Below are 57,671 nucleotides of genomic sequence, written 5' to 3' on the forward strand. Positions count from 1 at the left end.
GGCCGCGTCCGGCGTCGCGGCGGCAGGCAGGATGGCTGCGTGGACGAACACGACATGCTGCTCTCCCCCGCCGGTGTCGACGCGCTGCGGACCGCGCTGACCCGGACCGGTTTCACCAGCCACGGCATCGCCGAGAGGCTGGGCGCGCAGGCAACCGCAGCGGTCGCCCGCAACGACTATCGCGCCGCGTTGCGCGCCACCGAGGACGGCGATCCGCTCGGCACCCTGATCCGGGTGTTCATCTGCGACCAGACCGAGTCGGAGGCCGCGGTGGCCGCCGCGTTGACGCCGCTGAGCCTGGAGGAGGCGCTGGCCGGCGGGCTGGTCGAGCGGTACGGCGGCGGCCTGCGTGCCGGCGTCGACCTGGAACCGTACGGGGACGACTGGTGGGTGCTCGCCGACGTGCCGTCCAGCGCCCGCCCGGGTCGCCCGTTGCACGCCGAGCACGTGCTCGGCATCGGCGGGGCGACCCACACCCTGATCGGCGCCACCATGCGCCGGCCGGTCGGCACCGCGCTGGACCTGGGGACCGGCTCCGGCGTCCAGGCCCTGCACCTGTCCACCCACGCCGACTCGGTGACCGCCACCGACCTCTCCGAGCGGGCCCTGCGCTTCGCCGCGACCACCGCCGCCCTCAACGGTCAGGACTGGGAGCTGCTGCGTGGCGACCTGGTCGCCCCGGTGGCGGGCCGGCGCTTCGACCTGGTGGTGAGCAACCCGCCGTTCGTGGTCGGCCCGGGTACGACCACGCACGTCTACCGCGACTCCGGCCGGGTCGGCGACGCGATCGGCGCGGAGCTGGCCGCCGCCGCCCCGGGTCTGCTCACCGAGGGCGGCACCATGCAGTACCTGGCGAACTGGGTGCACGTCGCCGGCGAGGAGTGGGACGAGCGGGTGGCCGGCTGGTTCGCCGGGACCGGCCTGGACGCCTGGGTCATCCAGCGGGAGGTGGCCGACCCCATGGCGTACGTCGACCTGTGGCTCACCGACGTGGGCGAAACCGCCGACCCGCAGCGAATGGCCGCCTGGCTGGACTGGTTCGACGCGCACAAGGTGGAGGGGATCGGCTTCGGCATCGTCTCGCTGCGCCGGGGCGGTCACGCCGACCCGGTGGTCCGGGTGGAGGACCTGCGCCAGCGGGTGCAGCCACCGCTGGGCGACCAGATCGCGGCCTGGTTCGACCGCCAGGACTTTCTCCGGGTACGCGACACGGAGGCGCTGCTCGCCGAGCGCTACCGGGCCGCCGAGGGCCTCCAGCTGCGGCAGGAGGCCACCATGGGCGACGAGGGCTGGGCGGTGGACCGGCAGGTCCTCGCGATGCCCCACGGCCTGCGCTGGACCGAGGAGATCGACCCGCTGGTGCTGGCGCTGGTCGGTGGCGCCGACGGCCGGCTGCCCCTGCGTGACCAGCTCGCCCTGCTCGCCGCCGCACACGACGTCGAGCCCGACGAGATGGCCGAGGCCGCCGGCCCGATCGTGGCGCACCTGGTGGAGCGCGGTTTCATCGAGCGGGTGCCCGCCTGATGCGGGCCGTGGTGCAGACCGTCGCGCGGGCCAGCGTGACAGTCGACGACGAGGTGGTCGGCGCGATCGAGAACGGCCTGCTCGTGCTGCTCGGGGTGACCCACACCGACACCGGCGAGACCGCTCAGACGATGGCCCGCAAGGTGCGCGAGCTGCGCATCCTGGACGGCGAGCGGTCCGCCGTCGACACCGGCGCGCCGATCCTGGTTGTCAGTCAGTTCACCCTCTACGGCGACGCCCGCAAGGGACGCCGTCCGAGCTGGACGGCGGCCGCCCCCGCCGAGGTCGCCGAACCACTGGTGACCGCTGTGGTAGACGCCCTACGCGACCGAGGAGCGAAGGTGGAGACCGGCCGCTTCCGCGCCCACATGCTCGTGGAAAGCGTCAACGTAGGCCCCCAAACCCTCCTCCTGGACCTCTAACCCCAACCGCCCGCCCCGCCCCGGTGCGAAGCGGGCCGGGCCGGGTGGGTTGGGTTAGGAGAAGAGGCCTCGGCGGGTCAGGGACTGGCGGAGCCAGTTGTCCAGCTCGGCGGTCCAGTCGGTGCGGTCGGCGGTGGCGTGGTCCACAGTGAACCGGCCGAAGGCATCCCGGCCCTCACTGAAGACGCCGCCGCGCTTGTCGACCTCCAGGACCACCTGCATCTGCTGCGCGTCGGCGACGAAGGTGACCTCCAACTGGTTGATCGAGCGGGCGTACTGCGGCGCCGGGTTGAACTCGATCTCCTGGTAGAACGGCAACGTCTGCCGTACGCCGTAGATGTGCCCCCGTTCCACATCGGCACGGGCGAACCGGAAGCCCAGTCGCAGCAACGCGTCCAGCAGTCGCTCCTGCGCGGGCAGTGGGTGCACCGACACGGCGTCGAGGTCACCCTTGTCGACAGCGCGGGCGACCTCCACCTCGGTACGCAGACCCATCGTCATGCCGCGCAGGTGCTGCCCGTACAGCTCGGTGACCGGGGTCTCCCACGGCACGGCGAAGCGGAACGGGATGTCGTGGCGTTGCCCCGGCTCCAGCCGGAACGCGCCGGTGATCTGCTGGCGGTGGAACTCCTGGGTGGTGTCGTAGTCGTCGCCGCCGCTCTCCACCTCGACCCGGGTGACCAGGCCGAGGCTCACCTGGTCGATGTCGACCTGGTGGTCGCCGCCGACCACCTGGATGCGCCCGTCCAACTGGCCGCCCGGGCGGCAGTTCGGATCCGTCAACACCGTCTCCACCGACGGGCCGCCGACGCCCATCGCCTGCCTGAGCCGCTTGAAGACCACGCTGTCCCCCATCTGTCGTCCGCGCCGACCCGAGCCGTCCACCCGTCCAACCGCTCGTCCGTCCGCAAGGTAACCGTGGCGGACAACCGCACACCCGGACGACACACCGCACCAGCGACCCGACCCGATTCCTGTCGGGTGCCCGATCGCCTCACTCCCGTTTTACGCCCCGCCCGCCAAGCTGTGTCTCACACCGGCACCGCTGGGCCGGAGACACGGCACAGACGTGGAAACGGGGAGAGACAGAGATGGTCCTGCAGATGACGGAACACCGGACGCGTCCGGCCACCACGACCGACACCGACGGGACCTCCGAGGTCCTCACCGACCTGGACGCCACCGACGAGCGTGGCATCTCCACCGACCTGGTCCGGGCGTACCTCAACGGGATCGGTCGGACGAAGCTGCTGAACGCCGCGCAGGAGGTCGACCTGGCCCGGCGTATCGAGGCCGGGTTGTTCGCCGACGAGAAGCTCGCGACCTGCACCCCGGTCTCCGCCGAACTGAGGGCCGACCTGGAGCTCATCGTCGCGGAGGGCCGGGCCGCGAAGGACCACCTGTTGGAGGCGAACCTGCGGCTGGTGGTCAGCATCGCGAAGCGCTACACCGGTCGCGGTATGGCGTTCCTGGACCTCATCCAGGAGGGCAACCTCGGTCTGATCCGCGCGGTGGAGAAGTTCGACTACGCCAAGGGCTACAAGTTCTCCACGTACGCGACCTGGTGGATCCGGCAGGCGATCACCCGGGCGATGGCCGACCAGGCCCGCACCATCCGCATCCCGGTGCACATGGTCGAGCAGGTCAACCGGATGGTCCGTGCCCGCCGCGAGCTGGCGGTGACGCTGGGTCGCGAACCCACTGTCGCCGAGGTCGCCCGCGCCCTGGAGATCCCCGAGATCCAGGTCATCGAGCTGATCTCCTACGACCGGGAGCCGGTCAGCCTGGACCAGGCCGTCGGCGACGACGGCGAGAGCGCCCTCGGTGACTTCGTGGCCTCGGTGGATCCGCGTACCGAGCCGGGTGACGCCGCCGCCCAGGGTGAGCTGCGCAACGAGGTCAGCGTCGTGCTGGCCACCCTGTCCCAGCGGGAGCAGGCGGTCATCCGGCTCCGGTTCGGTCTGGACGACGGCCGGCAGCGCACGCTGGACGAGGTCGGCCGGGAGTTCGGCCTGTCCCGGGAGCGGATCCGGCAGATCGAGAAGGTGACGCTGCTGAAGCTGCGCGCACCGGAGCGGGCCCAGCGCCTGGAGGCGTACGCCTGCTGACGCACCCGGTTCCCACGGAAGGCCCTGGCGGTTCGCCGGGGCCTTCCGTGCCGTCGGGGCGTGCGACCGGGACACCGACCGGCCGCGTTCAGAGTCGGCGCGGGCCGGTGTCCGGGCGGGCGGCGACGCCGCCCACCCGCACCTGGGCGTGCAGGACGGAGATGCCGCCCGGGCGGGCCAGCACCGGATTGAGGGTCAACGAGCGCACCCGGGGCTGCTCGTCGGCGAGCTGACCCACCCGCAACAGCAGGTCCGCCAGGGCCGGCCGGTCGACCGGCGCGGCACCCCGGTGCCCGCGCAGCAACGGCGCCGCCCGGGGCTCGTCGACCAGTTCGGCCGCGTCGGTGTCGGTCAGCGGAACCGCCCGCCAGGCCCGATCGCCCAGCAACTCGGTGGCGACCCCGCCGAGGCCGAAGCCGACCACCGGCCCGAACGCCGGATCCTCCACCACCTCCACCACGCAGGCCACGCCGGGCGGCACCATCGGCTGGACCAGCGCCTCCGCTCCGAAGGTCGCGGCCAGCTCGGCGTACGCGCGACGGACTGTCGGCTCGTCGGGCAGGTCGAGCCGGACCGCGCCGAGGTCGAGCCGGTGCCGCAAACCGGGGGCGGCCGCCTTGAGCGCCACCGGGAAGCCCAGCCGCGCCGCCGCGTCGACCGCCGCGTCGGCCGAGTCGACGGTCGCCGAGGCCACCACGTCGATGCCGTACGCGGCCAGCAGCGCACCCGGGTCGGTGCCGTCGGCGCGGAGCGCGGCCTGCGCGGCGGCCCGGTCGACGCCGGGCAGCTCGGGTGCGATCCCGGGCGGCCGGCGTAGCCACTCGGCGTACCGGTGCACCCGGGCGAGGGCGCGGACCGCCTCCTCCACGCCGCCGTACGCGGGCACGCCCGGCGGCAGCCGTCCGACCAGGAACGTCGCCACTGTCGGCTTACCCAGTGCCAGAGCGGCCGGTAGCGCGTCGGTCACGTCGGCGTCCACAGCGGTCGACTGCCCGGGCAGCGGCGGCGCGAAGACCACCACCAGGGCGTCCACCCGATCGTCGGCGGCCGTCTCGGCGAGAGCGGCGGCGAACTCGGCGGCACCGGCGCTCGGCCCGACGTCGCGCGGATAACCGTCGGCCACGGTGAGGCCCTGCCCGACGCAGGCGGTGGCGGCGAGCCCGGTGAGGGCCGAGGAGTTGCCGACCACGCCGACCCGTCCACCCACCGGCAACGGCTGGTTGGCCAGCAGCACACCCACGTCGAGCAGCTCCGGCACGGTGTCCACCCGGATCACCCCGGACTGGGCGAAGAGGGCGGCCACCGCCACCTCGTCCGGCCCGGCGGTGTCACCGACCCCGACCGGGCGGGCCGGCGAGGCGAGCGCGACGACCGGTTTGGCGCGACCGATCCGCCGGGCCAGCCGGGCGAACTTGCGCGGGTTACCGAAGGTCTCCAGGTACAACATGATCACGTCGGTGCCGCTGTCGTCCTGCCAATACTGAAGCAGGTCGTTGCCGGAGACGTCGGCCCGGTTACCGGCCGACACGAAACTCGACAGCCCGAGGCCACGCCGGTCCGCCTCAGCGAGCAACGCCACCCCGAACGCGCCGGACTGGCTGAAGATGCCCACCCGGCCGGGCGGCGGCAGTGCCGGGGAGAGGGTGGCGTTGAGGCGTACCGTCGGGTCGGTGTTGGCCACGCCCAGACAGTTCGGGCCGATCACCCGCATGCCCGCGGCGTGGGCCGCGCGGACCAGCGCCCGTTGCGTGGCCGCGCCCTCCGCCCTGGCCTCGGCGAAGCCGGCCGAGATGACCACCAGGCCGTGCGCCCCCGCCTCGGCCGCGTCGGCGACCACGGCGGTCGCCGCCTCCGGCGGAACCGCCACCACCGCCAGGTCCACCGGCGTGCCGGCGTCGACAGCCGAGGGGTACGCGGGCAGGCCCGCCACCGTCGACGCGCTCGGGTGCACGGGCACCACAGCGCCGGTGAAACCGCCGTCGCGCAGGTGCCCGAGGACCGCCGCGCCGACGCCCTGACCGGTGGCGCTGGCACCGTAGACGGCGATGCCCCGAGGGGCGAGCAGCCGGGCGATCGAGCGGGCCTCGGTGCGGTGCTCCCGGCCGCGTTGCACCTCCAGGGTCGCCTCGGTGGGCGCGATCGGGAAGCTCAGGTGCACCACACCGTCGGCGTACTCGCGCTGGACCTGGTAGCCGAAGTCGGCGAAGACGCGCAGCATCGTCCCGTTGGCGGGCAACACCTCGGCGACGAAGCTCATGATGTCGTTGCGGCGGGCCGCGTCGGCCAGGTGCTCCATCAGCACCGAGCCGATGCCCCGGCCCTGGTAGGCGTCCTCCACCACGAAGGCCACCTCCGCCTCCGGGGCCTGCGGGCCCAGCCGCTCGTACCGGCCGACCGCGACGATCTGCCCGGCGGCCAGCACCACGAACGCCTCCCGGTCGCGGTGGTCGACGGTGACGAAACGGATCAGATCCCGCTCCGGGATGCGCGGGTACGGCGAGAAGTAGCGCAGGTAGCGGGTGCGCTCGGAGAAGCGGCTGTGCATCGCCACGATGCCCGGCGCGTCGGCCGGGTCGATCGGTCGCAACTGGACGGTGCTGCCGTCGCTGAGCAGCACGTCCACCGGCTGGTCCACGGTCGTCACCGCAACGGCCGGCTCAGTCCCGCGGATCGTGCGGGTCGAGCCCGAGCAACGGGAAGACCGTCTTGCGGGTGGCCGCGATCGCCCGGTCCACCGCGTTGGGCTCGCCGGTCGGCTGCCACGGCTCGTACGACGGGTCGGCGTCGTCGGTCATCCGCAACGGCACCTCCCGGCCCAGACGTCGGCTGGCGACCAACTCACGCCAGGCGAGCGGGGTCAGCGTGGCGGGGTCGACCGGGTCACCGGTGGCCACGGCGAGCAGGTGGCTCCAGGCCCGGGGCACCACCTCGACCAGCGCGTACCCCCCGCCGCCGGTAGCCACCCAACGGCCGTCGCACAGCTCGTCGGCGAGCGCCCGCATCGCCAGGTAGGTCGCCCGCTGCCCGTCCACCGTCAAATTCAGGTCGGCGAGCGGGTCCAGTCGGTGCCCGTCCGCGCCGCACTGGGTGACCAGCACCTGCGGCCGGAACGCGCGCAGCACCGACGGCACGATCGCGTGGAAGGCCCGCTGCCAGGCGCTGTCGTCGACACCCGGGGGCAACGGCATGTTGACGGCGGTGCCCTGCGCGCCCGGCCCGCCCGTCTCGTCGGGGAAACCGGTGCCCGGGAAGAGCGCCAGCGGGGTCTCGTGCAGGCTGACCGTCAGCACCCTCGGGTCGTCCCAGAAGATCTGCTGCACCCCGTCGCCGTGGTGCACGTCGACATCGACGTACGCGATCCGCTCGGCACCCAGGTCGAGCAGGCGGGCGATCGCCACCGCGGGGTCGTTGTAGACACAGAAGCCGGAGGCCCGGGCGGGCATCGCGTGGTGCAGGCCGCCGGCCACGTTCACCGCCCGCCGCGCCTCCCCTCGCCAGACCGCCTCGGCGGCGGCCACCGTCGCCCCGGCGATCAACGCGCTGGACTCGTGCATCCCCTCGAACACCGGGTTGTCCGACGTGCCCAGCCCGTAACCGGCGAAGAGCGGATCACGGGGCGCGGCCCGCACCGCGGCCAGGTAGGCACTGTCGTGCACCCGGGTGAGCAGCGAGTCGTCGGCGATCTCCGGCTTGACCACGCGCACCCCGGGACGGTCCAGGACGCCCAACTCGCGGGCCAGCGCCACCGTCAACTCCACCCGGACCGGATCGAGCGGATGGTCGCCCATGTCGTAGGCGAGCAGCGACTCGTCCCACACCACCACCGTGTCGTCGGACATGAGCCCATCGTCGCACGGGGACCGCCGCCGGCCCACCACACGCGCTGGTCAACGGCCAGGTGTCTCCCCGACGGCGACCGGACGAGCCGGATCGGCCACCCAGTTGCTCCACGATCCAACGTAGAGCGCCGCGTCGGTGCGGCCGGCCAGGTGCAGCGCCAGCACGGCCTGCGCGGCGGTCACCCCGGAGCCGCAGTACGCCCCGACGGTCCGCGCTCCGGTCACCCCGGCGGCGGCGAACCGCTCGGTCAACACGTCGGCGGCCGGGAAGCGCCCGTTCGGGCCGACGTACTCGCCGGCCGGCAGGTTGACCGCGCCCGGCACGTGCCCGGCGACGGGGTCGATCGGCTCCGCCTCGCCCCGGTAGCGGGGAGCCGCCCGGACGTCGAGCAGCACGGCGTCGTCCATGGCGGCCAGGGTGGCGGCCTGCCCCGCGTCGAGCACCGGAAGCCCACCGGGTCGCACCTCGATGTCGCCGGGAGTCGGGGACTGCGCGTCGGTGGAGACGGGCAGACCGGCGGCGACCCAGGCCGGGTAACCGCCGTGCAGCACCCGCACCGACCGGTGCCCCGCCCAGCGCAACGTCCACCACGCCCGTGCGGCGGCCAGGCCGTCGCCGCCGTCGTACACCACCACGGGGTGATCGGCGCGGACGCCGGCAGCCCGGAGCGCGGCCTGCAACGCGGCCGGGTCGGGCAACGGGTGTCGACCTCCCGCGCCCGGCGGACCGCAGAGCGCGGTGTCCAGGTCGACGAAGACCGCGCCGGGCAGGTGGCCGGCGAGGTAGTCGTCGCGGCCGGGCGCGCCGACGAGCCGCCAGCGAACGTCGAGCAGAGTGGGCGGGTCGACGTCGTCGAGCGCGGCGGCGAGCCGGTCGACCTCGACCAACGGCTCCTGGGGACCGGACATGGCGACCATCAAACACCATCCGTGTCGACGGCACGCGATTCGGCGGCGGTCGTCAGTCGTTCACCGAGGTACCATCGTGCACCGGAGGGCCGCTGACGTTATGAAGTCTCACGACCTGGTCGACACGACCGAAATGTACCTGCGCACCATCCTCGAACTCGAAGAGGAGGGGGTGCCGCCGCTGCGTGCCCGCATCGCCGAGCGGCTACGGCAGAGCGGTCCCACAGTGAGTCAGACCGTCGCCCGGATGGAGCGCGACGGCCTGCTCACCGTCGAAGGTGACCGACACCTCACCCTCACCGCGCTGGGTCGCGGCACCGCCGTGTCCGTGATGCGCAAGCACCGCCTCGCCGAGCTGCTGCTGGTCAACGTCATCGGGATGCCCTACGAGGAGGCCCACGAGGAGGCCTGCCGCTGGGAGCACGTGATGAGCGACGCCGTGGAGAAGCGGGTCTACGACCTGCTCAACCGGCCGACCCGCTCCCCGTACGGCAACCCGATCCCGGGTCTGGAAGAGCTGGGCTCACCGGAGGCGGAAGCCACCGAGGTCGCCGAGAGTGAGCGCAACCTGGCCTTCCCGGGCCTCTCCGGGCCGGTCGTGGTCCGCCGGATCTGCGAGAGCGTGCAGACCGACGGTGACGTGCTGCGTCAACTGCACGCCGCCGGTGTCGACCCGGGCGCCACGGTGACAGTGGCACAGGAGCGCGACGGAGTGTCCATCGACCGCTCCGGGGACCGGGTACGGCTGCCCCGCGAGGTCGCCTCGCGGGTCTTCGTCGCCGCCAACTGACCCCGCAGGCACCCGGGCGTCACAACGCCCGGGTGTCCACCTTCTTCGCCAGTGTGGTCAGGTCGCCGGTCAGCTTCTCCACCGCAGCGCGTTCGCTGCCCCGGGCCGAGGTCCAGCTCACCGTGGCCAGCCGCCCGTCGGCGGCCAGCCAGCCCACCTCAGCGACCGGTCCGCGACCGCTCGCGGCAGCGAGGGTACGCCGGTACGCCTGCTGGCCCAGCCCGGTGACCTTCGCCGCCTTGTCGGGCACCACCTCCGCGCCGAAGGTTGCCTTGTCGACAGTGGTCTTGGACACACTCAACGTCAGATCCGGCAGGGCCGCGCCCGCCGACCGGACCACACAGGTGTGCGTGTCGCCCTGTTCGCTGGCCGCGGCCACGTCGAAGCGCACCGTGAACAACTGTTCGATCACCGCGAAGTCCAGCAGTCGGCAGGCCCCACCCGAGGAGGCGGCCGCCACATCGACAGCGATCGGCACCGGCGGCGGCACCGCCACCGGCTCGGCCTCGGCGGCGCACCCGCTCACCAGCAGCCCCGCCATCCCGGCGACCACGATCAGCCCGCGCACGTTCCACCCTCTCGCCGACCGACGGCGGAAGGCGCCCCGCCGGATGTCCGTCGGAAACCGTACGGGGTGTCCGGGTCGGGCGGAAGTCCTCGTTCGCGCCTATCCGGACGGTGGATCGTCCACGTACGGGCAGTGTCGGCAACCCCGCCCGCAGCACGTGCCCCGACGGGCCAGGAAGCCGGCGCTGAGCACGAACAACCCGCTCGCCGGGTCGAGGTAACCGGCCTCGCCGGCGGCGAGCGCGGCGTCGTGCGCGGCGAGGATCCGGGCCCGGTCGGGATGCACGGGCGACAGCCGGGACGGGTGCGGCTCGGTGAGCGGCCGACCGGCCAGGGGTTTCCGCTCTCCGGTCACCGGAGCAGTCTAGGGACAAGGCCCGCAACGGTGACGGGCCAGTGCCGAGACGTGCCTGGACGAGCCGCTCAGCCGAACCAGGTCATCGCCTGGCCGTGGCCCCTGGTCCAGGCCAGCGGGCGGCCGTCCAGGGCGAGGACGTTGTGCAGCGCGTCGCTCGGCGGGTCGGGCAACCCGTCGTACCGCAGCACCTCCGGCGCCTCGTTCGCGATCCAGTGACCGGGCAGCTCGCCGACCAGCCGGACGAACGCGTCCCGGCGTGGTGGCGGCACCTGGTACAGCACTGACGTGTGGAAGACCACGAGCGTCGCGTCAGCCGGCGCGCGGGCCGCCAGCGCCGGCAGGTCGTCCACCAGATCACCACGGACCAGCAGCGGCGGATCGGCCGCAGCGACCGCCGCCGCCGCGCGCAGCCGGGCCCGCCGGTGCGCGTGCTCCGGCCAGATCAACGCATCGAGCCACGACACGTCGTCGGGGTCGGTCACGTCGAGCGGGTTCAGGTCGAGGCCGGCCCGCCACACCACCCGGGGTACGTCTGCCGGCGGCACCAACCCGCTGGCCGCGCACTCCAGGACCGGCTTACCGGCACCGACCTGGTGCTCCCCGTAGCGGTACGCGTACCGGTCGGGGTAGAGGCCGAGCCCGGCGGACGCGCCGACCTCCAGCAGGGCGAGGGGCTGTGGCAGCGCGGCGAGCACCGGTAGCAGCACCGCACACCGGCCGGTCTCGTTCGTCTGGGTGGCCCGGGTGAGCAGCTCCGCCTTGACGGCGGGCCAGTGCGTCAACACGTAGTCGTGGAACGCGGCCGGGTCGCCGACCGGGCCGCCGAGCCAGCGGACGACGCCGAACAACAGGTTCGGCTGCCGCTTGGCCGGCGGGACCTCGTCGAGCAGGGTGAGCAGGTCGCTGTCGTGGGCAACGGCCTGCGCCAGTCGTTCGTACGCCGGTGACGTGCCGCGCGCCTCCCGGACGGCGAAGTCGACGTACTGCTCGATGGTCGTCACGGCCTCATGATGGCAGCTCCCGACCGGCTGAGCCTGCCGCCCGATCCGCCTCGCTGGTCAGCGGTTCTGCCGTTCGATGCCGCGCCGGACGAGCCCACGGACGCCGGGGAGGGTGACCGCTCGGATCGAGAGGTCGTTCATCCAGACGTGGAAGCGGCTCGGTGGCGCGTACTGGTGCATGCCACGGCGGGCGAGCGCCTGCCGCTTGACCACCTCCGGGCGTAGGCCGGTCTCCCAGTCCGCCAGAGCGGACGGGACATCGTCGCCGTGCCGTCGCAGGGCGGCGCCGAGCTGGTCGGCACCGGCCAGCGCCAACGCGGCGCCGTGTCCGGCGAAGAGGGTGACGCACCAGGCCGCGTCGCCGAGCAGCACCGTGCGACCCGTGCTCCACCGTGCACTGTCGACCTGGCTGACCCGGTCGAAGTACGCGCCGCCCGGATTCGTCTGAAGGTGGCGAATCGCGTCGGGTACTCCCCCGGCCAGGTCTCCGAACGTCGCGTGGATGGCGTCCACCGGTCCGCGTGCCAGCTCCCGGGCCGGATCCGCGCATCGGTAGGTGAAGAAGGCCGATGATCGGCCGGGCCCGAGGTTGACGATGGCCGCGGTGCGACCCGGGCCGATGAAGGTCGTCGCCGACGACTCGGGCACATCCCTCACCGGATGCGCCAGCGGGAACGCCGCCACCACGTACGGCAGATCGACCCGGTGGTCGGGGCCGACGGTCGCCGTCCGGGTCGCGGAGTGGACGCCGTCGGCGCCGACGAGCAGGTCGGCGTCCTGGGTGGTGCCGTCGCTGAGGGTGAGCCGCACCCGGTCGTCGGTGGAGTCGATCGTGGACACGGTGGTGCCGAAGCGGATCTCGACCTGGTCGCGTACCGCTTCGTAGAGGGCGGTTTCGAGGTCACCGCGGAAAACCGTCATGGTCCGTGGACCCAGCGCGGCCTCGGCGACGGCGGCGGGGACCGTGAGTTTGGGTCGGCCGTCCGCTCTCACCAGCACCGTGGTGAACGGACCCAACGCGCGCTCGGACAGAGCCGCAACCAGCCCGAGCCGCTCGGCCGCGTCATAGCCGGTCCCGAGCAGGTTGACCAGGTACCCACTGCTGCGCCGGGTCGCCGACTGCTCGACGACGAGGGGATGCCACCCGTCCTGAGCCAGCCGTAGGGCCGTGGCGAGGCCGGCTATACCGGCACCGACGATCACCGCTCGTTTCATCAGTACTCCCAGGAACCAGAATGAGCATATGCTCAAACATTATGAGCATATGCTCATCCCCGCACAACCCGCCTAGACTTACGGCATGCCACGCGGAGTTCCCATCGCCGACCCACGGCAGCACCTCTTCGCCGCCGCCGAGCGCCTGATCGCCACCGCCGGCCCGGGCCACCTCACCAGCCGGGCCGTGACCGGCGAGGCCGGCGTCGCCACCGGCCTGCTCTTCGCCCACTTCGCGAACGTCGACGACTTCCTGGTGGGTTACGCCGTCGACCGGTGCTTCCAGATCGCCGGCACCGCGGCTGGCCTGTCCGGCCGCGCCGGCACCGGCACCGTCGCCGGGAACCTCAGCGAGACGATGCTCGCGACCCCGCTGATCACCCTGCGGGGCGTCACCCGGCTGATGGCCTGCCGCCCGGCGTTGGCCACTGAGGTCGAGGCGGTGTTGGGCACCGGCAGCGCCGCACTGCAGAGCCTCGAACGCGCAGCCGCCGACTACCTGGACGCTGAGCGACGGCTCGGACGGCTACCTGCGGGCATCGACACCGAGTCGCTGGCACTGGCCGTGGTGGGCGTGCTGCACCGGGTCGCCCTCATCGACGGAACCGATGCGGAGGCGAACGCACGGATCGAGCACACCGTCACCGCCCTGGCCGAGGGTTTCCCGGCCGTCACCTCCTGAGCCCGCCCCGTGCCGTGCACCGGCTCACCCGCCTCGTAGAGTTCTGCGACGGCCGGACCGTCGAGCAGCAGCTCAGCCGGCCTGAGCTACGGGGAGGAACGTGTCGTGCGGGGTGACAGTGTCCGGGTACTCATCGTCGGCGGGGGCATCGCCGGGCTGGCGACTGTCGCCGCGTTGCGCGAGTGGGGCGCGACTGTCGACGTGGTCGAGCGGGCGCCCGGGCCGACCGATTCCGGCACGGGCATCTACCTCACCGGCAACGCGACCCGCGTGCTCGACGTCCTCGGTCTGCGGGAGCCGGTCACCGACGTCGCCGTGGAGATCACCCGGCAGCGCAGCGCGAACCAGCGCGGACGCCGCCTCTTCGACATCGACGTGACAGCGCTGTGGCAGGGCGTCGGCCCGTGCGTGTCGCTGCCCCGGGCACAGCTGCACCGGGCCCTGTTGGCCGGCGTCGGAGACGCCCCGATCCGCTGGGGACACCACCCGATCGCCCTCTCCCGCGAGGGCGACCGGGTCGCGGTCGAGTTCGACGACGGAAGCACCGAACGGTACGACCTGGTCATCGGTGCGGACGGGGTCAACTCGGCGGTGCGTCGGCTCGCCTTCGACGGTCAGGCGGCCCGCAACCTGGGCCAGTACGCGTACCGCTGGGTCGCTCCCCGGATCGACGACGAGCCGTTCTGGTCGGTGCAGTTGGGGCGCGGGAGGCAGTTCCTGACGATCCCGATCAGCGCCGAGCAGACGTACTGCTACTACAACGACGGCCCGGTGGCCGACCGGCCGGGCTGGCGCGACGACGTGGCCGCGTCGTTCACCGAGCCGGTGGCCATCATGCTCAAGGCCCTCGACCACGACGACAGCACCCTGCACGCCGGGCCGAACCAGGAGGTCGTGCTCGACTCCTGGTCCCGGGGGCCGGTGCTGCTGATCGGCGACGCCGCCCACGCCACCTCACCGAACATGGCGCAGGGCGCGGCCATGGCCCTGGAGGACGCGGTAGTGCTCGCGTCGTCGCTGACCGCCGCCGACTCCGTCGCCGAGGCGCTGCGCGGTTACGAGGCGCGGCGACGCCCGCGTACCGACTGGGTGCTCAGCCAGACGCACCGCCGGGACAAGGCCACCGGGCTCCCGCCCGCGTTGCGCGATCTGGTGATGCGCCGCCTCGGCGAGCACATGTTCCGCTCGAACTACGGGCCGCTGTTCGCCCAGCCCTGACCGGGTTGCCTTACGTCATGATCGACACGAGGTCGGCGACATGGGGGTATCCGAGCTGCCGGATGGCCCCACGTCGCCGACCCGGCGTCGACCATGGAGTCCGGCACCGGCCCGTAGGGTGAGGTCATGATCACGTGCGTCGTGCACTACACGATCGACCCCGCGCAGATCGCGGCGTTCGAAGACTTCGCGAGAGCATGGATGCGGCTCGTGGCCAGGCACGGCGGAGTGCACCATGGCTACTTCCTGCCCGCCGAGGGTGCCAGCGACAAGGCCGAGGCGCTGTTCAGCTTCGAGAGCCTGGCAGCCTACGAGCGTTACCGCGCACGGTTCGGCACCGACCCGGAGTTCGTCGCGGCGGACCGCATCCGCGACGACTCGGGTTGCGTCGTGCGGTACGAGCGGACGTTCATGCGCCCGCTCCTGCCGACCGACTGAGCCCTCCTGGCGTCATGTCGTGCCTGCTCGCCTCATCGGGAGCCCCAATCTCGAAAGAGCGATATACCTCAGGGTCATAAATATGACTCTGAGGTATATCGACTAACAGCAGCAGGCCCTCCAGCACGGGTTTGCCCGGCACTGGCGACGGCGCTGCTGGCCCAAATCGGCAGCCTCCCTGGTGATGCGGGAGCGTCGAATCACCGAGGACTGGCGGCACGGGGATGGTTACGTGCTGGGAGTCCCATCGCCCTCGATCAGATCGCGGTTCATCGACGCGGCTTATTGCGCCGGGAGATCTCCTCCAGGTGCTGAAGCTGGTGCTGCCGGACCATCTCGTCCCAGACCTCCTGGTCACAGTCTGGATCCGGCGGGATCCACTTGTGCGAGTTGTCGCTGTAGTGGAACCGCTCGTCGCCCCGCCGGATCAGGCTCCCCGGACCCAGCCCAGGAAGCGTCGGTGCAGCAGCCCGGCGGGCACCCAGGTCAGGTCCTCGACAACCGCCCACCGCGCCCAACCGAGGGCGACGACGAACGCTGATCCGGCGGGCAGCTACCCAAACGCGTACCGAACTGATTCCGCCAATGCCCAGACCTGCGCTTCGGTGTGTTACTGGCCCCGGCGCAGCCCATATCAGCCCATGACCGACTCGGGTTTCATGAAGTCGGGGTGTCCGGGCGAGCTTGATAGGCCGGTTTCAGGTAACCCGAGTCGATCATGCGGCGGGCCGGCACGCGACGGGCCGGCGGGCCGGCATGCGACGGGCCGGCGGGCCGGCATGCGGCGGGCCGGCGGGCCGGCACGCGACGGGCCGGCGGGCCGGCACGCGACGGGCCGGCGGGCCGGCAGGTCCCATCGGCCCTGCCACGAGCGGGAACGCCGCGAGCGCGGCAGGGGATCCCTGCCGCGCTCGCTCGTCGTGCGGTGATACGCGTCAGCTGCAGCCGCTGGTGGAGCCGCAGCCCTCGCAGACGTAGCAGCTACCGGCGGGGCGCATCTTCGTACCGCAGGTGAAGCAGAGCGGTGCGTCGGCGGCCTTGCCGATCACGGCCTCCAGCAACTCGGTGCTGGAACCCACGCTGGGTGCCGGCTTGGCGGCGGCCACGTCGGCCATCTCCTGCGCCGGCTGCGCGACGGCCTCCGGCTTGGCCGGGGTCTCCACCGGCGCCGAGGACGCCATCACGGTGAGCTCTGCGCCCACCGCCGCGGCGGCCTCCGCGTCGGCCTCGGCCCGCAGCTGGGCGGCCCGCTCGGAAGCGGTGAAGATGCCCAGCTCGGCGCGGCGCTCGTACGGCAGGAAGTCCAGTGCCAGGCGACGGAAGATGTAGTCCATCACCGAGGCGGCCATCCGCACGTCCGGGTCGTCGGTCATACCGGCCGGCTCGAAGCGCATGTTGGTGAACTTGCTGACGAACGTCTCCAGCGGCACACCGTACTGGAGGCCGATGCTGATGGCCACCGAGAAGGCGTCCATCACGCCGGCCAGGGTCGAGCCCTGCTTGGACATCTTCAGGAAGACCTCGCCGAGGCCGTCGTCGGGGTAGGACGACGCGGTGAGGTAGCCCTCGGCACCGCCGACGGAGAAGCTGACCGTCTCGGACGGGCGCTTCTTCGGCAGGCGCTTACGCACCGGCCGGTACTCGATGACCTTCTCCACCGCGGCCGGCTCGGCGGCCACGGTGGCGGCGGCCGACTCGGTGGCCTTGTTGGACTTCGCCACCGAGAGCGGCTGGCCGACCTTGCAGTTGTCGCGGTAGATCGCCAGCGCCTTGAGGCCGAGCTTCCAGCCCTCGAAGTAAATCTTCTCGACGTCCTCGACGGTGGCCGCCTCCGGCATGTTGACCGTCTTGGAGATCGCGCCCGAGACGAACGGCTGGATCGCCGCCATCATCCGCACGTGGCCCATCGGGGCGATCGACCGCTCACCCATCGCGCAGTCGAACACCGCGTAGTGCTCCGGCTTGAGGCCGGGGGCGTCCACCACGTGGCCGTGGTCGGCGATGTGCTCGACGATCGCCTCGACCTGCTCCTCCGGGTAGCCGAGGCTACGCAGGGCGCGCGGCACCGTCTGGTTGACGATCTGCATCGAGCCGCCGCCGACCAGCTTCTTGAACTTGACCAGCGCCAGGTCCGGCTCCACGCCGGTCGTGTCGCAGTCCATCATGAAGCCGATGGTGCCGGTCGGCGCGAGGACGCTCGCCTGCGCGTTACGCCACCCGAACTTGTCACCGATCTTGTTGCCCTGGGTCCACTGCTTGGTCGCCTCGCGGACGATAGCGGTGGCCACCGGGCTGGTCGGCTTGATCTCGTCGTTGGCGGCGGCGTGCTTGCGCATGACCCGCTTGTGCGGCTCGGCGTTGCGGGCGTAGCCGTCGTACGGGCCGACGACGCCGGCCAGCTCGGCCGAACGGCGGTACGCGGTGCCGGTCATCAGGGACGTGATGGACGCGGCGACCGAACGGCCCTGGTCCGAGTCGTACGGCAGGCCGGTGGCCATCAGCAGGGCGCCCAGGTTGGCGTAGCCGATGCCGAGCTGCCGGTAGGCGCGGGTGGTCTCACCGATCTTCTCGGTCGGGAAGTCGGCGAAGCAGATCGAGATGTCCATCGCGGTGATGACGAACTCGACGGACTTGACGAACTTCTCCACCTCGAAGCCACCGTCGGCGCGGAGGAACTTCATGAGGTTGAGCGAGGCCAGGTTGCACGAGGAGTTGTCCAGGTGCAGGTACTCCGAACACGGGTTCGACGCGGTGATCCGCCCGGTCTCCGGGCAGGTGTGCCAGTCGTTGATCGTGTCGTCGTACTGCAGGCCCGGGTCGGCGCACTCCCAGGCGGCCTGCGAGATCGTCCGGAACAGCTTCTTGGCGTCGACGGTGTCGATCACCGAGCCGTCCAGCCGGCCGCGCAGGTTGAAGCTGCCGCCGTCCTCCACCGCCGACATGAACTCGTCGGAGACCCGGACCGAGTTGTTGGCGTTCTGGTACTGCACGCTGACGATGTCGGAGCCACCGAGGTCCATGTCGAACCCGGCGTCGCGCAGCGCGCGGATCTTGTCCTCCTCGCGCGCCTTGGTCGCCACGAACTCCTCGATGTCCGGGTGGTCCACGTCGAGGATGACCATCTTGGCCGCTCGGCGGGTCGCGCCACCGGACTTGATGGTGCCGGCCGAGGCGTCCGCGCCGCGCATGAAGCTGACCGGGCCGGAGGCGGTGCCGCCGGAGGAGAGCAGTTCCTTCGACGAACGGATCCGGGACAGGTTGACCCCGGCCCCCGAGCCGCCCTGGAAGATCCGACCCTCCTCCTTGTACCAGTCGAGGATGGAGTCCATCGAGTCGTCGACGCTCAGGATGAAGCAGGCGCTGACCTGCTGCGGCGACGGCGTGCCGACGTTGAACCAGACCGGCGAGTTGAAGCTGAACACCTGGTGCAGCAGCATCCAGGTCAGCTCGTGGGCGAAGACCTCGGCGTCGGCCGGGCTGGCGAAGTAGCCGTACTCCTCACCCGCGGTGCGGTAGGTGGTGACCACCCGGTCGATCAACTGCTTGAGCGACCACTCCCGCTCCGGGGTCCCCACCGCTCCCCGGAAGTACTTGGTGGTCACGATGTTGGCCGCGTTGACGCTCCACGCCTGGGGGAACTCGACCCCCCGCTGCTCGAAGTTGATCGAGCCGTCGCGCCAGTTCGTCATCACGACGTCGCGGCGCTCCCAGCTGACCTCGTCGTACGGGTGGACCCCCTCGGTCGTCCACACCCGCTCGATCTTCAGCCCCGCGCCTGCCTTGTTCCGTGAACGGCTAGTTGTCACGCCGTCGCCCCCCTCGTCTGCGCGGTCACCCACCGCGCGTCCCAATCGCTCGAAAAACAGTGAAGATTCAGCTGGTACGGCTGGCGGCCTCGACCGCGTCGGCCCGGCCCTGCTCCCGGGCCCGCGCTGCGGCCCGCAACGTCTCGATCTCGCGCTCGAAGTCGGCGAGCGAGTCGAAGGAGCGGTAGACACTGGCGAACCGCAGGTAGGCGATCTCGTCCAGGTCGCGCAACGGGCCCAGGATCGCCAGGCCCACCTCGTGGCTGGGGATCTCGGCGGCCCCCTTGGCCCGGACGGACTCCTCCACCCGCTGCGCGAGCAGCGCGAGCGAGTCGTCGTCGACCGGCCGGCCCTGGCACGCCTTGCGCACCCCGCCGATGATCTTGGTGCGGCTGAACGGCTCGGTCACCCCGCTGCGCTTGACGACCGCGAGGACCGCCTCCTCGACGGTGGTGAACCGCTTGCCGCACTCCGGGCAGGACCGCCGCCGTCGAATGAGTTGGCCGTCGTCGGCCTCCCGCGAGTCGACCACCCGGGAGTCGGCGTGCCGGCAGTACGGACACCGCATCGCCTACCTCCAAAAAATGATCAACTGCGCCCACACCGGACACCCCCGGACACGGCTCACCGCGACGGTGCCGTCCTCGGACGACGCCCGCCGTGGTCGACCTTACGGGAGTGCGGTCGGTAGTCGGACCCAACCTGTGGGCAACTTACGCCCGTGTCACTACTACATCTAGGGGTCGACCGTATGTCGCTGGGGAGGCCGGGTCAAGTTGACCCGCGTGTCCGGCGCGTCACGGACCATCCGGCCATCCGCGACCACCAGCACGCCCGAAGACCCAACGCCGACCACCCGCCCGAGTTACCGGCCAGCAGGCCAGACTGGCCGGGAAATCGGCTGAGGATCGAACACCAGTGCTACCTGACGTACCATTTATCAGAACATCCGTACGACCGGAGTGGTTTTTCACCCCGACACGCCGGTGAGAGGTCGTACAGATGTTTGAAAATGACTGATCTCACCTATACGGTCATGAACAACGTGGCACCCCGCACGCACCACGAGCCGACGAGGCACCCAGCGCCGACCAGGGAGGACGGACGTGACCGAGGACCGGGCCAGCCGGCCGAAGAGCCCGCAGCAGATCACCGAGGCGGGCCCGCCGGCCACCCGACGCCGCAGCGCCGCGCGCAGCCGGACGGGCCAGCCCGCCGTGCGCCCGGTCACCCCGGTGGTCAGCGCCTTCCCCGACCCGGCGGCTGTCGACCTGACCGCCCGCCAGCGTCGCATCCTGGAGTTCATCCGCACCTGGGTCGAGCGGCACGGTTACCCGCCGAGCGTCCGCGAGATCGGTGAGGCCGTCGGCCTGGTGTCGCCGTCCAGCGTCGCCTACCAGCTCAAGGAGCTGGAGAAGAAGGGCTTCCTGCGTCGCGACCCCAACCGGCCGCGGGCGGTCGACGTTCGCGCTCCCAGTGAGGCGATCGACGACGAGGTGTCCCGGGCACAGCGGCCGACGCCGGCGTACGTGCCGATGCTCGGCCGGATCGCCGCCGGTGGCCCCATCCTCGCCGAGCAGGCCGTGGAGGACATCTTCCCGCTCCCGCGCGAGCTGGTGGGCGAGGGCGAGGTCTTCATGCTCCAGGTCAAGGGCGACTCGATGCTCGACGCGGCGATCTGCGACGGCGACTGGGTCGTCGTCCGGCAACAGCCGACCGCCGACTCCGGCGAGATCGTGGCCGCCATGCTCGACGGCGAGGCGACAGTCAAGACCTACCGTCGACGCGACGGGCATGTCTGGCTGATGCCGCAGAACCCGGCCTTCGACCCCATCCCCGGTGACGACGCCACCATCATGGGTCGGGTCGTGGCGGTGCTCCGCCGGATCTGACCCGTCGGCGGGTGGGCGCACGTGGTGCCCCACCCGCATCCGTCCGTCCGGGGCGGGCAGGCACCAGCAGAGCTTTCAGTAGCGGTCGCCCCGATAGCCGCGACCGCCCCCGGGATACTGCCCGTACGGGTCGACAGGCGCGTCGTCGTTTCGCCGACGATCGGGCCGCTGACCCCGCTGGTCGGGCTCCTGGCCACCACGCCGGGGCGGCTCCGCACGGCCGGTGCCGGGCTGGCCGCGACCGTCGCCGTACACCCCGCCGCCGGGCCGACCGCCTCCGCCCTGGGGGCGACCGCTCCCACCCTGCGCGCGACCGCCACCGCCGCCACCCTGGGCGCGACCGCCGCCACCAGCGCCCTGCGGGCGACCCCCGGTGCCCTGCGGTCGACCGCCGCCACCGGCCGGGGGCCGTCCGCCCCCGTAGACGCCGTTGCCGCCGTCCGACCGTGCCCCGCCGTAGCCACCGTCCGCCGCTGCCGGACGGGCACCTCCGTACACGGCACCACCTGCCGGTGCGGCGCCACCGCGACCCGGCGTACCACCTGCCGGAGCCGGGCCGCCACGACCTGGGGCACCCCCGCGACCCGGGGCGCCGCCGTAGACCGCACCGCCCGCCGCTGCGCCGCCACCGTAGACACCGCCCTTACGGTCGGCGGACGCTCGGGGATCATCGGCGGAACGGCCGCCGCGCGGGTCGAGCGGATCACCGTTCGGGTCCGACGCGTCGGCGTCATCAGCCGGCGGTCGGTTACGGGCCCGGACGATGCCGACGACGCCGGCGGCGACCAGCAGCAGACCGAGCAACCCGACCGCGCCGATCAGGTACGTGATGTCGTCGAAGTCCAGCCCGTCCGTCCAGGACTTCGAGGCGGTCGGCTTGGCGGCAGCCCCACCGCCGGGTGCCTGTGGCACCGCGGTCGAACTGGACGGTGTGTAGCTGAGGATGTCGAGGGACTCGTCCTCGCCGAACCGGGTGGCGTCGGAGACCGTGAGGAACGACTTTCCGTCCGGGGTGTAGCTGATGGCCTCGCCGAACGGGTCGGTCAACGCCGTCACCCGGGGCTTGCCGGTGGTGAGCGCGCCGACGATGTCACCGCCGCTCACGTCGAACTCGAATGCGTCCGCGTACGTGCGCAGAACCACCCGGGAACCGTCCGGCGATCGGGCCGCGCCGGTGATGGCGATCCGGCCGAACGTGTTGAGCGGGTTCTCCGTCTGCGTCTTCGGCAGGGCGATCTCGCCGGCCTTACGCATCGGCACCGGCTCGGTGTCGCCGCTCTTCAGAGCCCCCGAGGGGGTGTAGATCTCGGCCTTTCCGCTGGTCACCTTCGTGATGATCAGCGGCTTGCCGTCGTCGTCGATGAGCAGGGCCTCGGCGTCGTGCGGTTTCGCCTCGGGATAGGAGAGCCGGTGCAACGTCGGCTGCTTGTTGCCGCTGACCGGCATCGACCAGAGCGCGACGCGCGTGCGGCGGGTCTTCGAGTCCGCGTTGTCGCCGATGTCGGCGATCCAGAGGGTTTTGCCGTCCTTGGAGAGGGCAAGGTCCTCGGTGTCGGCCGGGCCCTGGCCCGAGTAGCGGACCGGCTCCTTCGACGAAATCTTGCACTTGGTGTCGAGGAAGAAGACCCGCTTACGTGCCGCGTTCTCGGTGGCGTCGTTGACGACGATGTAGCCACTCTTGGTCGCGACCAGCCCGGACAGCTCCCGCAGGCGCTCGTCGGTGATCGTGCACCGCTTCTGCCCGGGAGCGGCGGCGGACAACCCGGGGGCGGAAGCCGCCACTGCGACTCCGGAGAGCGCCACGGTTGCCCCGAGCAGGCCGAGGGCAACCGTGACCGAGGAAACAACGCGGCGCATTCGGCCAGTGTCGCATGCCGCGCGTTTCCCGTGGATGACGCCGTGGTCGCTCAGGACCGGACGCCGGCCACCTGACTCTCCCGCTGGACCTCGAAGGGTGCCAGCTCCGCAGCCAACTCCGCGCCGACCCGGACGTGCAGCAGCGTGCCCTCCGGCAGGTGTGACGTGCTGAGCACGTCACCCGTGCGGTGCACCCGTGCCACCAGGTCGCCCCGGTCGTACGGAAGCACGGCCCGGACCTCCACGGCGGGGCGCGGCAGCCGCTCCTCGATTGCCGCGCGCAGCCCGTCGATGCCCCGACCCGAGTGCGCGGACACGAAGATCGCGTCCGGCCAGAGTCGCTTGAGCCGCAACAGGGTGTCCTCGTCGGCGGCGTCGGTCTTGTTGACCACCAACAGCTCGGGGAGCCGGTCGGCGCTGACCTCGGCGAGCACCGCGTGAACCGCCCGGACCTGCTCCTCCGGATCCGGGTGGGTGCCGTCGACGACGTGCACCACCAGATCCGCCTCCGCGACCTCCTCGAGCGTCGAGCGGAACGCCTCGACGATCTGGTGCGGCAGGTGCCGGACGAAGCCGACGGTGTCGGAGAGGGTGTAGAGCCGCCCGTCCGAGGCGGTGGCCTTGCGGGTCGTCGGGTCCAACGTCGCGAACAGCGCGTTCTCCACCAGCACACCCGCACCGGTCAGTCGGTTGAGCAGACTGGACTTGCCGGCGTTGGTGTAACCGGCGATGGCCACGGCGGGCACCGAGTTGCGGGTGCGTCGGGCGCGCTTGGTGACGCGTACCGTCCGCATGCTCTTGATCTCGCGCCGCAGTCGGGAGATGCGGTGGCGGATACGCCGCCGGTCGGTCTCCAGCTTGGTTTCACCGGGACCACGCACACCCACACCGCCACCGGCGCCGCCACCCCGGCCGGAACCACCGGTCTGCCGGGAGAGCGTCTCACCCCAACCACGCAGGCGGGGCAGCAGGTATTCGAGCTGGGCCAGCTCGACCTGCGCCTTACCTTCCTTGCTCTTGGCGTGCTGGGCGAAGATGTCGAGGATCAGCGCCGTCCGGTCGACAACCTTGACCTTGGTGCGCTGCTCCAGGTTGCGCAGCTGCGACGGCGACAGCTCACCGTCGCAGATGACGGTGTCGGCGCCGCTGGCCAGCACCACCGCGCTGAGGTCGTCGACCTTGCCGCGGCCGATGTAGGTGGCCGGGTCGGGTCGGGTGCGCCGCTGGATGAGCCCTTCGAGCACCTGCGAACCGGCGGTCTCGGCCAGCGCGGCAAGCTCGGTCAGGGAGTTTTCCGCGTCGGTCACCGTGCCCTCGGTCCAGACACCCACCAGGACCACCCGCTCCAGCCGCAGCTGGCGGTATTCCACCTCGGTGACGTCGCTGAGCTCGGTAGAGAGGCCTGGGACGCGCCGGAGAGACTGCCGCTCCGACAGGTCCAGCTCGCCGGTGGTGACGTCGTCGAACTCGTCCTCGACGGGGACGAAGCTCTCCTGGTTCCGCAAGCGGTTCTCCTGTCCGTTTTGATAAGTAGAACGTAATCCTGACATGACTCAACGCCGGACGCACCTGCTATATGCCCATGGTGAAGGTCGCCAAAAGTGGGGCCGAATGCTGGTCGGGGTCGACAACCCGGTAGAAATGCGGGCGGCGGCCGACTGGCCGCACAGCCGTGACGGAGGGATCCCGTGGCCATCACCCGACTGCCCAGCGCCGGATTTTCGATCACCATCCGGATCGCCGTGACCGCGGACGCCTCCTCGATCGGCCGGCTCACCACCTCGGTCGGCGAGGCCGGGGCGATCGTCACGGCGCTGGACGTGGTGGACTCCGACCCCACCAACGTGATCGTCGACCTGACCTGCGACACCGCTGACGCCAAGCACGCCGACCAGGTGGTCGACGCGCTCCGGGCGCTCGACGGCGTGGACGTGCGCAAGGTGTCGGACCGGACGTTCCTCCTGCACCTCGGCGGCAAGATCGAGGTGACGTCCAAGGTCGCGCTGCGCAACCGCGACGAGCTGTCCCGCGCGTACACCCCGGGGGTTGCCCGGGTCTGCATGGCGATCGCGGAGAACCCGGCGGACGCCCGGCGGCTGACCATCAAGCGGAACACCGTCGCGGTGGTCAGTGACGGTTCCGCGGTGCTGGGCCTGGGCAACCTGGGACCGGCCGCGTCGCTGCCGGTCATGGAGGGCAAGGCGGCGCTGTTCAAGCGCTTCGGCGGGGTGGACGCCTGGCCCGTGGTGCTGGACACCCAGGACACCGACGAGATCGTGCAGATCGTCAAGGCGATCGCGCCCGCGTACGGCGGGATCAACCTGGAGGACATCGCCGCGCCGCGCTGCTTCGAGATCGAGGCCCGGCTGCGCGAGGCGCTGGACATCCCGGTCTTCCACGACGACCAGCACGGCACCGCGATCTGCGTGCTGGCCGCGCTGACCAACGCGCTGCGGGTGGTGGGCAAGGAGCTCAAGGACGTGCGGGTGGTCGTCTCCGGCGCCGGCGCGGCCGGGACCGCGATCATGAAGCTGCTGCTGCGTCAGGGCGTCGGCGACATCATCGCGTACGACCGGCAGGGCGCCCTGCACCGCGGGCTGACCGGGCTCAACTCGGCGTGGCAGTGGCTGGCGGAGAACACCAACAAGGAGAACTACGCGGGTGACCTGCCGGGTGCGATCCGGGGTGCCGACGTGTTCATCGGTGTGAGCGCGCCGAACCTGCTCACCGGCGAGGACATCGCCCAGATGGCGAAGGACGCGATCGTCTTCGCCCTCGCCAACCCCGACCCGGAGGTCGACCCGCGGGAGGCGCGCAAGCACGCCGCCGTGGTCGCCACCGGCCGTTCGGACCAGCCGAACCAGATCAACAACGTGCTCGCCTTCCCCGGGGTGTTCCGCGGCATGCTGGACGCGCACGCCGAGGAGTTCACCGAGGAGATGGCCATCGCGGCGGCCCAGGCCATCGCGGACGTGGTGGGCGAAGACAAGATCAACCCGACGGTGATCGTGCCGAGCGTCTTCGACTCCCGGGTCGCACCGGCCGTCGCCGCCGCCGTCCGCGCCGCCGCGAACAACCCCAGCCCGCGCCCGGCCGCCGACCCCGGCCCGGCCGACCTCCCCGAGATCGCCGCGAGCGCCAGCGCCACCCCGTAGAACCCGACGTTGGTGATCAAGAGGTTGGCGTCAGGAGCCGCGCGGCTTCTAACGCCAACCTCTTGATCACGGCGCGGGAGCGTGGGGCGGCGGCCCGGGTCAGCGGAGCAGGGCGGCCGGGTCGACCTCGCCGGTCGCCACCAGGACGGCCGGGCCGGACAGCCAGCAGGAATCCGCCGTCACGGTGACCGTCAGGCGGCCACCCGGGACGTCCACCGCGACCACACCCGTGTCCCGGCCGGCGTCGCGCAGGGCCACCGCACCCACCGCGCAGGCGCCGGTGCCGCAGGACAGCGTCTCCGCGCTGCCGCGCTCGTACACCCGCATCACTGTGTGCCCGTCGGTGCCGTCGACCGGATCGCCCGCCACGATGAACTCCACGTTCACGCCGCTCGGAAAGACCACCGGGTCGTACCCGGGGGCCCTCGTCAGATCCAGCGCGGACAACTCCACACCGGCGGGCAGGACGCAGACCAGGTGCGGGTTGCCGATGTCCACCGCCGCGCCGGTCAGGGTCAGCTCGCCGAGGGTGGCGGCCGACTCGTCGTACACCCGGGGGCGGCGCATCTCGACGGACACGGCGTCGCCCTCGACCAGCGCGCGCACGACGCCGGCCCGGGTCGCCACCGGCAACGCCGCGCCCGCGGGCGTGGCCAGCCCGGTGTCCAGCAGGTAGCGCACGAAGACCCGGGCGCCGTTGCCGCACATCTCGGCGAACGAGCCGTCGGCGTTCCAGTAGTCCATGAACCACTCGGCCTCGCCGGCCAACCCCGCGCCGTCCGGGTGCTTGGCCGCGCGGACCACCCGCAGCACGCCGTCCGCGCCGATGCCCCTCCGTCGGTCGCAGAGCGCCGCGACCAGCTCCGGGGTCAGGTCGAGCTGACCGTCCGGGTCCGGAAGGATGACGAAGTCGTTGCCGGTGCCGTGGCCCTTGGTGAACTCCACGCCCCCATTATCGCGTCTCGGCCGGCACCAGACGCAGGGCGGCCCCGATCAGGTCCGGCTCCGCCGAGTCGAGCCAGTGGATCCGGGGGTCCCGGCGGAACCAGGACCGCTGCCGGCGGACGAAGCGCCGGGTCGCTCGGACCGTCTCGTCGTGCGCCTGCGCCTCGGTCAGCTCACCGGCGAGCATCCGCAGCACCTGCTGGTAGCCCAGCGCCCGACTCGCCGTCCGCCCCTCCGGCAACCCCCGCCCGACCAGCTCACGCGTCTCCGGCACCAGGCCGTCGGCCCACATCCGGTCGACCCGCAGCGCGATCCGATCGTCCAACAGCCCGGTGTCCAGGTCGACGCCGAGCTGCACCGACGGGTAATACGGTGTGGGCTGCGGCAGCGAGGCGGTGAACGGTGCGCCGGTCAGCTCGATCACCTCCAGGGCCCGCACGATCCGCCGACCGTTGGCCGGCAGGATGCTCTCGGCGGCCACCGGGTCGGCGGCCCGCAGCCGCGCGTACAGCGGGGCCGGGCCGACCTCGGCCAACTCGCGTTCCAGCCGCTCCCGCAGCGCCGCGTCGGTGCCCGGGAACTCGAAGCGCTCCAACACCGCCCGCACGTACAGCCCGGACCCACCGACCAGCAGCGGCACCTTTCCCCGGGACAGGATGTCGTCCACCGCCGCGCGGGCCAGCCGCTGGTACTCGGCCACGCTCGCCGGCTCGGTCACCTCCCAGATGTCCAACAGGTGGTGCGGCACCCCGTCCCGCTCGGCCACGGTCAGCTTGGCGGTGCCGATGTCCATGCCCCGGTAGAGCTGCATCGAGTCGGCGTTGACCACCTCCCCGTCCAGGGCGTGCGCCAACGCGATGCTCAACGCCGACTTACCCGCCGCCGTCGGGCCGACCACCGCGACGACCGTACCGCTGGTCACACCCGCTCCCAGGACGCCACGAAGTAGGCGACACCGTAGGGAGCCGCGTGGTGCAACAGCTCACCGCGCCAACCGCCGCCCGCCCTCCGGGCCGCACCGGCCAGCACCTGCCAGGGCGCACGACCAGCGGCCTTCAGCTCCGCCGACACCACCGGGTCCAGGTCGAGCAGGACGTCCAGGTCCGCGTCGGCCAGCGCCGCCGCAACCCTCTGGTCGTACGGGAGGGCGCGCGGGTCGTCGTACCCGGGTGACGTCACTCCCCGGCACGCCGACCCGTCCCCGAGGACCAGTAACGCCACCCGTTCGCCCGTGGCGTCGACCTCGTCGGCGAGCGCCGCCAGCTCGGCCGGGCCGGCGTCGGCGGCCACCTGCACGGCGGTGACCGGCGGCGCGCCGGCCGAGGGTGCGCTGCTCGGCGTGGCGCCGACCGGCGGCGCGCTGGTCCGGGTTGCGCTCGCCGACGGTGTGCCGACCGGCGGCGCGCTGGCCGGCGCGGTGCTGGCCGGCGGCGGCGTCTCGTGGCGGGTCAGCAGCCACGCGCCGATGGTCAGGCTCAACGGCAGCACCGCACCTCGGTCGGGCTGACCGGTCACCAGCGGCACGTCCAGGTCGACCCCCCAGGGCTGTAGGGAACCCGTGGCCGGAGTGCGGATCGGACCGGTCACCGGGCCGGTCCCGAGCAGCACCACGCTGTCCGGACCGACGGCCAGCAACCGGCGTACGGCGGTGTCGCAGGCTGCTCGAAGGTCGTCCAACTCCGGGGCCGCGGAGCCGGCCACCTCGGGCACGAGCAGGGGCGGATGCGGGCAGACGGCGGCGGTGACCAGTGGCACCCGTTCACCGTAGCGGGAATCCCCGGTGCGTCTCCGCGCCGATCCGGTCATTCGGCCCCTAGGACACCGTATGGTCACGGTCGGCGATAGGCGCTCGACGCGGACCGGGTGAGACCTGTGACAATGCCGGAAGCAACTTGGCTGCGCCGTGGCGGCGACGGGGGTTCGTTCCCTCGACGCCGGGAGAACGAGGATGGGCACATGAGCGACTGGACTGCCTTCGGACGGGTGGACGCGGACGGCACCGTGTACGTCAAGACCACCGAGGGCGAGCGGGTGGTCGGATCCTGGCAGGCAGGTGCGCCGGAGGAAGGCCTGGCACACTTCGCGCGCCGCTTCGCCGATCTGGTCACCGAGGTGGACCTGACCGAAGCACGGCTCAAGTCGGGTGCGGCGGATGCCGGGCACTCGTTGAGCACGATCCGGCGGATCCGCACCACGCTGCCCGAGGCCAACGTGGTCGGCGACATCGACGCACTGACCGCTCGTCTGGACAAGCTGGCGACCCTCGCCGAGGAGAAGGCCGGCGAGGCGCGCGCCGCCCGGGACGCCGCTCGCGGCGAAGCCCTGGCCCGCAAGACCGCGCTGGTCGAGGAGGCCGAGAAGCTCGCCGCCGAGTCCACCGGGTGGAAGACCGCCGGGGACCGGCTCAAGGAGATCCTCGACGAGTGGAAGACCATCCGTGGGGTCGACAAGAAGGCCGACGGTGAGCTGTGGAAGCGGTTCGCCGCCGCCCGGGACGGCTTCACCCGGCGTCGTGGCGCCCACTTCGCCTCCCTGGACTCGCAGCGCAAGCAGGCGCAGACCGCCAAGGAGGAGCTGGTCGCCCAGGCGGAGAAGCTCCAGGAGTCCACCGACTGGGCCGCCACCGCCAACCAGCTCAAGGACCTGATGACCCAGTGGAAGGCCGCGCCGCGCGCCTCCAAGGAGGCCGAGCAGAAGCTCTGGGAACGGTTCCGGGGTGCGCAGGACGCCTTCTTCAGCCGGCGCAGTGAGGTCTTCTCCGCCCGGGACAACGAGCAGCGCGGCAACCTGGAGCGCAAGCAGGCCCTGCTCGCCGAAGCCGAGGCACTGGACGTCGACGCCGACCCGAAGGGCGCCCAGGCCAAGCTGCGCGAGATCCAGGCGCAGTGGCACGAGGCCGGCCGGGTTCCCCGCGAGGCGGCGGCCGGGCTGGAGCGCCGGCTGCGCGCCATCGACGACAAGGTCCGCGAGGTGATGGACTCGGCGTGGCGCCGCACCACCAAGGAGGACAACCCGCTGCTCGCCCAGATGCGGGCACAGGTGGCGGAAGCCGAGGACCGGCTGGCCCGGGCGCAGAGCGCCGGGGACGCACGCCGGATCAAGGAAGCCGAGCAGGCGCTCGCCTCCAAGCGGCAGTTCCTCCAGCTCGCCGAGCAGGCCGGCTGAGCTGACGTCTCCCGGAGCCCCCGGCCCCTGCACAGGGACCGGGGGCTCCCGCCTGTCCAGGGCGCCCCGCGCCCTCGGCGCCGCCTCGGCCCGCCCGGCGCCGCCCCCAAGATTCACGCACCGCCCGACACGCACCGCCCGACACGCACGGCCCGACACGCACGGCCCGACACGCACGGCCCGACACGCACGGCCCGACGCGCACAGCCCGACGCGCACAGCCCGGCGCGGGGGTCGTGACGAGGACGAGGGCGGTGGCGCGGCGGGCGGTCGGCTTGGGCTGGCGGGGCTGGTTGACGCATTGACGTGGGGTGATCAGAATGAGCCACGGAGTCAGGTTGGGCCCACCGCGACGAGGGCGACGAAGGCGGGACGACCGCCGTCGTGGGTCGCCGGTGAGCTTCCGCGAGTGACACGTCCGCGTGACATGGGCCGTCGCGCACTGTCCGCGTACCCCTTGGGGAGCGTGACATGCGGACGGCCGCCTGGCCTCCGAAGTGGAGCTCGAATGTTCCGTCCCAAGGCTTTCGGCGGTGCGGTCACCGCGCTCGCCACCGTCGCGGCCGGCGTGTTCCTCGCCGCCGCCGTCAGCAGCAGTCCGGCCGTTGCCGCCGGCACCGGTACGGGTTACCTGCACACCAACGGTAACCAGATCGTGGACAGCACCGGTGCCACGGTCCGGTTGACCGGTATCAACTGGTTCGGCATGGAGACCGACAACAAGACCTTCCACGGGCTGTGGTCGAACAACCCGTGGCGGGGACAGCTCGACACGATGGCGCGGCTTGGTTACAACACGTTGCGGGTGCCGTACTCGAACGACGCGCTGAAGGCGGGTGCGACCGCCAGCGGGGTCAACGACTTCGTCAACCCGGATCTGGTCGGGCTGTCGCCGTTGCAGATCCTGGACAAGGTGATCGACTACGCCGGCAGCAAGGGGATGCGGATCATCCTGGACCGGCACCGGCCGACGTCGGCCGGGCAGTCGCCGTTGTGGTACACGTCGACGGTCTCCGAGGCGACCTGGATCAACGACTGGAAGATGCTGGCCCAGCGGTACGCGGGCAACCCCACGGTGATCGGCGCGGACCTGCACAACGAGCCGCACGCCGAGGGCACCAACCCGGCGGCCACCGGCGCGTGCTGGGGGTGCGGTGACATCACCCGGGACTGGCGGCTCGCCGCCGAGCGGGCCGGCAACGCCATCCTCGGTGTCCAGCCCAACTGGTTGATCTTCGTGGAGGGGGTGAGCTGCCCCAGCGGTGGCCTCTCCGACGTGTGGGACAACGACCCCAGCAACGACGAGGACTGCGGCTGGTGGGGTGGCAACCTGTCGAAGGCCGGCGAGTTCCCGGTACGGCTGAGCGTGCCGAACCGGCTGGTCTACTCGCCGCACGAGTACGCCACGTCGGTGTACCGGCAGAGCTGGTTCGACGCCCCGGACTACCCGGCGAACATGCCGGCCATCTGGGACAAGTACTGGGGTTACCTGTACAAGAAGAACATCGCGCCGATCATGATGGGTGAGTTCGGCAGCACCCTGGCCGACCCGAAGGACCGGGTGTGGCTGGAGAGGCTGATGGCGTACACCGGCACCGGGGTGACCGGGATGTCCTTCACCTACTGGTCGTGGAACCCGAACTCGGGTGACACCGGTGGGATCGCGTTGGACGACTGGACGAACGTCAACACCACCAAGCAGGCGATCCTCCAGCCGTACCTGATCCCGCCGACCGGCGGCGGCACCCCACCGACGACCGGCGGGCCGACGGACCCGCCGCCCGGTGCCTGCACGGCCACCTACCGGCAGGTCAACGCCTGGCAGGGTGGCTTCCAGGGCGAGGTGACAGTGAAGAACACCGGCTCGGCCGCGGTGAACCCGTGGTCGGTCACCTGGACGTGGCCGTCCGGGGTGACGCTGGGCAGTGGTTGGAACGCCACCGTCACGCAGTCCGGCACGACGGTCACCGCCGCCGCTCCGAGTCACGCGCCGTCCCTGCCGGCGGGCGGGTCGGTCACCGTCGGCTTCACCGCCAACGGCGCTGCCAGCGCACCGGGCACGGTGAAGCTCAGCGGCGCGAGCTGCTGAGGAGGGCCGGCGCGCTGACGTTCGGCGGCGCACGCTGTTGAGCTGTCGGGACGGCCGGTGCGCGACGCATCGGCCGTCCCGACCATTTACATACATAGCCTTCTATGCTTTCATCGGGAAAGCGCTTGCCCCACCGTCGGCGAGCGTAAGCGCGGGAGCCGCTTTCCTTCACGAACCTGCACTGGCGGGCCCGAGGACCACCGGTCCCGGCCGACTTCGCCGCCCACGGGCATGGGCGACGCGACGGTCCGTCCGCCTCATCGAAAGGGAGCAGCATGCGCACAGGACGGCGTCGAACGACGCTGATCGCCACCACCGCCGCAGCCACCGCGACCCTGGTCACCGCCGGTCTGCTGACCTCGGTGTCCGCCCAGGCGGCCGCCGGATGCCAGGTGGTCTACTCGGTCGCCAGCCAGTGGCCGGGCGGATTCACCGGCAACGTCACGGTCACCAACCTCGGCGACCCGATCTCCGGATGGACCCTGCGCTGGTCGTACGGGGCCGGTCAGCAGACCAGCCAGGCGTGGGGCGCCACCGTCGCACAGAGCGGCAGCCAGGTCTCCGCGACCAACGTCGACTACAACGGCAACCTGGCGACCAACGGCACCGCCTCGTTCGGCTTCAACGCGAGCTGGAACAACTCCAGCAACCCGGCTCCGACCAGCTTCACCCTGAACAACGTCGCCTGCACCGGCAGCACCACACCGACCACGCCGCCGCCCAGCACCCCACCGCCGAGCAACCCGCCGCCGTCGAGCACACCTCCGCCCGGCCAGCAGCCGTCGAACCTGGTCGGCTGGGCCACCCAGAACGGCGGCACCACCGGCGGCGGCAACGCCGGCATCACCACCGTCAGCAACGCCTCGGGCCTGACCAGCGCCCTGAACGCGACCGGCGCCGCGGTGATCCGGGTGACCGGCACCATCACCTGCTCGGGCATGCTGCGGGTCCGGTCGAACAAGACCATCATCGGCAACTACGGTGCGACGATCGTCGGCTGCGGTCTCAACATCAACGGCGACCGCAACGTGATCATCCGCAACCTGACCTTCCGCAACTGGAACGACGACGCGATCAACGTCCAGGAGTCGGCCACCAACATCTGGATCGACCACAACACCTTCAGCAACGGGTACGACGGCGCCGTCGACATCAAGCGCGGCTCGGACTTCATCACCGTCTCGTGGAACCGGGTCTACAGCCACGACAAGACCATGCTGCTCGGCCACAGCGACGACAACGCCGGTCAGGACGTCGGTCACCTGCGGGTGAGCTACCACCACAACTACTTCGACGGCAGCAACCAGCGCAACCCGCGGGTGCGCTTCGGCAACCCGGTGCACGTCTACAACAACTACTACCGGGCCAACGGCGGCTACGGCGTCGCGTCCACCGAGAACGCCGGCGTGCTGGTCGAGGGCAACTACTTCGAGAACGTCGACGACCCGTACCACCGTGGTGAGGGCGACTCCGGGCCCGGCGGCCTGGTCGCCCGCAACAACCACTTCGTCAACTCGCCCACCGGCCAGGCCGGCGGCAGCGTGGCGAGCATCCCGTACTCGTACCAGTTGGACACCGCGAGCACCGTCAAGTCCATCGTGACGGCGAGCGCGGGCGCCGGCAAGATCACCGTCTGACCGAGGAAGGGCCCCTCGACCGAGGGGCCCTTCCGTGCGGTCAGTGCGTGGCGCAGCCCGCCGTGGGCGCGGGCGCGACCGGCGGTGCGCCGATCGTCGGCAGACCGAGCAACACACCGGGGGTACGCGGAGAGCGCCCCGCCTCGGCCGCGTCGCCGGCCCGGGTACGCCGGTGTGCCACCAGCGCCCCGTCGGCGTTGAGGTGGTGCGGTGCCGCGTACGTGACGGTGGTGTGCACGATGTCGCCCGGGCGGATCCGGCCGGCGAGCGACGACCCGTCCGGGCCGTCGGTCGCGAAGTGCACCAGCCGACCGTCGCGGGCCCGACCGGACATCCGGCCGGTGCGCTCGTCCTTGCGGCCCTCGCCGACGGCGACCAGCACCTCGACGGTCTCGCCCACCAGGCGCTTGTTCTCCGCCCAGGTGATCTCCTCGACGGTCGCGACCAGCCGCTCGTAGCGCTCCTGCACGACCTGCTTGGGCAACTGGTCGTCCATCGTCGCGGCCGGGGTGCCGGGCCGCTTGGAGTACTGGAAGGTGAAGGCCGAGGAGAACCGCGCCTCGCGGACCACGTCCAGGGTGCGCTGGAAGTCGGCCTCGGTCTCACCGGGGAAGCCGACGATGATGTCGGTGGTGATCGCCGCGTCCGGCATCGCCGCCCGGACCTTCTCGATGATCCCCAGGTAGCGCTCGGAGCGGTAGGACCGGCGCATCGCCTTCAGCACGTCGTCGGAGCCGGACTGCAACGGCATGTGCAGCGAGTGGCAGACGTTGGGCGTCTCGGCCATCGCGGCGATCACGTCGTCGGTGAAGTCCTTCGGGTGCGGGCTGGTGAACCGCACCCGCTCCAGCCCGTCGATGTCGCCGCAGGCGCGCAGCAGCTTGCCGAACGCGTACCGGTCGCCGAACTCGACGCCGTAGGAGTTGACGTTCTGCCCGAGCAGCGTCACCTCCAGCACACCCTCGTCGACCAGGGCGCGCACCTCGGAGAGGATGTCGCCGGGCCGCCGGTCCTTCTCCTTGCCGCGCAGCGCCGGCACGATGCAGAAGGTGCAGGTGTTGTTGCACCCCACCGAGATCGACACCCAACCGGCGTACGTGGACTCGCGGCGGGTGGGCAGCGTGGACGGGAAGACGTCGAGGGATTCGAGGATCTCCACCTCGGCGGCGGCGTTGTGCCGGGCCCGCTCCAGCAGCACCGGCAGCGCGCCGATGTTGTGGGTGCCGAAGACCACGTCGACCCAGGGAGCCTTGCGGACGATGTCGCCCCGGTCCTTCTGGGCCAGGCAGCCGCCGACCGCGATCTGCATCCCGGGGTGCTTGTCCTTCACCGGGCGTAGGCGACCGAGGTTGCCGTAGAGCCGGTTGTCCGCGTTCTCCCGCACCGCGCAGGTGTTGAAGACGACGATGTCGGAGGTGTCGTCGGTGGGTGCCGCGCGCACGTACCCGGCCTGTTCGAGCAGCCCGGAGATGCGCTCAGAATCGTGCACGTTCATCTGGCAGCCGTACGTCACGACGTTGTAGGTCCTCGCCACCGGATTGGTGCCCCTTCCCCTCGGGCTACCAGGGTAGCGGCCCGTTCGGTGGCCCCTACCCACCGGCATTGACCCGGCGGCCCATGGCGGGCATCCACGACGGGCAGTACGCTGCACAACAAGAATGTGTTCTGGGCGATTTCGGGGGCTTTGCACTCGGCGCCGACGATGCGCGGCTCCGTTCACGGGGGGAGCACATGACGACCCGCGGGAGGCCAACCGTGACGCGACAAGATGCGGCGCAGCGCACCGTCACCACCCCGGACGGGCGGCACCTCGCGGTGGAGACCTCCGGCTCTCCGGACGGGCCCGCGGTCTTCCTGCTGCACGGCACCCCGGGCAGTCGCAGCGGTCCCCGTCCACGAGGCATCGTCGTCTACCGCCTCGGCGTGCACCTGGTCTGCTACGACCGGCCCGGTTACGGCGACTCCGACCGGCACGAGGGTCGACGGGTGGCCGACGCGGCGGCCGACGTGGCAGCGATCGCGGACGCCCTCGGCATCGAACGGTTCGCGGTGGTGGGTCGATCAGGTGGCGGCCCACACGCCCTGGCCTGCGCGGCGCTGCTGCCCGACCGGGTCACCCGGGCCGCCGTGCTGGTGGGCCTCGCCCCGGCCGGCGCACCCGACCTGGACTGGTACGCCGGCATGGCGGAATCGAACGTGGAGGACTACGGGCAGGCCGACGAGGACCTGGCCGAGCTGACCCTCAACCTGAAGGTGCGCGCCGAGGAGGCCCGACGGGACCCGATGACGCTGCTGGAGTTCCTCCGCCCCCAGTTGCCGGAGGCGGACATCCGGGTCGTCGACGACGTGGCGATCCGCCGGCTGCTGACCGACATGTACGCCGAGGCGCTGCGGCACGGCCCCGAAGGCTGGATCGACGACGTGCTGGCGATCCGGCGCGGCTGGGGGTTCGACCTGGGTGCCATCCAGGCGGAGGTCCGGCTCTGGCACGGTGAGCAGGACCGCTTCTCCCCGGTGGAGCACTCCCACTGGCTGGCCTCGCGGATCTCCCGCGCCGAGGTCCAGGTGCAGCCCGGAGCCGCGCACTTCGGGGCGGTGGAGATCCTCCCGCAGACCCTGAGCTGGCTGGCCCGACCGGACCTGGCGACCAGTCCTCGGCTCTGACCGGCGGGTCGGGCCGGCAACCCGACCCGACCGCCGACCAGCCCGGTCAGATCGTGTGCGGGTCGATCACCCGGACCACGAACCGCCGCTCCCGCAGGGTCTGCACGGTCGGGTGCTCCAGGCCGATCACCTCGGCCAACCGGTCCGCCACGTCACCGACGTCCTCGCCCGCCGCCTCGCCACCGACCCGCCTCGACACCAGGGCGAGATCACCGAGACAGCGCAGCGTGTCCGGGTGCTCCGCGCCGATCACCGCGGCCAGACGACCGGCGGTCTCCCGCAGGCGGTCGCGGGCCACCTCCCACTCCCCCTCCTCGGCGAGGCACACCGCGTGGTTCACCTCCGCCGCGAGGGTGTGCGGGTGGTCGGGGCCGAGCACCTTGCGCAGCTCACCGGACGCCTGGGCGGCCGACGCGCGCGCGTCCGCCCTGCGCCCGACCGAACGCTCGGCGGCGGAGATGTTGCTCAACGTCGCCAACGTGTGCGGGTGCTCCGCGCCGAGGTGCAGTTGCTCCTCGTACGACTGCCGGACCGCTGTCATCTCGGTCAACGCCCGCGCACCGTCGCCGACGGCCAGCAGGTTCGCCGCCCGACTCGAACGGCACGCCACCGTGTCCGGGTTGTCCGGGCCGAACCGTTCGTCGAGCTCCCGGTAGGCCGTGTCGAACATCGGCGCGGCCTCCGCTCCCCGGCCGGCGCTGCGCAGTGACACCGCCAGGTTGACCTGCGCGGCGAGACTCTGGCCGTCATCCGGCCCGAGCACCTCGCAGTACGTCTCGTAGACGGTGCGCAGCAGGGTCACCGACCTCTCGTACTCGCCGGCCTCCCGCAGGTCGCTGCCCAGCCGCACCGCGGAGACGAGGGTGTACGGGTGGGTGGGGCCGAGCACCAGCCGCCGCCGTTGGTGCACCTCGTCGTCCCACCGGCGGGCGGCCCGGTGGTCGCCCACGAGGCGGTACGAGACGGCGAGGTTGTTGGCGGCGCTCAACGTCCGGGGGTGGTCCTCGCCGAACACCTGGAGCCAGGAGGCGTAGGTGGACCGGTCCCGTTCCAGGGCCTCGGCGTAGCGACCGAGCGCGCGCAGGTCGCCGCCGAGGCTGCCGGCGGTCATCAGGCTGTGCGGGTGCATCGCGCCCAGCAACCGACGTTGCTCGGCCAGCACCGCCTCGTCCAGGTCCCGGGCCTCCTCGAACCGGCCCAGGCTGCGCAGGATGTTCGCCCGGTTGAACCTCAGGTGCAGCAACTGCCGGCCCAACGCCGACGCCTCGGCCCCGTCCGGCGCGTCGGCGAGCCGCGCCGCCCAGGTGTCGTCGACCTCCTGGCTGAACACGTCGGCCTGGTTCAGACCACCGCGCTGCCACAGATAACGAACCCGGTCGATCAGCAGTTGACACACCGACTCGTCCGGGCAGGCCAGCGCCTCGGAGACCTCCAGGTGCGGCCAGAGCATGCGCAGCCGCGCCCAGGTGCCCGGGTCGTCCACGTCACCGCGCGGCCGGGACGCGGCAAGCACCAGGTGCACCTGGTGGCGGGCGGCGTCGATCTCGTCCTCGGTCATCCGGTCGCGGACCACCGCCTGCAACAACCGGTGCACCTGGACCCGGCCGCCCTGGACGTCGAGTTTGAGCAGTGCCAGCCGGTTGATCTGCTGGACCAGGGCACCGCGCACGAGCCGCTCCGACACCGACGGGTCGAACGGCACGAGGGCCGCCGCCATCTCGTCGCTGTAGATGAGTTCCAGCGAGATTTCGGGGGCCAGCACCGAGCAGAGCTGCAACAGCCGGTACGCGGCGGGCGCCTGATCGAGCAGCCGGTTCAGCGACAGGTCCCAGGTGGCCTCGACGGAGAGGGCGCTCGGGCCGTGCCGTTCGATCTGCCGCAGGTAGTCACCGACCGACGTGCCGGTGTCGGCGAGCCACGCGCCCGCCGCGGCCACCGCGATCGGCAGGTCACCGAGCGCCTCAGCCACCCGGTCGGCCTCCTCCGCGCTGATCGTGGGCACCCGCTGGGCGAGGTGCGCCACGCTCTCGGTGCGGTCGAAGACGTCCACCTGGATCGGGTTCGCCCGGTCACCCCAGGCGCGGTTGCGGGAGGTCAGCAGGACGTGCCCGGGCCCCTGCGGCAGGAAGGGCTCGATCTGGTCGAGTTCCTCGGCGTTGTCGAGCACGACCAGCCACCGCTCGTACGGCTCGCCCCGGCCGAGGACCTGAAGCACGGACCGGACCGTGTCCGGCAGGGTGGGCCCGGCCAGGATGCCGAGACGACTGGCGAGATCGGCCAGGGCGGTGTCGACGAACTGCGGCGGGTCCGCCACGATCCACCACACCACGTCGTACGCGGCCTTGAACCGGTGCACGTACTCCAACGCCACCTGTGTCTTGCCGACGCCGCCCATGCCCTGCAGGGCGACCGGCAGCACCACCGCGCTCCCCCCGCTCTGCAGTTGCGCGCGCAGTCGGGCCAGGTCGTCCTCCCGGCCGGTGAACCGGGCGTTCCGGTTGGGCGCGTTGAAGATCAACGGCTCGGCGCCGGGGAACCGGGTGCTGCCGCCCGCCGGGCCGTCCGCCGACGACGGCACCGGCCGGCCGACCAGCCGCAACACCCGCTCCACGGCGGTCGCCGCGCTCACGTTGACCAGGTTGGTGGAAGTCTGCGAGGGGAACTCCGCCAGCGGACGCAGGTCGGCGACGTACACGGCGAGAGCCGTGGAGCCGGTGCTCGTGTCGCGATCGGGCAGACCACCGGACGGCGTCGCCACGTAGGCCGGTGAGACCACTGTCAGCGTGCGCGGCGCCGGCGTGCCCGCCGACCCGACGGCGGCCGTGGGATCGACCACCCGCAGCCCTGCCGAGCTGAGCACCCGTTCCAGCCACTCGGCCCAGATGGCGTCCTCCGGCGCGCAGCGGAGCACGATCTGGTCGTCGATCGCCTCGGTGCGCCGGCGGAAACGGGCCTTGCCCCGCTCCCGTACCGACTCGTCCATCACCGGCAGCGCGGTCACCGCGCCGTCGGTGAGGATCCCGGTCAACGTCTCGAACGCGGCCAGCAGTGACGTCGGCGAGCCGGGCGGGTCACCGAACGTGGCGAGGGTCTCCTCGTACGCGTAGAACGGCCGGTACGGGACCTCGACCGCCGCCCAGTACCGCCGCCGTTCGGCCTCGGTCATGCCGGCGGGCAACCCGGCGAACCGGCGCATGGCCAGCAGACGCCCCGCCTCGGCCCGCTCCTTCTCGGCCTGGTCGACCCGCATCGGGACCGGCAGGACCCGGATGTCGCGCCGCCGGTACCGGTCCCGTACCGAGTGCGCCACCCTCGCCGCGCCGTCGATGCCCTGGTCGCTGAGGGTGAAGCAGTCGACCAGGGTGTCCGGCAGGTGCAGGGTGCAGATGTCGGCGACGTCGCTCAACCCCGTCCGGCTGTCGATCAGGGTGAAGTCGTACTGGCGCTTCATGTCCGCGCGCAGCGCCTCGAAGAACTGCGCGCCGCCCAGCCGGTTGTAGAAGTTGTCCCAGTCCAGCCCGCTCACCGAGACCGCGTAGTCGCTGTTCTGCCGGCCTGCGGAGAGGAAGTCGAGGCCACCGCCGTTCGGGAAGTTCCAGCGCAGCGAGAACGCGTGTCGACCGACCCGGGCGAACTGCTCCATCCAGCGGTCCGGTCGGTCGTCGACCCGGGTGGTCTCCCACTCGTAGTCGCGGATCATGTCGATCACACCGCTGGTGCCCTGGATCGCCTCGGCGTCGAGGAACGGGTGGAAGAAGCGGTGCAGGCCGGGCGATTCGAGATCCCAGTCGGCCACCAGCACCCGCCGGCCGCTGGCCGCCAGGATCCAGGCCACGTTGGCCAGCGCCATCGTCCGGCCCGTCCCACCCTTGAACGAGTAGAAGGTGACGACCTGGCCTTCGCGATCGTTGTTCATCGGTTATCTCCGTGGGGACGCAATGGAGCCGGTTCATCAGGCGGGGACGCGGGGTCGGTGGGAGCGGCCGGGCCGGTGGCGGACAGGCCGTCGCGCAGGCTGGGCACCGGCTCCGGCGGCGGTTCGAAGGGGACCACCGGGCCGTACTTGAGGAACTGACGGCGGGCCTCGGTGACCAGCGCCGGCATCAGGTCGACGAACTCCGGCACCGTGCACGCGCGCTTGACCTGGGGCAGACCGGCGTCGTGCAACAGTCGGGTGACCTCGGCCGCCCACCGGCTGGCGTCCTGGGTGTCGTCGTCGTCCGTGACCACCAGCGGCACGACCCACTCGCGCAGGCCGTGCAGCATGCGGGCAAGGACGTCCACCCCGCCCGGCGCCGCCGCGATCCACGGGTCGACCAGCAGCACGGCGGGCCGGCGACCGAGCAGCCCGGCGGCCTGCCCGAAGTCGGTCGTACGGGCCGACAGCCCGAGCCGCTCGGCGGTGCTGGCCGCGTACTCGGCGGCGGGCAGCTCCTGGCGACGCCCGTACGGCCGCCAGAGCCGGCCGCTGGCCGCGTAGCCGGTGGGGTCGCGGTCGGTCGGCAGATGGTCCCGGGTCGGGGCCAGCACGGCGACGACGAAGTCCGGGTCGGTCGTCCCCGGCCGGACGACCTCGTCCAGACCCGGGGCGCGGGACGGGCCCAGCGGCCGCCGCTCGGCGGTGTGCACGATCCGGCTGGCCAGGCGAGTCAGCAGAAGCTCGTACTGCTCCCGGTACGGGGCCAGCATGCAGAACGCGCGCAGGCCGTCCTCGGCGTACGCGGGGACGTCGCGGCCCAGGTCCAGGGCGCCCTCCAGCTCCGGATGGGTCTCCCACGGCGGGAACGGGATCCACAGCACCGGAACGAGGTGACCGGTCGTGCTCCGGGCCGACCCGGCGGCGGCCAGCCGGGCCCGGAAGGACTCCTGCTCCCCCAGCGCCCAGGGGCGGCTGAAGTAGCCGGGCGAGTAGAGCGGGACGAAGACCTCGGCGTCGCCGAGCGCCTCGGCGAGAGCGGCCTTCCAGTCGGCCCCCAGCGGGATCTGCTGGTCGAAGAAGCCGATCCGCATCCCCGCCACCGGTCGCGCCTGCCGACGCACCTCGTCAGTCAGGTCGGCGAAGAACTTGCCGACCCAGACGTCGGCGTCGGCGCGGGCACCCGGCGGTGGCGCCGAGTGCGCGTAGCTGAGGAAGAAGTACGTTCCTCGCGACGCCTGTCGACGCCGGTCCGCCGGCGGGCTCATCCCGGCTCCTCGGCGAACCTGTTGCACAGCTCGTCCACGCTCGCCGGCACCCAGGGCTCCACCAGGTACGACCGGTGGATGGCCACGATCCGCTGTGCGAGCCGCCAGACCACCGCCCGGTACGCGTTCTCCCACTGCATGGTCAGCAAGCCGTAGACCCCATCCCGCTGGTAGTGCACCGCGATGTCGGGATCCGGCATGGCGGTCGGGGTGAATCGTTGGATGTCGCGCAGCACCCGGGGCAGTGCCGTGCCGTTCGTCGGTGACCAGGTGACCGGCACGATCGCCGTCTCGTGCGGCGAGGCGGAGCTGTGCCGGGGGACGATCCGTCGGCGGGAGAACGCGTCCCACTCGCGACCGCACCACTCGCTGCCGAGCAGCGCGCTGGACACCAGCGGGACGAAGACCTGACAGGTGCCGGCGGCCTGGAGCAGCTCCGGGCTCCAGCGTTCACCACCGGCGATGGAGGTGTCCAGGAAGCCGGCGTCCACCCCGGTCACCGGGCCGACCAGCTCGCTGACGTGGACGGAGACGTCCTCGAAGAACCGGGAGACGTACTCGGCGGGCTTGCCGGTGGCCCGGCCGATCGGCGCTCGCGAGTAGCTGATGAAGAAGAGCGGGGCGCGCGACCCGGAGGGTGCGTCCACTGTGCTCACCGCTGCCCCTCCGCCCTCCTCACGCGGCCGGACCATCAGCGTAGTCCCCGCGTCAATGTCGCACCGCCAAGCGGTTCGCGGCGAACCAGCCGACCGCGAAGTCGACCGCGGCTCGTGCCGGCAGCAGACGAGCCTCGGCCCGACCGACCCGACCACGCTGGACGAACGACGTGTCGTCGAGGGCGGCGCCGACCTGGGGAAAATCGGTGTCGTCCAGGTCGAGCGCACGAAAGTCGAGCCGGACCCGACGCCCGTCGACGAGCCGGAAGCAGTGGTAGTCGCGTTCGGGCGGGGGCACCGGCAACCGGTACTCGGCCAGGTGCAGGACGCTGCACGCCTCGTAGCCCGCGCCGAGCAGCAGGATCTGCCCGTCGGCCGCGTACAGGTTGCCCACCGGTGACCGCTCCCCCAGGTGGCAGGTGAGGTCGTGGCCGTCGGTGAGCTGACGGGCCCGGGGTCCGAGCGCGGCGAACGAGGTCTGCGGGTGGTCGCTGCGCACCGCGCCTGGCGTGCGGCGGACGTACTCGGCGAGCGCCCCCATCCGCTGCGAGGGGGTGGTCCGGCGGTCCCAGCCGGGCAGCGCCGCCTCGTAGCGGTCGCGCTGCGCCCGGTCCATGCCGGCGACGGCCGCCAGGTGAGCCCGGGAGGTCGTCGAGTTGCCGTCGGTCTGGGTGGGCACCAGCAGCGTGCCGGCGGGGCCGAGGACGTCCCGAAGGGCCCCGGCGAGCGTCGCCGGGCCGCGCTCCAGTGGGCCCACCCGCCGCAGACCGCAGTGCACCACCAGGCACACACCCGGTCGGACCCCCAGCGCCCGCAGGTCGTCGGCCAGGCGGGGCCGCCCCAGAGTGGGCCACTGCCGCTCATCGGGACCCGACACGGGTCTCCTCCAGCGCCTGGCGCACCCGGTCGACGAACCGCTCACCAGCGGCGGTGAGCGATCGGCTGGCCAGCAGCGCGTCGACACCGGCCCGGGTCCACGCGAGGTAGCGGGCGGCGTGCTCCGACGCGGCCCCGCCCTCGGTCGCCGCCCGGGACCGCCACACCTGGGTGACGGCCAGGTGGGCGTACACCCCCTGGAGGACGCCCTCGGGTGGCCGCGGGTCGGGACGCCAGGGCACCCGGATCACCGTGCCCTGACCCGGCGCGACCAGGTCGTAGCGGTCGAGCACCGCGCCGAGCTTCACGTGCTGCCACTCGTGCACGAGCAACACCGCCATCGTCTCCGCGTCGGGGTGGGGGGTGACGGCGACCGCGCCGAACGCGTGCCGGGCGGTCGCGCTCCGCAGGGGCCGCTCCGGATCGGGCAGCAACGGCACGACGGCCCGCAGGCCGCCGTCGAGCGCCGCCCCGTGTGCCGGCACGTCGCGGTGCACGACCTTCCAGGCTTCGGCGAGGGTACGGCCCAACGCCCGCACCGCCCGGGCCGTGAGGCCAGGGGCGACCGACTGGCCGTAGCAGTCCCGGTACGGGTCGTCGTCCTCGATGAGCAGCCGCCCGCCGGGCACCAGCACGTCGGGTGTCGGTCGCCAACCGGTCGACGGCTCGCCCGGGTCGAGGTGGACCGTCCCGTCCGCCGAGCCACCCCGGACCCGGAAACCCCCCGACTGGACGGTCACCTCGGCGCTCTCGCCCAGACCGGGCAACACCAGACTGCCGAGTGTCGGCACCGTGATCACGTCGGGCCACACCGGAACGTCCACTGTGACGGCCACACCCGCCCGGACGGCGGCGGCGACGGCGAGGGCCGGCAGCGGGTCGGCAGCCGCGCCGACACCGGACCGGGTCGACGGGTCGAGGCGACGCACCAGCCGCGGACGGACGAACGGGTGTTCCAGGACCGCTCGGACCGCCGCCGGCGCCGTCCCCTCAAGGTGGGCGAGCACCTCCCAGGCGGCAGTGGGGCCGAACATCTCCCGGCAGGCGGTCAGCAACATCCGGGTGATGGCCACCTGGTCCTCGGCGAGCCGTCTGATCGTCTGCGGCGACCCGTGCCCGGTCGCCAGGTCGTCCAGCATCTCGTCGACCGGCGCGGGAACGGACCACTCGTGGGCGGACTCCGTAGCCGCGTCCACGCCCTCGATCAGGCGGAGCAGGTCGGCGCAGTAGACCGACGGGTTGTCGAAGCCGGAGCCGGTGCGCCAGCGGTGGGCGTACAGACCGCCACCGCACCGGTCGACCACCGGGCAGGCCCGGCACGTCGCGCAGAGCCCCTGCACGCCCGCCTGGCGGACGGCGACACCGGGGTGCCGGGCGGCCTCGTCCACCGAGTGGGCGAACACGTCGAACCCGGTGCCGGCCGCACCGTGGTACGCCGTCTTCAGCGAGTCGACCTGCTCCCAACTGCCGTCCGCCTCGACCACCAGCACGTCGGCCGGCGCGAGGCCGAACGCCTCGGTGCCCCCGCCGCCCGGCCGCAACGCCTCGAACAGCCGGAAGGACCCGGGGCGTCCGTCGTCCACCCACCTGCTGTGGACCCGCAGGAGCCAGTCCGCGTACGGGGTGCCGCCCGGGCCGGGCCGTCGCGGCGGGTCGTCCCAGGTGGCGTGTGGCAGCAGCAGGTCGACCCGGGGCGGGTTCTCGGCCACCAACGCCTCGTACACCCGGTCGGGGTCGTTGCGGACGTCGACTGTGCACAGGATGCCGGCGTAGCTGCCGCGGAACTCCGGCTGCCGGAGCAGGGCCAGGGCCCGCCGAACGTGCTCGTGGCTGCTGCCGCCGTGGGCGAAGACCCGGTGCCTGTCGTTCGCCGTGCGATCACCGTCGAACGACACACCGACCCGTACGCCGTACTCGACGAACAGTCGGCACAGGTCCTCGTCGAGCAGTACGCCGTTGGTCTGCATGCGCAGGTCGAGTCGCGTCCACGGGCTGATCGCCGCGCGCAGCTCGGCCAGCACCGCGCGCAGCCCGGCGGCACCGAGCAGCAGCGGTTCACCTCCGTGCAGCACCACGTGCACGGTCGGCAACCCGTGCTCGCGGGCGTGCTCGGCGATGCGCCGCGCGGCGGAACGGGCCGTGGCCGGCGCCATCCGCACCGGTCGGTCCCGCCAGGTCTGGTCGGCGTGCTGGTAGACGTAGCAGTGGTCGCAGCTGAGGTCGCACCGGCTGTGCACCTTCAGCACGAACTGGCTGATCCGCCGGCAGGCTCCATCCGCTCCGGGTGCACCGCACCGGCAGGTCATCGCTCAGATGGACGAGTTGAAGGCGGCGACGGCAACACTGCCGGACGCCGCGGACTGGCCCGCGACGACGCGCCTGCGGACCGCCTCGACCAGATCGGCGTGCTCGACGGCGATCCGCTCCAGCGGGGTGTGCAGACTGCGGGTGAGGTCATCCAGGTCGGGACGGGGTGATCGGGTGGGGGCGTGGTCCACAATGAGTCTCCGGGGGCCCGGGGCGCTGGGAGCGCGAGCGACGACAATGGCTCGAAAGGCTCTGGTCCGTGACCAGGATAGACAAATATCGACCAAGTGTCACCGTCGGTACAGTCGTCGACACCACGGGTGGCAGGTCGTCGGGCTCGACAGACGAGGAGCGCACATGTGCCGGAGCATCAAGACGCTGCGTGAGCCGTTCACCCCGCAGGTGACGGACGCGGACGTCGAGGCGGCGGCGTTGCAGTACGTCCGGAAGATCTCTGGCTTCCGGGCGCCCGCCGCGCACAACGCCGCCGCGTTCGACGCCGCGGTGGCCGCCGTGGCCGAGGCGACGCGCACCCTGCTCGACCAACTGGTGGTGCGGGGTGCCGGCTCGGGCACCCCGGACCGGCCAACCGCCGCGTCCCACTGACCGCCGGATCGCCCGGCCCGACCCCGCGACGAGGTCAGGCCGCGGCGAGCGCCGGGGCGATCGTGTCGGGCGCCCAGCGCGAGCGGTGACACTGCGACCATCCCCGGCAACCCGGGTCACCCAACGTGCAGAGCCGTTTCCGGGTGAGCACCTCACCGTCGTCGGTGTCCCGCACGTCGAAGTGCACCGGACGCACCGTGCCGTCCGGTGCCACGAGCAGGTGCCGACCCGCGTCGAGCGTGTCGTCGCGCAACAGGCAGTTGCGGCCCAGCAGTCGAGCGAGCGCGGCGATGCTGGCGTGCTCGGGGAGCCGCTCGGGCACCCCGTAGATGTCCACCACGGTCGCGAACTCGCCGGGCGCCTCCCAGACGTCGCACACCACCGCGTACGCCGGCAGCCGGGCCGGATCGGCCACCGCCAACGGCATCACCACCCGACCAATGGCCTCGGCCAGCGCCGGGTAGACCTGGACGGGTTGAGCCCCGTCGATTCTCCAGTTCCACAGCTCGGTCATTTCGCCTCCTCGCTGCGTTCGTCCCCACCGGCCTCCGAATCGGGCCTTACTGACGATGGTGGGGGGCATTTGACCCCAGCCGGGCGCAAGTTACCGGTCTGTGACCATTCCGGGCAAAATTTCCCTGAGCGGCATTGCTCGGAGTAGCGGGAAGGTGACAGTTTATCGGGTACGGTGCGACAGCCGCCCCACCGCCACCGCGTGTCCGCACGTTCCTCGCGGACTCCCGGCCAGGTGTTACGGATCAGTCAGCGCAGGACGACGAGGTGCTCGCCACGCGGCAGCAACTCGCCCACCACCGGAGCGCCGGGCACCTCACCGGCCACCAGCAGGCCGCCGGAGGTCTGCGCGTCGGCCAGCAGCAACCGCTCGTCCGCCCCGGCGGAGCCGAAATCCGTCCACGGCGTCACCCACGCCAGGTTGCGCCGGCTGCCGCCGCTGACGTAGCCGTCGCGCAACGCCTCCCGGGCACCCTCCAGGTACGGCACCCGCGCCGTGTCGATGGCCACCGTGAGCTGACTGGCCCGCGCCAACTTCGAGGCGTGCCCGAGCAGACCGAACCCGGTCACGTCGGTGCCGCACCGGATGCCGGCGGCCACCGCCGCGCGGGCGGCGTCCCGGTTGAGCGTGCTCATCGACGCCACCGCCTGCGGGAAGCTCTCACCGGTGTTCTTGTGCCGGGTGTTCAGCACACCCACCCCGAGCGGCTTCGTCAGCGACAACGGCAGGCCGGCACGCCCGGCGTCCAGGGTGATCAACTCTTCGGGCCGGACCGTGCCGGTGACCGCCAGCCCGTACTTCGGGCCGTCGTCGTCCACGCTGTGCCCGCCCGCCAGATGGCAGCCGGCCTCGCGCGCCACGTCCTGCCCGCCGCGCAGAACCTCGCCCGCCAACTCCATCGGCAGCACGTCGCGCGGCCAGCAGAGCAGGTTGAGCGCCACCAACGGGGTGCCGCCCATCGCGTACACGTCGGAGAGCGCGTTGGCCGCGGCGATCCGACCCCAGTCGTACGCGTCGTCGACCACGGGAGTGAAGAAGTCGGCGGTGCTGACCAGACCGGTCCGCTCGTCGAGGCGGACCACCGCCGCGTCGTCGCCGTGATCCAGCCCGACCAGCAACTCGGCGGTGCCGGTCGCCGGGCCGAGACCGGCCACCATGATCTCCAACTCGCCAGGAGGGATCTTGCAGGCGCAGCCACCGCCGCGGGCGTAACGCGTCAGCCGTACCGGTTCGGTCATTCCCTCATGATCTCGACAACGCGCCACGATCGCTACCGCTGCCACCCAGACAGTGACCGAAATCGGACCCGCGACGGCGATCGCGACCGGTGTTACCGCTCCGTGACCCGCTGAGTTGCGTTCCGCCACATCAGGCCGCCTACAGTGGCCGCACCGGGGGTCAACCGACCCCGATCCGGGAGACGACAGGGGACGGTGGACGACGTGACGACGGGCGAACCGCTCATCGTGCTGGACGCGGTCAACAAGTGGTTCGGGCCGCTGCACGTGCTGGACGACGTCTCGCTGTCGGTGGGTCGGGGCGAGGTGGTCGTGGTGATCGGCCCGTCCGGCTCCGGCAAGTCGACGCTGTGCCGCACCATCAACCGACTGGAGCCGATCAACTCCGGCACCATCACCTTCGACGGCCAGCCACTGCCGGCCGAGGGCAAGCCCCTCGCCAAGCTGCGCAGCGAGGTGGGGATGGTCTTCCAGTCCTTCAACCTCTTCGCGCACAAGACCATCCTGGAGAACGTCACCCTCGGCCCGATCAGGGTCCGCAAGGAGAAGCCGGCCGCCGCCCGTGAGCGCGGCCTGGCCCTGCTCGACCGGGTCGGCATCGCCAACCAGGCGGACAAGTTCCCGGCCCAACTCTCCGGCGGGCAGCAGCAGCGGGTGGCCATCGCCCGGGCGCTGGCCATGCAGCCCAAGGCGATGCTCTTCGACGAGCCCACCAGCGCCCTGGACCCGGAGATGGTGGGCGAGGTGCTGGACGTGATGACCTCGCTGGCCGGCGACGGCATGACGATGGTCGTGGTCACGCACGAGATGGGCTTCGCGCGGCACGCCGCCAACCGGGTCATCTTCATGGCCGACGGCAAGCTCGTCGAGGACGCCTCCCCGGCGGAGTTCTTCGAGAACCCGCGCAGCGACCGGGCGAAGGACTTCCTCTCCAAAATCCTCACGCACTAGGCGTCCGTAGTGGAGCGTGCCGCACCTCGGTGGGCTCCGTTGAAGAAGGAGAAGAGTATGCGTATGAAGCGCGTGGCGGCGGTCGCCATGATGGCCTCCCTCGCCCTGTCGGCCGCCGCGTGCGGCAAGGAGGGTGAGCCGACCCCGAGCGCGGGCGGCAGCGCCTCCGGTGCCGCCCAGTCGGACACCTGCAAGAGCTCCGGCGCGACCTTCACCCCGAAGACCGACGCCGCCATCGCCGGCAGCCCGACCTTCGAGAAGATCAAGACCGCCGGCAAGGTCTCCGTCGGGGTCAAGTTCGACCAGCCGAACCTCGGCTACAAGGACGCCCAGGGCAAGCGGTGCGGCTTCGACATCGAGATCGCCCAGTACGTGGCGAGCACGCTGGGCATCGACCCGGCGAAGATCGAGTACAAGGAGATCGCGTCGGCCAACCGGGAGACCGCGATCAAGGGTGGTGAGGTCGACTACTACGTCGGCACCTACTCGATCACCGACAAGCGCAAGAACGACATCTCCTTCGCCGGCCCGTACTTCGTTGCCGGGCAGGACCTGCTGGTCCGCAAGGACGAGACGTCGATCACCGGCAAGGACACCCTCAAGGGCAAGAAGGTCTGCTCGGCCACCGGCTCGACGCCGATCCAGAAGGTCCGGGACGAGGGTCTGACCGAGGCGAACAACATCGTCGAGTTCAAGACCTACTCGGAGTGCGTCTCGCAGCTGCTCGACAAGAAGGTCGACGCCGTCACCACCGACGACGCGATCCTCAAGGGCTACGCGGCGCAGAGCCCGAGCGAGCTGAAGGTGGTCGGCCAGCCGTTCAGCACCGAGAAGTACGGCATCGGCCTGCCCAAGGACGACAAGGCCCTGCGCGACTACGTCAACAACCAGATCGAGGCGTCGTTCGGCAACGGCACCTGGCAGAAGATCTACGACGGCACGCTCGGTCTGTCCGGCTCGGCCGGCACCCCGCCCACCCTCGAGCGGTACTGATTCAACCGGCTCGACACGAGTGGTGACGCCGGACGGGGCTCATCCCCGTCCGGCGTCCGTCCGAGGACTGAGAGCGAGGCATGGGCGAGTTCTTCCGCGTACTGACGGACAACGGGCAACTGTTCGTCGACGGGTTCACCAACACCGTCAAACTTTTCCTGATCGCCGCGGTCGGCAGCCTCGTCCTCGGCATGCTGCTCGGCGCGATGCGGGTCTCCCCCGTGCCGGCGCTGCGCGCGTTCGGCGCCACGTACGTCAACCTGGTGCGCAACACCCCGCTGACGCTGGTCTTCGCGTTCCTCGTGTTCGCGGTGCCGAAGCTGGACGTCAACATCGACTACTTCGCCAGCGCCACCATCGCGCTGACCGTCTACACCTCCGCCTTCGTGTGTGAGGTGATCCGCTCCGGCGTGAACACGGTCGCCGCCGGTCAGGCCGAGGCAGCCCGCGCGCTCGGCATGACCTTCAGTCAGGTGCTCACGCTCATCGTGCTGCCGCAGGCGTTGCGAGCGATGGTCCCACCGATGGTGAGCGTGTTCATCGCGATGCTGAAGAACACCACCATCGCCGCCGGTTTTTCGGTGCTGGAGGCCGGCGCGATCCCCGCGTACATGGCTGAGCGAGGCGAGCCGCAGTTCGCCGTCCTGCTCTGGATCACCATCGGCTTCCTGATCCTGATCCTGCCGCTGGTGGCGTTGCAGCGGTTCCTGGAGCGCAAGTGGAGGGTGGCCCGATGAACGGGCTGGTCGCGAACGGAAGGTGGCCGAGTTGAGCCAGGCGTCGATCCTCTACGACCTGCCCGGGCCCCGCGCCAAACGGCGCAACGCGATCCTGGGGATCGCCTCCACCGCCGGCATCATCGCGCTACTCGCCTACATCGGCTACAAGTTCGCCGACACAGGTCAGTTCGAGGCCCGCAAGTGGGAGCAGTTCCAGTACGCCTCGGTGCAACGCGAGTTGCTCGGTGGGCTCTGGGCGACGCTGAAGGCCGCCGGCATCGCCGCGGTCTTGGCGCTGCTGTTCGGCGCGGTGTTCGCCAGTGCCCGACTGAGCGACAAGTGGATCCTGCGTACCCCGGCGACCTTCGTCGTGGAGCTGTTCCGGGCGATCCCCCTACTCATCCTGATCTTCTTCGGCTACTACGTGCCGCTGCAGTACGGCTGGTCGATCGACAAGCTGTGGGCGCTGGTCATCGGCCTCATGCTCTACAACGGCTCGGTGCTCGCGGAGATCTTCCGGGCCGGCATCAACGCCGTCCCGTACGGGCAGACCGAGGGCGCCTACGCGGTCGGCATGCGCAAGAACCAGGTGCTGCGGCTGATCCTGCTGCCGCAGGCGGTGCGGTCGATGCTCCCGGCGATCGTCAGCCAGCTCGTCGTGCTGCTCAAGGACACCGCGCTGGGCTTCATCATCACGTACCCCGAACTGCTCTTCGTGGGTAAGCAGATCGGCGGCCGCCTGCCGTTCGGGCTGCCGTACGTGCCGACGTACCTGATCGTGGCGGCGATCTACATCGCCATCTGCGGTGCGCTGTCGGTCCTGGCCTGGTGGCTGCAGAAGCGAATGGGCCGGACGCCGCGGACGGCAGCGAAGGTGCTGCCCGCCCAGGACGTTGGCGATGCCGCCGGCCGGATGATCTGACCGGACGGGCCGCCGGGCCGTCCGCTGCATGATCGACTCGAGTTCGTTTGATATCGGGGTATTCCTTCGTCTGGGATACCCCGATATCGCTGAACTCGAGTCGATCAGAGCGGCCGGTCAGCGGGCGATCTCGGTGACCCGGGACTCGCGGACCACTGTGACCCGGATCTGACCCGGGTAGGTCAGCTCCTCCTCGATCTGCTTGGCCACGTCGCGGGCCAGCACGGCCGCCCCGATGTCGTCCACGTCGTCCGGCTTGACCATCACCCGGATCTCCCGGCCGGCCTGCATGGCGAAGACCTTGTCCACGCCCAGCTTGCCGGCCGCGATCTCCTCGATCCGCTCCAGCCGCTTGACGTACGCCTCCAGGCTCTCCCGACGCGCGCCCGGCCGACCGCCGGAGCAGGCGTCGGACGCCTGGGTGAGGACGGCCTCGATGGTCTGCGGGGGCACCTCGTTGTGGTGCGCCTCGATGGCGTGCACCACGTCCTCGTGCTCACCGTACTTGCGGGCCAGGTCCGCGCCGATGATGGCGTGGCTGCCCTCCACCTCGTGGGTGAGCGCCTTGCCGATGTCGTGCAGGAACGCCGACCGCTTGATGATCGGCACGTCCAACCGCAGCTCGGCGGCCATGATGCCGGCGATGTGCGCGGTCTCGACCAGGTGCTTGAGCACGTTCTGCCCGTACGAGGTGCGGTAGCGCAGGCGGCCGAGCAGGGTCACCAACTCCGGGTGGATCTCGGTGATGCCGACCTCGACCAGGGCGTCCTCGGCGGCGCGGAGGCAGAGCTCCTCCACCTCCTGCCGGGCCAGGTCGTAGACCTCCTCGATCCGGTGCGGGTGGATCCGACCGTCCAGCACCAGCTTCTCCAGCGTCAGCCGGCCCACCTCCCGGCGGACCGGGTCGAAGCAGGACAGCAACACCGCCTCGGGGGTGTCGTCGATGATCAAATTGACGCCGGTCACCGACTCGAAGGCGCGGATGTTGCGCCCCTCCCGGCCGATGATCCGCCCCTTCATCTCGTCACCGGGCAGGTGTAGGACGCTGACCACGCTCTCCGCGGTCTGCTCGCTGGCGACCCGCTGGATCGCGTCCACCACGATGTGTCGGGCCCGCTGCTCGGCGGTGGTGCGCGCGTCGGACTCGATGTCCCGTACGAGCAGTGCCGCCTCCCGCTTGGCGGACGTCTCGATCGCCTCGACCAGCTCCAGCCGGGCCGCTTCGGCGGTGAGCCCGGCCACCCGCTCCAACTCCCGGCGCCGGAGTTCCTCCGACTCGGTTAGCTCGACCTCCCGCTGGGCGAGCGCTGACTCCCGGGCGGCGAGGTCGGCCTTCGCGGCGGTGAGCTGCCGCTCCCGCTCGGCGAACCGCTCCACCTCCTCGGTGTGCATCCGCTCCCGCTCGTCCATCCGGGCGGCCCGGCGTTCCACCTCGGCGGCCTGCTCCCGGGTGGTGGCGGCCAGCACCGCGACCTCCCGCTCGCCGCTGCGCCGCGCTGCCGTGCGCAGCTGCTCGGCGTCCGCCTCGGCCTGCTTGTGGGCGCGCTCCAGGACGGTGTCCGCCTCGGCACGGGCGTCGTCGAGCACCCGACGCGCCTCGGCGCGGGCCGCCTTCGCCTCCGCCTTCGCCGCCGCCGCCTCGGTGCGGGCCGCCGCGGCGGCGGACTTCGCCACGTCGATCGTGCTGTTCGCCTCGTCGGCCGCCGTTCGCAGGGCAGCGAGCGACTGCTCCTGACGATCCTTCTCGGCGATGAAGGCGGGATCCTCCGGAGCCGGCCCGGCACCCATCCGGCGCATCGTCCGGATGCCCACCAGCACGGCTCCGATCACGACCAGCGCGAGGACGAGGACGGCCGCGAGGAGCACGACGTCGAAGGCGTTCATGCCGGGACCCCGTCGGGTCTACCGGTGAACCTGTGCCGCCGCCCCGCCATGGCCGCCTCCCCTAACGTCGAGACCGCAGCGACCGTGCCGGGGCACACTCCTGCGGCTGTGGACGCCCGACCGGAGCGGCTGGCCGTGGGTAGCTCTCTCCGCCGGCGGTGCCCGCGGGCAGCGTCGGCGACCGGGTGCAGTTGTCGCGGCGTCCCGGACCGGCCAGTCCGGAGCTGCCGCCAAAGGCCGCGGAGTCGGCCAAAGTGATGCTGTCTTGTTACGCGATCTATGTTGTGCGCTTAGCCTGCGATGGTCGGGCAATGTGAGCCTGTATGGCGAGGCTAGGTCTCCGGGGGTGCTCTGGTCAAGGACTCATGATCAAACCCCCCGAACGGAGAGAAGTTGAATCGTCACCCAAAGCTGATGTCGATGCGGACACAGAGTGACAAAAACCGCGACCCGGCAGGCGTGATTGACATGTCGTACCTGTTCAGGGACGACGCCCCGGTGAGCAGAGCCGACTTTGTGACAACCATGACGTCGGCACCGAGCCGCCGCCCGCCGTCACCGTCCAACCCGACAGCCCCGCCGACCGGTCACTCCACCACGCGGGTGTCGCGGTCCAGGTCGCCCTCGGCGTCAGCGAGAGCGTCGGCGTCGATCTGCGCGGCGAACTCGGCCGCCTCGGCGCTCTGCGCGGCCAGCGCATCCTTCACCGCCCGGATCGCGACCCCCGGCGGGTAACCCTTGCGGGCCAGCATGCCCACCAGCCGGCGGAAGACCGCATCGGGCTCGCCCCGGGCCGTGCGCAGCTTGCGCTCCACGAGACCACGGGCGGTGTCCGCCTCGGTCTCCTCGTCCAACTCACCCAACGCCTCGGTGGCCACGTCGCCGTCGACGCCCTTACGGCGCAACTCGTTGGCGAGGGCACGGCGAGCCAGCCCGCGACCGGTGTGCCGACTGGACACCCACGCTCGGGCGAACGCGGCGTCGTCGATGATGCCGACCTCGTCGTACCGGTCGAGCACCTCGGCCGCCACCTGCTCGGAGATGCCCCGCTTGGCCAATGCCCCGGCCAGCTCGGCTCGGGTGCGTGGCCGGACGGCGAGCTGGCGCAGGCAGATCTCGCGGGCCACCTCGGACTCGTCGCGCGGCGGGGGCGCCGGTTCGTCTGCCGACGACTCGGCCTGTCGTCCCCGACGGGGACGCGGTGGGTCAGCGGCGTCGCCCGCACGGGACGGACTGGCATCCCAGCCCCGCCCCGTGCGGGCGCGTCGTCCTGCCATGGGTCAGCGACCGGTCAGAAGTCGACCGGCGGCAGCTCCGGGCCACCGGCGGCGTCACCCGCGCCGACACCGACGCCGAGCTTCTCCAGGATCTTCTTCTCGATCTCGGCGGCCACGTCCGGGTTTTCCTTCAGGAACTCCCGGGCCTTCTCCTTGCCCTGACCGAGCTGGTCGCCGTCGTACGTGTACCACGCTCCGGACTTGCGGATGATCGCCTGCTCCACGCCGACGTCGATCAGCGAGCCCTCCCGCGAGATGCCCTTGCCGTACATGATGTCGAACTCGGCCTGCTTGAACGGTGCGGCGACCTTGTTCTTCACGACCTTGACCCGGGTGCGGTTGCCGACCACGTCGGTGCCGTCCTTGAGGCTCTCGATGCGTCGCACGTCGAGCCGGACCGAGGCGTAGAACTTCAGCGCCCGACCACCGGTGGTGGTCTCCGGGCTGCCGAACATGACACCGATCTTTTCCCGCAGCTGGTTGATGAAGATCGCCGTGGTGCCGGTGTTGCTGAGCACACCGGTGATCTTCCGGAGGGCCTGGCTCATCAACCGGGCCTGGAGACCCACGTGGCTGTCGCCCATCTCGCCCTCGATCTCGGCGCGCGGCACCAGGGCAGCCACCGAGTCGATCACGATGATGTCGAGCGCGCCGGAGCGGATCAGCATGTCCGCGATCTCCAGCGCCTGCTCGCCGGTGTCCGGCTGGGAGACCAGCATCGCGTCGGTGTCGACACCGAGGGCCTTCGCGTACTCCGGGTCGAGCGCGTGCTCGGCGTCGATGAAGGCGGCGATGCCGCCGTTGCGCTGGGCGTTGGCCACCGCGTGCAGGGCCACCGTGGTCTTACCGCTGGACTCGGGGCCGTAGACCTCGATCACCCGACCCCGCGGCAGGCCGCCCACGCCGAGCGCCACGTCGAGCGCGATGGAGCCGGTCGGGATCACGGCGGTCTGGACGACAGGCCGCTCCCCCAGCCTCATCACCGAGCCCTTGCCGAATTGCTTGTCGATCTGAGCGAGAGCAAGGTCGAGTGCCTTCTCCCGGTCAGGTCCTGCTGCCATGGTTGCCACCCCTGCCTTCGCCGGCGTCTTTGCTGAGCTTCGCGTCACGCGGACACGCTAGGCGCTAGGTCCGACAGAAAACCAGCCGACGGGCCGCGAGCTGTGGACGAGCACCCCGCTGTGGACAATAGCCGAACAGGTGTACGACTCGACAAGCGACACGCGGAAGTGACGAAAAGGCTGCTCAGCGTAGTCGGGCGGGCACCCGGTCGGGGTACGCGGCACAGACCGCCCGCCACACCACGTTCGTCCGCTCACCCGCCGCCAACGCCTGCTCGATGGTCCGTCCGTCGAGCTGGGACAGCACCTGATCGCGGGCGATGCTCGCCGCGTAGCCGGGCCCGAACGCCTCCTCCAGGCGCGCCCAGAAGTCGGTCAGCCGCACGTGATCAGCCCTCCTCGTCCGGTGCCCCGGTCGGCACCGGGCGCAACGCTAGCGCCACCAGGGGCGCCGCCGCGACCGCCGCGAGCAGGGTGAGCACGGGATAACCGGCGAACTGCATGACAAACCCGCTGACCACGGCGGCGGCAGCCCCGGCCAACCCCATGACCAGGTCGCAGAACCCCTGGACGCTCGGCCGCACCCCGGCCGGCACCGACTCGGACAGCAGCGTCGAGCCGGCCACCATCGTCCCCGACCAGCCCAGCCCGAGCAGGACGAGACCCACCGAGAGCCGGGGTGTGTGGTGTCCGGCGGTGCCGGCGACCGCGCAGGCGGCCAGCAGGAACCCGACCCCACCGAGGATCACGGCCCGCCGACCGAGCCGGTCGGTGAGCCACCCCACCACCGGGGAGAACGCGTACATGCCGGCGATGTGCAGGCTCAGCACGATGCCGACCAGGCGCAGCACGTCGGCGTCGGCGTGCGACTCGCCGAGCCGGACCGGGGTCATCGCCATCACCGCCACCATGACCAGGTGACCGACCGCCACGGCGGCGACGCCGAGCCGGGCGGCGGGTCGCGCGCGTACCACCGACCAGGCCGCCCGCATCCCCGCGCCGCGCGGCGCGCGCACCGCTACCGGCGCGGCGGCCGGCGCCTCCGCCACCGCGGCCGTCGCGGCGGCGTCGGTCGGCGGAACGACGGGCGTGTCGGCCGCCGCGAGCCGCCGCGCGGTGAGCAGCGGGTCGGGCCGGAGCAACCCGAGGAGTACGACGGCAGCCAGCACGAACGCTGCCGAGCTGAACGCGAACGGGCCGGCGAGTGGGGGCAACCCCCAGCCGGTGGTGACCCGGTCGGCCAGGGCGGCGAAGTTCGGCGCGGCCACCGCACCGATGGTGGTCGCCCAGACGATCAGGGAGAGCTGCCGGCCCCGTCGGGCCGGCTCGGCGAGGTCCACCGCCGTGTAGCGGGCCTGGAGGTTCGCGGCGGTGCCCCCACCGAAGAGCAACATGCCGAGGAAGAGCAGCGGGATCCAGTGGGTCATCGCGGACAGCACCACGAGCACGCCGCCGACGGCACCGACCGCGTACGCCACCACCAGCCCCGGTCGCCGCCCGTGCCGCGCCATGATCCGGGTGACCGGGACGGCGAGCAACGCCGCGCCGACCACCCCCGCGCTCTGTGCCACACCGGCCACCGCGGTGCCGGCGATCCGCGCGGCGAGCAGCGCGCCCACCGCGATGCCGATGGTGACGCCGACACCGCCGACGATCTGGGTGGTGAAGAGCAGCCGCAGGGTACGGCGTTGGATCGACGCGATGTCGGGGCGAGCGGCGGTGCCCGGCGCGGTCAGGTCGGTGGCCATCGACGCTCCTTACGATGAGGGTGGCCCCATCCTCGCGCACCCAACCCGCCGCCCGCCGCCCCACACCCCGCGCCACTCCGCACGCCCCACGCCCCCACGCCCCACGCCCCGCGCCACCCCGCGCCCCGCGCCCCGCGCCCCGCATGATCCGCGCAACGTCAGGGATGGTGCTGCCTCAGCGTGCCCGGAGGCAGCACTTTCCCCGACGTTGCGCGGATCTTGGCCGGGCGCGGGGACGCGTTCGGCAAGATCATGACGGACGGCTGAGCCCTCGCAGCCTCGACAGGCGCACCGGCACGACGCCCATCGGTGTCGACGCCGGGCTACTCGGGCAGGGCGCGGGTGACGATGGTGAGGTCGGCGACCAGGCCCTCGTACGCCTTGTCCTGGTCGTCGGCGCGCAGCACCGCGGACGGGTGGATGGTGGCCAGCAGGCGCGCCTGCGGCATGTCGG

48 protein-coding genes (1 of these 48 running past the window's edge) are annotated in these 57,671 nt (G+C 71.7%); 18 read left to right on the top strand and 30 right to left on the bottom strand.

The genetic code is table 11. The features are described 5' to 3' along the window. Positions 1-39 precede the first annotated feature (39 nt). Both GA0070612_RS29445 and dtd read left to right on the top strand, forming a co-directional pair. Positions 40-1,524: a DUF7782 domain-containing protein gene (locus GA0070612_RS29445; RefSeq protein WP_197699264.1), complete on the top strand. Its 1,485-nt coding sequence runs from the start codon at positions 40-42 to the stop codon at positions 1,522-1,524. Next, on the top strand, positions 1,524-1,946 hold the full coding sequence (gene dtd, locus GA0070612_RS29450; RefSeq protein WP_088990877.1) for a D-aminoacyl-tRNA deacylase: 423 nt from the start codon (positions 1,524-1,526) through the stop codon (positions 1,944-1,946). The genes GA0070612_RS29445 and dtd overlap by 1 nt, the downstream gene beginning before the upstream one ends. A 54-nt stretch (positions 1,947-2,000) precedes the next feature. On the opposite strand, the gene GA0070612_RS29455 is transcribed toward dtd, so the two are convergent. Continuing rightward, positions 2,001-2,789: a sporulation protein gene (locus GA0070612_RS29455; RefSeq protein WP_088991852.1), complete on the bottom strand. Its 789-nt coding sequence runs from the start codon at positions 2,787-2,789 to the stop codon at positions 2,001-2,003. 248 nt (positions 2,790-3,037) lie between these two features. On the opposite strand from GA0070612_RS29455, the gene sigB reads away from it, so the two are divergent. Continuing rightward, positions 3,038-4,054, top strand: a complete 1,017-nt coding sequence (gene sigB / locus GA0070612_RS29460) for an RNA polymerase sigma factor SigB (protein ID WP_408630519.1) — start codon at positions 3,038-3,040, stop codon at positions 4,052-4,054. Between the two features lie 88 nt (positions 4,055-4,142). On the opposite strand, the gene GA0070612_RS29465 is transcribed toward sigB, so the two are convergent. Genes GA0070612_RS29465 through GA0070612_RS29475 form a run of 3 tightly spaced genes read right to left on the bottom strand, consistent with a single transcriptional unit; the run spans position 4,143 to position 8,802 of the window. Next, entirely contained in the window at positions 4,143-6,698 is a 2,556-nt protein-coding gene (locus GA0070612_RS29465; protein ID WP_088990878.1) for a bifunctional acetate--CoA ligase family protein/GNAT family N-acetyltransferase, read from the bottom strand. Positions 6,699-6,711: 13 nt separating this feature from the next. Next, a complete protein-coding gene (locus GA0070612_RS29470) occupies positions 6,712-7,893 on the bottom strand; it encodes an acetoin utilization protein AcuC (protein ID WP_088990879.1) in 1,182 nt (393 codons plus the stop codon). A 48-nt stretch (positions 7,894-7,941) separates the two neighbouring features. After that, complete coding sequence (locus tag GA0070612_RS29475; RefSeq protein WP_088991854.1) at positions 7,942-8,802, bottom strand: sulfurtransferase; 861 nt, start codon at positions 8,800-8,802, stop codon at positions 7,942-7,944. A 100-nt stretch (positions 8,803-8,902) separates the two neighbouring features. Between GA0070612_RS29475 and GA0070612_RS29480 the strand changes: the two genes are divergently transcribed. Next, positions 8,903-9,592 (top strand): metal-dependent transcriptional regulator, encoded by a 690-nt coding sequence (locus GA0070612_RS29480; RefSeq protein ID WP_088990880.1) that lies wholly within the window; start codon positions 8,903-8,905, stop codon positions 9,590-9,592. 19 nt (positions 9,593-9,611) lie between these two features. Here the strand turns inward: GA0070612_RS29480 and GA0070612_RS29485 are convergent, their stop codons facing one another. The 4 genes from GA0070612_RS29485 to GA0070612_RS29500 form a co-directional block, all read right to left on the bottom strand. Beyond that, a complete protein-coding gene (locus tag GA0070612_RS29485; protein WP_088990881.1) occupies positions 9,612-10,160 on the bottom strand; it encodes a hypothetical protein in 549 nt (182 codons plus the stop codon). A gap of 99 nt (positions 10,161-10,259) precedes the next feature. Beyond that, positions 10,260-10,514 (bottom strand): DUF5522 domain-containing protein, encoded by a 255-nt coding sequence (locus GA0070612_RS29490; protein WP_088990882.1) that lies wholly within the window; start codon positions 10,512-10,514, stop codon positions 10,260-10,262. A 68-nt stretch (positions 10,515-10,582) separates the two neighbouring features. Then, on the bottom strand, positions 10,583-11,518 hold the full coding sequence (locus tag GA0070612_RS29495; protein WP_088990883.1) for a DUF2332 domain-containing protein: 936 nt from the start codon (positions 11,516-11,518) through the stop codon (positions 10,583-10,585). Between the two features lie 57 nt (positions 11,519-11,575). Next, positions 11,576-12,733: an FAD-dependent oxidoreductase gene (locus tag GA0070612_RS29500; RefSeq protein ID WP_088990884.1), complete on the bottom strand. Its 1,158-nt coding sequence runs from the start codon at positions 12,731-12,733 to the stop codon at positions 11,576-11,578. Positions 12,734-12,818: 85 nt separating this feature from the next. Here GA0070612_RS29500 and GA0070612_RS29505 point away from each other — a divergent pair, with 85 nt between their 5' ends. The 3 genes from GA0070612_RS29505 (at position 12,819) to GA0070612_RS29515 (ending at position 15,071) form a co-directional block, all read left to right on the top strand. Further along, the gene (locus GA0070612_RS29505; RefSeq protein WP_088990885.1) at positions 12,819-13,415 is read left to right on the top strand and encodes a TetR/AcrR family transcriptional regulator; all 597 of its coding nucleotides are present in this window, start codon (positions 12,819-12,821) and stop codon (positions 13,413-13,415) included. A gap of 105 nt (positions 13,416-13,520) precedes the next feature. Continuing rightward, positions 13,521-14,633, top strand: coding sequence for an FAD-dependent monooxygenase (locus GA0070612_RS29510; RefSeq protein WP_231924384.1), 1,113 nt, complete (start codon positions 13,521-13,523; stop codon positions 14,631-14,633). A 126-nt stretch (positions 14,634-14,759) separates the two neighbouring features. After that, positions 14,760-15,071, top strand: a complete 312-nt coding sequence (locus GA0070612_RS29515) for an NIPSNAP family protein (RefSeq protein ID WP_088990886.1) — start codon at positions 14,760-14,762, stop codon at positions 15,069-15,071. A gap of 935 nt (positions 15,072-16,006) precedes the next feature. Here GA0070612_RS29515 and GA0070612_RS29525 read toward each other — a convergent pair. Further along, entirely contained in the window at positions 16,007-18,910 is a 2,904-nt protein-coding gene (locus GA0070612_RS29525; protein WP_088990888.1) for a vitamin B12-dependent ribonucleotide reductase, read from the bottom strand. Between the two features lie 34 nt (positions 18,911-18,944). Continuing rightward, the gene (nrdR, locus tag GA0070612_RS29530) at positions 18,945-19,445 is read right to left on the bottom strand and encodes a transcriptional regulator NrdR (RefSeq protein ID WP_088990889.1); all 501 of its coding nucleotides are present in this window, start codon (positions 19,443-19,445) and stop codon (positions 18,945-18,947) included. A 538-nt stretch (positions 19,446-19,983) separates the two neighbouring features. On the opposite strand from nrdR, the gene lexA reads away from it, so the two are divergent. After that, positions 19,984-20,769 carry a transcriptional repressor LexA gene (lexA, locus tag GA0070612_RS29535; RefSeq protein ID WP_088990890.1) on the top strand — a complete coding sequence of 262 codons (786 nt, stop codon included), beginning with the start codon at positions 19,984-19,986 and terminating at the stop codon, positions 20,767-20,769. A gap of 75 nt (positions 20,770-20,844) precedes the next feature. Here lexA and GA0070612_RS32315 read toward each other — a convergent pair whose 3' ends face one another. Together GA0070612_RS32315 and hflX are read right to left on the bottom strand one after the other, a co-directional pair. Continuing rightward, a complete protein-coding gene (locus GA0070612_RS32315; RefSeq protein WP_197699265.1) occupies positions 20,845-22,626 on the bottom strand; it encodes a hypothetical protein in 1,782 nt (593 codons plus the stop codon). A gap of 50 nt (positions 22,627-22,676) precedes the next feature. Further along, positions 22,677-24,131 (bottom strand): GTPase HflX, encoded by a 1,455-nt coding sequence (gene hflX / locus GA0070612_RS29550; RefSeq protein WP_088990891.1) that lies wholly within the window; start codon positions 24,129-24,131, stop codon positions 22,677-22,679. Positions 24,132-24,314: 183 nt separating this feature from the next. Here hflX and GA0070612_RS29555 point away from each other — a divergent pair, with 183 nt between their 5' ends. Next, positions 24,315-25,781 (top strand): NAD-dependent malic enzyme, encoded by a 1,467-nt coding sequence (locus GA0070612_RS29555; RefSeq protein WP_088990892.1) that lies wholly within the window; start codon positions 24,315-24,317, stop codon positions 25,779-25,781. Positions 25,782-25,880: 99 nt separating this feature from the next. On the opposite strand, the gene dapF is transcribed toward GA0070612_RS29555, so the two are convergent. Genes dapF through GA0070612_RS29570 form a run of 3 tightly spaced genes read right to left on the bottom strand, consistent with a single transcriptional unit; the run spans position 25,881 to position 28,481 of the window. Further along, complete coding sequence (gene dapF, locus GA0070612_RS29560) at positions 25,881-26,726, bottom strand: diaminopimelate epimerase (RefSeq protein ID WP_088990893.1); 846 nt, start codon at positions 26,724-26,726, stop codon at positions 25,881-25,883. 7 nt (positions 26,727-26,733) lie between these two features. Beyond that, positions 26,734-27,660, bottom strand: coding sequence for a tRNA (adenosine(37)-N6)-dimethylallyltransferase MiaA (miaA, locus tag GA0070612_RS29565; protein ID WP_408630594.1), 927 nt, complete (start codon positions 27,658-27,660; stop codon positions 26,734-26,736). Beyond that, positions 27,645-28,481: a class III extradiol ring-cleavage dioxygenase family protein gene (locus GA0070612_RS29570; protein ID WP_408630520.1), complete on the bottom strand. Its 837-nt coding sequence runs from the start codon at positions 28,479-28,481 to the stop codon at positions 27,645-27,647. The genes miaA and GA0070612_RS29570 overlap by 16 nt, the downstream gene beginning before the upstream one ends. Before the next feature lie 201 nt (positions 28,482-28,682). Between GA0070612_RS29570 and GA0070612_RS29575 the strand changes: the two genes are divergently transcribed. From GA0070612_RS29575 to GA0070612_RS29585, 3 genes are all read left to right on the top strand, one after another. After that, positions 28,683-29,891, top strand: coding sequence for a DUF349 domain-containing protein (locus tag GA0070612_RS29575; RefSeq protein WP_088990896.1), 1,209 nt, complete (start codon positions 28,683-28,685; stop codon positions 29,889-29,891). Between the two features lie 508 nt (positions 29,892-30,399). Further along, positions 30,400-31,980, top strand: coding sequence for a cellulase family glycosylhydrolase (locus tag GA0070612_RS29580; protein ID WP_088990897.1), 1,581 nt, complete (start codon positions 30,400-30,402; stop codon positions 31,978-31,980). Positions 31,981-32,255: 275 nt separating this feature from the next. Further along, on the top strand, positions 32,256-33,617 hold the full coding sequence (locus GA0070612_RS29585) for a pectate lyase family protein (RefSeq protein ID WP_088990898.1): 1,362 nt from the start codon (positions 32,256-32,258) through the stop codon (positions 33,615-33,617). A 40-nt stretch (positions 33,618-33,657) separates the two neighbouring features. Here GA0070612_RS29585 and miaB read toward each other — a convergent pair whose 3' ends face one another. Then, complete coding sequence (miaB, locus tag GA0070612_RS29590; RefSeq protein WP_408630521.1) at positions 33,658-35,151, bottom strand: tRNA (N6-isopentenyl adenosine(37)-C2)-methylthiotransferase MiaB; 1,494 nt, start codon at positions 35,149-35,151, stop codon at positions 33,658-33,660. Positions 35,152-35,372: 221 nt separating this feature from the next. Between miaB and GA0070612_RS29595 the strand changes: the two genes are divergently transcribed. Then, positions 35,373-36,281, top strand: a complete 909-nt coding sequence (locus GA0070612_RS29595; RefSeq protein ID WP_231924386.1) for an alpha/beta fold hydrolase — start codon at positions 35,373-35,375, stop codon at positions 36,279-36,281. Between the two features lie 46 nt (positions 36,282-36,327). Here GA0070612_RS29595 and fxsT read toward each other — a convergent pair whose 3' ends face one another. From fxsT to GA0070612_RS29625, 6 genes are all read right to left on the bottom strand, one after another. After that, positions 36,328-40,197 carry an FxSxx-COOH system tetratricopeptide repeat protein gene (fxsT, locus tag GA0070612_RS29600; RefSeq protein WP_088990901.1) on the bottom strand — a complete coding sequence of 1,290 codons (3,870 nt, stop codon included), beginning with the start codon at positions 40,195-40,197 and terminating at the stop codon, positions 36,328-36,330. After that, complete coding sequence (locus tag GA0070612_RS29605) at positions 40,194-41,465, bottom strand: TIR-like protein FxsC (RefSeq protein ID WP_088990902.1); 1,272 nt, start codon at positions 41,463-41,465, stop codon at positions 40,194-40,196. Before GA0070612_RS29605 ends, fxsT begins: the two co-directional genes overlap by 4 nt. Beyond that, positions 41,462-42,121: a TIR-like protein FxsC gene (locus GA0070612_RS29610; RefSeq protein ID WP_231924387.1), complete on the bottom strand. Its 660-nt coding sequence runs from the start codon at positions 42,119-42,121 to the stop codon at positions 41,462-41,464. Before GA0070612_RS29610 ends, GA0070612_RS29605 begins: the two co-directional genes overlap by 4 nt. Positions 42,122-42,173: 52 nt before the next feature. After that, on the bottom strand, positions 42,174-42,998 hold the full coding sequence (locus GA0070612_RS29615) for an aminoglycoside N(3)-acetyltransferase (protein WP_231924388.1): 825 nt from the start codon (positions 42,996-42,998) through the stop codon (positions 42,174-42,176). Then, complete coding sequence (locus GA0070612_RS29620) at positions 42,982-45,243, bottom strand: FxsB family cyclophane-forming radical SAM/SPASM peptide maturase (protein ID WP_231924389.1); 2,262 nt, start codon at positions 45,241-45,243, stop codon at positions 42,982-42,984. The genes GA0070612_RS29615 and GA0070612_RS29620 overlap by 17 nt, the downstream gene beginning before the upstream one ends. Positions 45,244-45,306: 63 nt before the next feature. Next, positions 45,307-45,495 carry a hypothetical protein gene (locus GA0070612_RS29625; RefSeq protein ID WP_088990905.1) on the bottom strand — a complete coding sequence of 63 codons (189 nt, stop codon included), beginning with the start codon at positions 45,493-45,495 and terminating at the stop codon, positions 45,307-45,309. Between the two features lie 166 nt (positions 45,496-45,661). Between GA0070612_RS29625 and GA0070612_RS29630 the strand changes: the two genes are divergently transcribed. Next, a complete protein-coding gene (locus GA0070612_RS29630) occupies positions 45,662-45,910 on the top strand; it encodes a DUF2277 family protein (RefSeq protein ID WP_088990906.1) in 249 nt (82 codons plus the stop codon). 34 nt (positions 45,911-45,944) lie between these two features. Here GA0070612_RS29630 and GA0070612_RS29635 read toward each other — a convergent pair whose 3' ends face one another. Next, positions 45,945-46,424, bottom strand: coding sequence for a hypothetical protein (locus tag GA0070612_RS29635; RefSeq protein ID WP_088990907.1), 480 nt, complete (start codon positions 46,422-46,424; stop codon positions 45,945-45,947). 248 nt (positions 46,425-46,672) lie between these two features. After that, positions 46,673-47,662 (bottom strand): selenide, water dikinase SelD, encoded by a 990-nt coding sequence (selD, locus tag GA0070612_RS29640; RefSeq protein ID WP_088990908.1) that lies wholly within the window; start codon positions 47,660-47,662, stop codon positions 46,673-46,675. 195 nt (positions 47,663-47,857) lie between these two features. Between selD and GA0070612_RS29645 the strand changes: the two genes are divergently transcribed. The 4 genes from GA0070612_RS29645 (at position 47,858) to GA0070612_RS29660 (ending at position 51,247) form a co-directional block, all read left to right on the top strand. Then, positions 47,858-48,613 (top strand): amino acid ABC transporter ATP-binding protein, encoded by a 756-nt coding sequence (locus GA0070612_RS29645; RefSeq protein WP_088990909.1) that lies wholly within the window; start codon positions 47,858-47,860, stop codon positions 48,611-48,613. Positions 48,614-48,670: 57 nt separating this feature from the next. Then, positions 48,671-49,606, top strand: a complete 936-nt coding sequence (locus tag GA0070612_RS29650; RefSeq protein ID WP_088990910.1) for a glutamate ABC transporter substrate-binding protein — start codon at positions 48,671-48,673, stop codon at positions 49,604-49,606. 80 nt (positions 49,607-49,686) lie between these two features. Next, the gene (locus GA0070612_RS29655; RefSeq protein WP_088990911.1) at positions 49,687-50,343 is read left to right on the top strand and encodes an amino acid ABC transporter permease; all 657 of its coding nucleotides are present in this window, start codon (positions 49,687-49,689) and stop codon (positions 50,341-50,343) included. Between the two features lie 31 nt (positions 50,344-50,374). Beyond that, entirely contained in the window at positions 50,375-51,247 is an 873-nt protein-coding gene (locus tag GA0070612_RS29660) for an amino acid ABC transporter permease (RefSeq protein ID WP_088991857.1), read from the top strand. Between the two features lie 117 nt (positions 51,248-51,364). Here the strand turns inward: GA0070612_RS29660 and rny are convergent, their stop codons facing one another. The 6 genes from rny to GA0070612_RS29690 all read right to left on the bottom strand — a co-directional run. Then, a complete protein-coding gene (rny, locus tag GA0070612_RS29665; RefSeq protein ID WP_088990912.1) occupies positions 51,365-53,131 on the bottom strand; it encodes a ribonuclease Y in 1,767 nt (588 codons plus the stop codon). A gap of 587 nt (positions 53,132-53,718) precedes the next feature. After that, the gene (locus tag GA0070612_RS29670; RefSeq protein WP_088990913.1) at positions 53,719-54,408 is read right to left on the bottom strand and encodes a regulatory protein RecX; all 690 of its coding nucleotides are present in this window, start codon (positions 54,406-54,408) and stop codon (positions 53,719-53,721) included. Positions 54,409-54,422: 14 nt separating this feature from the next. Next, positions 54,423-55,469: a recombinase RecA gene (gene recA, locus GA0070612_RS29675; protein WP_088990914.1), complete on the bottom strand. Its 1,047-nt coding sequence runs from the start codon at positions 55,467-55,469 to the stop codon at positions 54,423-54,425. A gap of 184 nt (positions 55,470-55,653) precedes the next feature. After that, positions 55,654-55,854, bottom strand: coding sequence for a DUF3046 domain-containing protein (locus tag GA0070612_RS29680; protein WP_088990915.1), 201 nt, complete (start codon positions 55,852-55,854; stop codon positions 55,654-55,656). Positions 55,855-55,858: 4 nt separating this feature from the next. Further along, the gene (locus tag GA0070612_RS29685; protein ID WP_088990916.1) at positions 55,859-57,217 is read right to left on the bottom strand and encodes an MFS transporter; all 1,359 of its coding nucleotides are present in this window, start codon (positions 57,215-57,217) and stop codon (positions 55,859-55,861) included. A 323-nt stretch (positions 57,218-57,540) separates the two neighbouring features. Continuing rightward, positions 57,541-57,671: the 3' end of a UdgX family uracil-DNA binding protein gene (locus GA0070612_RS29690; protein ID WP_088990917.1), read on the bottom strand. Its footprint extends 574 nt past the window's final position; the window shows 131 of its 705 coding nt (coding positions 575-705); its start codon lies off the right edge, out of view; the stop codon is at positions 57,541-57,543.

It is taken from the genome of Micromonospora chokoriensis (genome assembly GCF_900091505.1).
Lineage (GTDB): Bacteria > Actinomycetota > Actinomycetes > Mycobacteriales > Micromonosporaceae > Micromonospora > Micromonospora chokoriensis.

Bases quoted from the DNA above. Each gene is read 5' to 3' on its own strand.
- recA (WP_088990914.1), bottom strand. From the start codon at position 55,469: ATGGCAGCAGGACCTGACCGGGAGAAGGCACTCGACCTTGCTCTCGCT.
- GA0070612_RS29650 (WP_088990910.1), top strand. From the start codon at position 48,671: ATGCGTATGAAGCGCGTGGCGGCGGTCGCCATGATGGCCTCCCTCGCC.
- GA0070612_RS29480 (WP_088990880.1), top strand. From the start codon at position 8,903: ATGAAGTCTCACGACCTGGTCGACACGACCGAAATGTACCTGCGCACC.
- GA0070612_RS29575 (WP_088990896.1), top strand. From the start codon at position 28,683: ATGAGCGACTGGACTGCCTTCGGACGGGTGGACGCGGACGGCACCGTG.
- nrdR (WP_088990889.1), bottom strand. From the start codon at position 19,445: ATGCGGTGTCCGTACTGCCGGCACGCCGACTCCCGGGTGGTCGACTCG.
- GA0070612_RS29475 (WP_088991854.1), bottom strand. From the start codon at position 8,802: ATGTCCGGTCCCCAGGAGCCGTTGGTCGAGGTCGACCGGCTCGCCGCC.
- GA0070612_RS29655 (WP_088990911.1), top strand. From the start codon at position 49,687: ATGGGCGAGTTCTTCCGCGTACTGACGGACAACGGGCAACTGTTCGTC.
- GA0070612_RS29630 (WP_088990906.1), top strand. From the start codon at position 45,662: ATGTGCCGGAGCATCAAGACGCTGCGTGAGCCGTTCACCCCGCAGGTG.
- GA0070612_RS29670 (WP_088990913.1), bottom strand. From the start codon at position 54,408: ATGGCAGGACGACGCGCCCGCACGGGGCGGGGCTGGGATGCCAGTCCG.
- GA0070612_RS29470 (WP_088990879.1), bottom strand. From the start codon at position 7,893: ATGTCCGACGACACGGTGGTGGTGTGGGACGAGTCGCTGCTCGCCTAC.
- GA0070612_RS29685 (WP_088990916.1), bottom strand. From the start codon at position 57,217: ATGGCCACCGACCTGACCGCGCCGGGCACCGCCGCTCGCCCCGACATC.
- sigB (WP_408630519.1), top strand. From the start codon at position 3,038: ATGGTCCTGCAGATGACGGAACACCGGACGCGTCCGGCCACCACGACC.
- GA0070612_RS29505 (WP_088990885.1), top strand. From the start codon at position 12,819: ATGCCACGCGGAGTTCCCATCGCCGACCCACGGCAGCACCTCTTCGCC.
- selD (WP_088990908.1), bottom strand. From the start codon at position 47,662: ATGACCGAACCGGTACGGCTGACGCGTTACGCCCGCGGCGGTGGCTGC.
- GA0070612_RS32315 (WP_197699265.1), bottom strand. From the start codon at position 22,626: ATGCGCCGCGTTGTTTCCTCGGTCACGGTTGCCCTCGGCCTGCTCGGG.
- GA0070612_RS29500 (WP_088990884.1), bottom strand. From the start codon at position 12,733: ATGAAACGAGCGGTGATCGTCGGTGCCGGTATAGCCGGCCTCGCCACG.
- GA0070612_RS29580 (WP_088990897.1), top strand. From the start codon at position 30,400: ATGTTCCGTCCCAAGGCTTTCGGCGGTGCGGTCACCGCGCTCGCCACC.
- dtd (WP_088990877.1), top strand. From the start codon at position 1,524: ATGCGGGCCGTGGTGCAGACCGTCGCGCGGGCCAGCGTGACAGTCGAC.
- fxsT (WP_088990901.1), bottom strand. From the start codon at position 40,197: ATGAACAACGATCGCGAAGGCCAGGTCGTCACCTTCTACTCGTTCAAG.
- GA0070612_RS29635 (WP_088990907.1), bottom strand. From the start codon at position 46,424: ATGACCGAGCTGTGGAACTGGAGAATCGACGGGGCTCAACCCGTCCAG.
- rny (WP_088990912.1), bottom strand. From the start codon at position 53,131: ATGAACGCCTTCGACGTCGTGCTCCTCGCGGCCGTCCTCGTCCTCGCG.
- GA0070612_RS29585 (WP_088990898.1), top strand. From the start codon at position 32,256: ATGCGCACAGGACGGCGTCGAACGACGCTGATCGCCACCACCGCCGCA.
- GA0070612_RS29605 (WP_088990902.1), bottom strand. From the start codon at position 41,465: ATGAGCCCGCCGGCGGACCGGCGTCGACAGGCGTCGCGAGGAACGTAC.
- GA0070612_RS29515 (WP_088990886.1), top strand. From the start codon at position 14,760: ATGATCACGTGCGTCGTGCACTACACGATCGACCCCGCGCAGATCGCG.